Origin of the sequence: Paenibacillus sp. FSL H7-689 (assembly GCF_000517905.1) — a bacterium.
GTDB lineage: Bacteria > Bacillota > Bacilli > Paenibacillales > Paenibacillaceae > Paenibacillus > Paenibacillus amylolyticus.
In genome coordinates, this window is record NZ_ASPU01000015.1 from 1 (window position 1) to 57,671 (window position 57,671).

Sequence of the window (57,671 nt, forward strand, 5' to 3'; positions counted from 1 at the left end):
CGTCAGCAGCTTGGGCGCCAGCTGCGCTGCCGTAGGCGCTGCTGGCGCTGCCTGGCCTGCTGCGGACGGCGCCCCCGCAGCAACAGGCGTTTCAGCGCGACCGTCAGTCCGACCGGCCGCGCCTGCTTCAGGCTGGCCTGCACTTGCACGGCCAGCCACAGATTCTGCTGCCGCCCCCGGTGTACCCGGGCGGCTCCCGACTTGGCCCGCGTCAGCCCCGCGCGGGCTCTCGCCAGGTATTCCGGTTCCAGACGGAATACCTGCACCCCCTTTGCCAGCCGTTTCAACGTTGCTAGCAACTGCCTTGGCCCCGGCTTCAGCATTCGCTGTGCCTCCGCCGGTCTGCACATTTCCTTTCACCGCAGTACCTGCATCCTCTGTCCCGCCATCCGTCATGGATTTAGATCCCGCCAAAGCTGCTTGTCCTTGTTGCGTTGACAAAGCAGGTGTTCCGGTTCCAGTCACCTGACGACCATTGCCTGACGCAGCCAATCCTTCTTCCATCTGTGCTTCATTCAGCACGACGGGTACACCAGCCACAACAGTTGGTTTCATCGCATCAGATTGTTCTCCAGGCAATAGCGGTTTACCTGTTGTTTGAGTCAGCATCGTTTCCAACTGATCAGCCAACCCGCTTAACAACTGGTGCAGAGGGGGACCAAACACCGTCTGGTGTAATCCTTTTACTGTTTCCGCCGTAACCGGAAGACCACGCTGAAAAGCAATTCCCGTCGCCTGCACCCATTCTTCCACAGGGACCTGTGCAGGTTTAGCTGTCATCATATTCTGGACCATAGCCACATTATCCTTCGTTAGTGGCAATCCGCTACGCTGCATGGCAAGTAACAGTTCCCGGTTCCCTTTTGTATCCGGCAGTCCTACATCCTTAAGCAGGTTGTTCAGCGAAGCTTGTGGCAACTCAGCAAGTGTACCCGTCATAGGTTTCATTACCGTTATGCCATTTTCACCTGGAGGCTGCACTTGAAGCAACGTGGTCTCACCCGGACGGAGTGGAGTCTCCAACTTGGCGCGCACTTGCACACCTTGAATCTGCAGAACTGCTTCTCCCCCATCATCGGATACACTAACGACGGAGCCACGAACCACCTGACCTTCCTTTAATTCAAGCGGTTTGGCATTGCCGGGCTTACTGTCTCCCATTAACCCCTTTATCATGGAACCGATATTCAAATCTCTCCCCCTCCTTTCTTCAAACCTGTGTTAAAACAAAGATTGCTGCTCTCCAAGCAGGTTGCCCAGAAAACTGCGCCGATGCATCGGGGTTGCCCCCAATGCCATAATCTGCTCCCGATGAACTTTTGTTGCATATCCTTTATGTATCGACAAACCATATTCCGGATATAACGTATCCCATTCTTCCTTACACAGCCGATCTCGCGTTACCTTGGCAATAATAGATGCCGCTGCGATCGATTGACTATTAGCATCACCTTTAATAATGGACAGTTGAGGTACATTCACATCCACCTTTTCGGCATCCACCAGCATATAATCAGGAGTTTCTCCCAATGCTTCAACCGCACGTTTCATCGCAAGTCTCGCAGCCTGTTTGATATTAAGCCGATCAATCGTCTCTGCATCCGCGTACCCGATACCTACCGCCAGCGCTTTTTCCATAATGACGTCATATAATGCATCACGTTTTTTCTCCGTTAATTTCTTGGAGTCATTCACACCTTCCAGGATGAGATCCTTCGGTAAAATAACCGCCGCTGCGACAACATCCCCAAACAAACAGCCCCGTCCTACCTCATCAATACCAGCAATACGTTCAAATCCACTGTCCCAATACTCCCGCTCATAGAGCAACAGATCTCGAGGTTCACTGACTTCTTTTTTCTTCTTTGGTCCAATCGGAGTATCCAGTAGATTCAACCCGATCTCTTCATTATTTTCAACCATAACGCTCATCTCCTCTACCCACGCTTTTTCAGCATACGTATCACTTATAACTTTTTATAATATAGACGTAAATCCTCTGTCTTTTGTTCTGTACAACCTGTCTCTATCAGTAAAACTTTTCCTTGAGATTTACAATATAAAGATAGTGATGTCTTCATTTATCGGTATTTGATGGTTTAAATTGAATATATCAGACCTCGTCTAATTTAAATTGCACCACCATTTATCATAGCACGATTTTGATGCACCTGATATATAGGTCAGCCAATTCCATAAAGCGTACTGTTCTTCAATCCTCTTCCATTTTATCGTTTTCGACGTATGTTCCAGCTCTACTTCCGCGTTTGTATACACAAAAAACGACCGCTCCCGGTAATCCGGTAACGGCCGCTTCTTTCGGCACTTGTATATATGAAATGAACAAATGAAGATAATGATCTTCATCGTGTAGAGTCCATTTTTTTTAATAGGGAGCTTCCATAGAGAAACGTCCCATTTTACCCGCTCGCAGTTCACGCAGAAATGCTCGTGATGCCTTTTCCAGATCAATGCGTCCACCGCTTACAATGCAACCACGTATACGGCCAACTTGTTCCATAATCGCAATAACACTGTCTGAATCATCTGCATCCTTGGAGAACTCCTGAAGTCCATATCTCTCTTCAAGGGCGTCCCAGTAATAACGCATCAGGTAACTGATTCCAAAAAAGGCGATATCCTCTGCATTCAAAATTTCCTCTTTGATCGCACCAGTTACGGCAAGACGATAACCTACATTTTGATCTTCGAACTTAGGCCAAAGAATACCTGGAGTATCCAATAACTCCATTTCTTTGCCTACCTTGATCCACTGTTGCCCCTTCGTCACACCAGGACGATCTCCTGTTAACGCAATACTCCGTCCAGCCAGTCGGTTAATCAGTGTTGATTTACCTACATTGGGAATCCCTACGATCAACCCGCGAACCGCACGAGGATTAATCCCTTTAGCAATTTGACGGTCAATTTTTTCTTTAAGAAGAAGCTTGGCCTGCACGGGAATATCTTTAACATTGGTTCCCGTCGAAGCATCTACAGGAAAAGCGGTAATTCCTTCTTTTTTGAAATATTCAATCCATTCTTGCGTCACTTTTGCATCTGCCAAATCCGATTTGTTCAACAAAATCATCCGGGGTTTATCCAGCAATATTTCGTCAATCATTGGATTACGGCTGGAGACAGGCAGACGGGCATCCAATAGTTCGATGACCACGTCGATGAGCTTTAACTTATCCTGAATCTGGCGTCTGGCTCGAGTCATATGACCTGGAAACCATTGTATCGTCAACTTGTCTTCACCTCATTATTTACTTCAATTTCAGTGGTTGATCCACTTAATCTCACCGATCGGCCAGAAAATCACATCTGCACGACCAATAATATCTTTTAACGAAACATAACCGATCATACGGCTGTCAGTACTATTTGGACGGTTATCTCCCATGACAAACACATGACCTGCCGGCACTTTGCCATCAGGGAACTGTTCATTCGGGAAATCCTTCACGTTATAGGTTCCACCATTTGCTTCAGCTGCATCAATGGCTCCTTGAATATACGTTTCATCAACCTTTTTACCGTTAACCATCACGGTATCGTCTTGAACCTCAACGGTATCACCTTCTACAGCAATAACACGTTTAATGAAATCTCGACCTTCGGATGGTACGTGGAAGACGATAACTTCACCGCGCTTCGGTTCTCTGATATCATATAAGATTTCGTTGACGATCACACGTTCACCCGTTTCAAAGTTCGGCTGCATGGACGGACCGTCCACAACAAACGGTTTGAAGAGCAACCACCGAATGAGAATGACGAGAACTAATGCGATAACAATGGCTTTAAGCCATTCAACAATTTCATTTTTGGCTTTTTTGGATCGACTATCTTTCTCTTCGGCAGGATTGCCCCGGTCATGTTGAACTTCTTGTTCCATTCAAGATCTTCCTCTCTTCACAGTACATGTTTATAGCAGTACACACATCCAGCATTCTGTATCGTTCCAATAACTCAATGGATGGATACAAAACATTCACATCAGTTATGTAATCTTACACCAAGCATTACAGTACATTTAATCCACAATTCAAATGCCTTCAAGAGGTTGTTCAAAAAGTCGGTACTGAAACCGGTCTTTTGAACACGCACTTCAATAACTGATTTTACAATCCTCCCGGACTATTCCCCGCATGTGTTGCCATACCATTTTACTCGGAAGTGTACCTCCGGTTCAACTTTTCCCGGACAAAAACGAAAAGGGCTTGTCTCCAAGCCCTTCCCGGTATCCGTTATATTAACGAATTTCTTTAATTCTCGCTGCTTTACCGCGTAGTTCACGAAGATAATAAAGCTTCGCACGACGAACTTTACCACGGCGAGCCACTTCGATTCTATCGATTTTAGGGGAATGAAGCGGGAAAGCTCTTTCCACACCTACACCGTAAGAAATTTTACGAACTGTAAAAGTCTCACTGATTCCACCACCACGGCGTTTAATCACAACACCTTCGAACAATTGGATACGCTCGCGAGTTCCCTCGATTACCTTAACGTGCACTTTCAAAGTGTCACCAGGACGAAAACTCGGAAGATCCTTGCGAAGTTGTTCTTGTGTAATCGCTTGAACGATATTCATCTATGACTCCCTCCTTCCATACAGGCGTTCATACTTCTTCCAGAGATCACCTTGTCTCCTTCATCATCCATAGAGGACCGCCGTATTCCACATAACAGACTTATTGTATCACGCAGCATATCAAAACACAAGAGAAATTAAACAAATGCCTATTGTTCAATCTGCCACTCTGAAACTCATCCATCACATGTTAACTTCATTCTAAAATACATTCTCCCGTATGGAAAGTGAATCAACGCTCTCATCTGCAAGTCAACCTGATACAGGAAAAAATACTGTAACTTCCAGTGTAGTAATATCGTCTATGATATAACTTATTGACCACTTTAAAAGGAGAATCCCAAGACTTATGAAATATTGGAAAAGATCACACTTGCCCTACTCGCCATGCTCACATGCTCCATTACACTATATTCATATGCCGTAACTCACCCAACGAATGCACTGTCACACAAAGCCTGCACATCCTGGGACATAGTCAAACGCAAAGCATTCGAGCTGTCACACACTGACTTCTCTAACCAATCTGTGCTGATGTATCATTACATAGAGCCCAAACTGAATAATCACGAGACAGATAATAAATCCATCATTAATCTGGAGGATTTTGAGCAAAATATGAAATACCTGCATGATGAAGGCTACCGCACGATTACATTGAATCAGCTTGAACAATATGTTAGCGGGAAGATTTCCCTGCCACAGAAGTCCATTGTAATTACCTTTGATGACGGATACCAGAACAATTATACTTTAGCTTACCCTGTGCTTCAGAAATATAATTTTCATGCCTCGCTGTTTGTCATAGGCAGTAAAATTCAAGATCAACCTTCGGAATTTGAGCCCGCCATTAACAGTTTCATCTCCAAACCAGAGATGCAGGCAGCAACTGACGTATTTGAATTCAATAGCCATACCTATAACCTGCATCACAAGGGATTTATGCGCTGTGGTAACAGTGTTCCTGTCGGTCTGGACACCAGTCTTCTGGATGATGATATCCAGCATATGAAGCAAACCGGAATAGACACACCTTATTTGGCCTATCCTTTTGGTTATACCAGCACACAGATGATCTACAAGTTACAGCAACATGGATATCGCATGGCTTTTACCGTAAAGTCTGGATTTGTGCATCCAGGAGATCATCCCATGAAGCTGCCTCGCTTGACGGTCACGACAGGTACTGATTTGGCGACCTTGCTTCAACCCGAATCCAGTCCGCAGAACGAACCATTTGCATCGGAGAATGACCAGTAAAACCTAGATTTTAACTTCACCGCCCGGATACAGAGTCGAGTTATACAGCCTTTTAAGCTGTGGCTTGGCTCTTTTTGCATCGGTAAGTGATAATGTCATCGGAGAGCTGGAATAAATCACTGCTTCCTCTGCGTCATAGATGATGATCTGTTCTTTCCCCGTCTGAACCAGGTCTGCATGTACCGCATATCCCTCTTTCGGGAATTCAGTAACCGTTTTCATATCTCCATCTACCAAAGAAGGCAACACATCTCCACCTCTACGATACGCCAAAATATAATCGAGTCCACCTTCATCCCAGTTACATACAGGCTCTATAATGGTTAACCAGCCAGGAGTCGTGCGGTTTTCTTTCCATATTTCTTGCCCTGCGCTATCCAGCATGAACATTCCATCCTTACCATTCTCATCCCCACGGACAATCCGGTCCAGACCTGCAATCTGTAAACCTATCATTCCAGTACAAAAATGGCCTAATGCAATATGCTGTGATTCAATCGAATCTTCATAACGCCACTTCTCATTACCATAGCGGTCCATCATGACCGTAACATTGCCACCGATAACAATCTCGACTTCCCCATCACCATCAACGTCGCTAAACCATATACAGTCAGCATGATCATCGAGATTATGACAAGACCATAACAACGTCCCATCATGATCCAGCATGTCATATCCGGCCATCACTTCATCTTTCCCATCTCCATCGATGTCATATACCCATGGAAAATGTCCCGGATTCCCTTCATGCTTCCATAACAAATTAAAATCATGGTCGAGTGCCCATAACGTCTTATAGCGGTCTTTCAGTATAATGTCCATTTTCTGCTGGTTACCCGTCAGGTTGGTGAGAATAATGCAGTCATGTGCTTCATCACCTGGCAGATCACGTGTTTCTTTAATCTCTCCGGTCCGGCCATCCAACACCAGAAATTGTTTGTCCATGACACACAATACTTCATTATTTCCATCTCCATCCCAATCTGCTACCTGAGCGGGATAGTCTGAACCCGGACCCCCTGCATCGGGATCAGCAGTTCCGACCTGCCATAGTAATGTTCCTTCCAGATCAAATGCAGTCAAACAACATACCTGATGCGGGACGTACCGATCGTCTATACCCCCATCTGCCTGTACCAGCAACATTTCAAGTCTGCTATCCCCGTTTAGATCTCCCAAAAGCATTTTGCAGCGTTCTCCGGCTTGGCTAATATTTAGTCTGGCGATTTCATAAGGCTGAATGCTCATCATCTTCCTCCTCAGCTTATCGTTGTTATTCAAATCCAGCTGAGTTCACCATAAAGAAAACCCCTGTTTTTTACAACCCTATTATGTGGTCATGCAAAAATGTTCAAAGCTGCAAAAAAGTGCCTACGTAATTAAACGATTTAAACGAATGATTTTAAGCCCACTCTAAAAACTCAAGACGATTGCCAAAAGGATCATTTATATAGAAACGTCTTACACCTTCATCTGCCCTTGCTTCGTCATCGACAATATGAATTTGGTTATGAATGAGATGATCACGCAACTGATCCAAATGTTGTACATGAAAAGCCGGATGAGCTTTTGTGGCGGGAATAAAATCTTTTTGTACGCCAATATGCACTTGGTGTCTACCACACTCGAACCATACACCACCCCGTTTTCTCAGAATTTCAGGTTTGGGAATCTCCGTCCAGCCCAGTACTTTATGGAAAAAATGACGTGCCTCCGCTTCACAAGATTCAGGTGCTGCGAGCTGAATATGATCAAGACCAATAATATTGTAAGTCATTCATACACCGCCTTTGGTTTCATTTAGTGAAACTGAGTTTTAAAATATACCTCCATTTTATAGAATAACCCATTTAATATCCAGCTTTCTTTACAAAACACATAAGAAAAGCCAACCTTTGGTATCAAGGTTGGCTTTTTCAAACTCTATAAAAAGATATATTTACGTGTTTATACGATACTTGTACTTACTCTGTGTTATGTTTACGGTTTGAGCGTATCTTTTTCAACCAAATACGTTCTTTATCCGTCAAATCAGCCGTTTCCAACATCTCCGGTCTGCGCTCCAGCGTACGAAGCAACGACTGTTCTCTACGCCATGCCTCAATGTTCAGATGATGTCCCGACAACAGCATATCCGGTACTTTCATGCCCCTAAACTCGGGTGGACGTGTGTAGTGTGGATATTCGAGGAGTCCAGTACTGAATGAATCCGTCACAGCACTTGTCTCATTGCCAAGCACACCGGGAATAAGACGTACGATGCTGTCGATCGCAACCATAGCAGGCAATTCCCCACCAGTGAGCACGTAATCACCAATGGATAGTTCATCCGTCACGAGAAATTCGCGAATTCGCTCATCGTAACCTTCATAATGTCCACATATAAAAATCAGATGATCTTCCTGTACAAGTTCTTCTGCTTTTTTCTGTGTAAACGTCTCACCTTGCGGACACATTAAAATGATACGTGGAGCTTTCATGGTTGCCGCGGCTTCTCCGCGTTGCTCCAGTACATCTTCAACAGCAGCAAAGATCGGATCTGGTTTTAGCACCATGCCTCCACCCCCACCGTAAGGAGCATCATCGACCGTATTATGTTTATTTGTGGCATAATTACGGAAGTTGGTTGCACCGAGGGACACCAGCCCCTTCGTTTGGGCTTTACCCAGAATGCTTGCTCCGAATACGCCATCAAACATCTCCGGGAATAGTGTTAATACATCCACTTTCATGTTACAGCAGCCCTTCCATCAGGTGAATCTTCACTTGCTGCTGTTCGATGTCCACATCAAGTACTACATCATCAATAACGGGAATCAGCACTTCTTTACCTGCTGGCGTTTTGACAACCCATACATCATTGGCACCCGGAGTCAAAATTTCAGAGATAGTTCCAAGCGTTTCACCCTCTTCGGTGATAACCGAACACCCAACGATTTGATGGAAGTAGTATTCACCTTCCTCCAGCTCAGCGAGGTTCTCTTTTAACACTTTGGCCATACCGCCTTTAAACTTCTCTACTTCATTAATATTGCCATACTCTTTCAGACGAAGAATATACATATTTTTATGCAAACGTGCAGATTCCACGTTAACCATGACTGGATGATTATCTGGTGTAAAGAAAAACAACTCTGCATTTTTCGCGAAACGCACTTCCGGGAAATCGGTTATAGGCATGATTCTCACCTCACCGCGAATTCCATGCGTATTAACGATTTTACCTACATTCATAAACTCTGCCATACGTTCCTCCTACGAAATTAAATCAAACTAAACAGCTACTTCGACTCTCGTACGGTCGTTCCGGCGACGGTTCGTTCTTTCGATCGCTGTTACCCCCTCATTTTTCGAACTTACTTTAAAAGGTGAAAATGAGGTGATAAAGGCGAACGCTGACGCTTCTCCAGAATCGATCCCGTCCCCTGCACTGCTCCGAAGTCACTCATACCCAAAATATTTTAATTCAATATCTAATTCAACATATTAAGTTCAGCATGCACGAAAAGGGGCTAGGACATGCATCCTAACCCCCTTTCGTATATCTTTAAGATATGATATCAACGGTAACCCGTTTATCCATCTTAACTGCTGCTGATGTGACGACCGTACGAAGTGATTTCGCGATTCGTCCTTGTTTACCAATTACCTTCCCGACATCGTCAGGATGAACAGTTAACTCATAAACGACAAGCCGGTCTTTCTCAACCGTCCGAACCGTCACATCTTCCGGATGATCGACTAAAGCCTTAGCAATTATGCTTACTAATTCTTCCATAGATGACCCTCCGAATCAGCACTTTATTTAGATAATTTAGACTCGTGGAACTTCTTCATCACGCCCGCTTTGCTAAGCAAGTTGCGGACAGTGTCAGATGCTTGTGCACCGTTTTGAAGCCATGCCAATGCTTTATCTTCATCGATCTTAACAACAGCCGGTTGTTCAACCGGGTTGTAGTAACCGATCTCCTCGATAAAACGACCGTCACGTGGGGAACGGGAATCCGATACCACTACGCGGTAGAAAGGAGCTTTGTGAGCACCCATACGTTTCAGACGAATACGAACTGCCATTTGAAAATTCACCTCCTTCAATGAAATCTGTATATGATCCAGCTTCGCTTAAATCAACGGAAAGGAAACTTCATTCCTTTACCCATACCTTTAAGCTGCTTCATCGCTTTATTTTTACCGCCGCCTTTAGGTCCCATCATATCCGAGAACTGTTTCATCATGCGGCGCATCTCATCAAATTGCTTGATCAGACGATTTACTTCAGCCAGAGATGTTCCGCTTCCGGTAGCAATACGCTTCCGGCGGCTATGGTTGATCATGTCCGGGTTACGTTTCTCTTCGGTCGTCATTGAGTAAACGATCGCTTCGATCCGGCCCATCTGTTTATCATCAACCTTCAGATCCTTGGCTTGTTTCATCTTGCCCATGCCGGGGATCATATCCATGATCTGATCGATTGGTCCCAGCTTTTTCACTTGATCCATCTGCTCCAGGAAATCTTCAAACGTGAATTCTGCATTACGCATCTTCCGTTCCATTTCCTTGGCTTTATCGGTATCAATGTTTAATTGTGCTTTCTCAATCAGAGATAACATATCACCCATACCGAGGATCCGTGAAGCCATACGTTCCGGGTGGAACGGCTCCAAAGCGTCAAGTTTCTCTCCAAGGGAAGCAAACTTGATTGGACAACCCGTAACTGCTTTGACGGAAAGCGCAGCACCACCACGAGTATCTCCATCCAGCTTTGTCAGGACAACCCCGGTCAGATTAAGCTGCTGGTTAAAGTGTTCTGCTACGTTAACCGCATCCTGACCTGTCATGCTGTCTACGACAAGCAGTACTTCATCCGGATTCACTACGCTGTGAATCTGGCGAAGTTCTTCCATCAGTTCTTCATCAACATGCAGACGTCCAGCTGTATCGATAATAACATAGTCATTACCGTTATCCTTCGCATGTTGAAGACCTTGACGTGCGATCTCAACAGGGCTTGTCTGATCTCCCAGTGTGAATACCGGCGCTTTGATCTGCTCGCCAAGTACTTGCAACTGTTTGATCGCTGCGGGACGATAAATATCTCCTGCAACAAGCAATGGTCTGCTGTTTTGCTTTTGCAGCATTTTAGCCAGTTTACCCGATGTGGTTGTTTTACCAGCACCCTGCAAACCAACCATCATCAGCACCGTAGGCGGTTTGTTCGCTTTAGCCAGTTTCGCTTGGCTTCCACCCATCAAATCCGTTAGTTCCTTGTTAACGATGTCGATGATGACCATTCCTGGCGTGAAGCTCTCCATCACTTCTTTGCCAACAGCCTTCTCTTTCACCTTGGCGATGAATTCCTTGACCACTTTGAAGTTTACATCCGCTTCGAGCAATGCCAGACGTACCTCGCGCATAGCCTCGGCTACATCTTCATCAGACACCTTGCCTTTGCCGCGCAGCTTGCTGAACACATTCTGTAATCGGGTCGTTAATCCTTCAAATGCCATGATCCCACCTCCTTAAGCTTTAATACTGTTTGCAAGACCGATACGTTCCGCTCAGCCAATATTTCATTCACTAAGCTGAGCAACGATATCGTGTATTTGTTTGTTGTTATCAATGGAGACGCCTGCGCGTTCCAATGCATTTTGCAAATCTTCAAGATTGCGATTACGCCGTTCATGCTTTTCCAGCAAGCCCAGCTTGCTTTCGTAATTTTCCAGCACTTGTTCGGCACGCTTGATATGCTCGTATACCGCCTGGCGGCTGATCTCAAACTCGGCTGCAATTTCACCAAGTGAGAAATCGTCATGAAAGTAATACTTTAGAAAAGTCTGCTGTTTCTCGGTAAGTAACAATTCATAAAAAGCAAACAGCAAGTTAATCCGGTTTGTCTTCTCAAGCCGATTTTCTTGACTCACATCGGGGCACTCCCTTCGTCAAGGAAAAACACTTTACACTCTTGCAACGTTCCTAATAATACCTAAAACAAATCAGGTTGTCAAGCAAAAATACTTGTCACAATAAAAACAGCTCTGATGATACGTTATTTCGATGTTTAACGGGTGGTTTATGCCCTTCTTCACTACAAGCAAATTCTATCTGTGTCCCTGCGACCCACCTCTATGTAGAAGAAAAAACGAATGCGTCTCAGTCCGTGGAGATGCATCCGTCTATGGTGTTCTAACGAAGTGGTGTCAGGTACAGCAGTACCATAAAGAAATGAAGAATACTGCCTGCTAACACAAAGAGATGCCAAATCGCATGGTGGTACGGAAATCCACGCCATACATAAAAGAGCGTACCAAGTGTATACATCAGGCCTCCAGCAACCAGCAACACAATGCCGCCTGTAGGAATGGCCGCCATAAGAGGTTGCCAGGCAATAACGATCAGCCAGCCCATCGCAATATAGAAAATCGTGGACATGAATAGAAACTTTTTCGTAAAAAATGCCTTAAAGATCACGCCGAATAATGCGATACCCCAGATTATGCCAAACAGGGTCCATCCAAGTGTACCGCGAACAGCAATAAACAAAAGCGGAGTGTACGATCCCGCAATAAATAAATAAATGGAAGAATGGTCGAAAATCTCAAATAAATCTTTCACTTTTCCATCTTTCCATGCATGCACGAGTGTAGAACTTGTATAGAGCAACAGCATGGTGATTCCGTAGATCGTGAAACTGACCACATGCCAAGCCGTGCCTTTCATACTTGAAAATACAATCAATATCACCAGTGCAGCTACACTGAGTGCAGCGCCGATTCCATGTGTCACCGCATTGGCGACTTCTTCACGGCGAGAATAGGTATACGTATTGGCCATTTTCAACCGTCCTTTCTAACCCTTTAACATTGCCTGCTTTATTCCTCCATTATACACGTATTGCCAGTGACATTACACGTGACACTTATCACGTATATCACTGGCAATACGGTTAACATTATTAATTCATTCTATTATTAATGATTCTAGGAATTAGCTTCCTCTTCTTCAGCACTTTCCGCTGGCTGTTCTTGGATCAATCCGGCGAACAAGGCATGCACAAATTGCTCCGAATCAAACGGCTGCAGATCATCAATTTTCTCACCCAGTCCTACGAGCTTCACAGGCAAGTCCAGCTCCTGACGGATCGCAACAACGATCCCCCCTTTGGCTGTTCCATCCAGTTTCGTCAGTACGAGGCCAGTTACACCGCTTTTCTCACCGAAAAGTTTAGCCTGGTTTAAAGCATTTTGACCTGTTGTTGCATCCAGTACCATCAGTACTTCATGCGGAGCATCCGGAATTTCACGCTGAATAACACGATAGATCTTGTTAAGCTCGTCCATCAGGTTAGATTTGTTTTGCAGACGACCTGCTGTATCACAGAGCAGAACATCCGCACCCCGTTGTTTCGCTGCTTGTACCGCATCATACATAACCGCTGCTGGATCAGAACCAGATTGCTGTTTGATCACATCGACACCGGCACGTTGCCCCCATACTTCCAGCTGTTCAATGGCTCCGGCACGGAACGTATCTCCAGCTGCCATGATGACTTTTTTACCTTGTTGTTTAAATCGATGTGCCAGCTTGCCAATCGTTGTTGTTTTACCAACACCGTTAACACCAACAAACAAAATGACGGTAATGCCATCCGGGTTCATTTTCAATTCGTTATTCTGTTCACCGCGAAGAAGACCCGTCAGTTTCTCGGACAATACAGGCTGCAGCTCAGCCGCATCCTCAATTTTGCGTTTTTTCACCTCAACGCGCAGGTCTTCGATCAGATTCATGACTGTATTCACACCAACGTCTGCTCCGATCAAAATCTCTTCCAGTTCTTCATAGAACTCTTCATCGATTTTTTTGCGACGGATTACGAGATCCGACACTTTTTCCACTAACCCTTTACGTGTCTTTTCCAATCCATCCTTAAACTGTTTGGTGACCGACTCCGTTTTGCTTGCAATGCTGTCTCTAAGCTTTTTAAAAAAACTCATAAAGCCCCTCCATCGTGTACATAATCTAAGCGGTTTTGCAAAAATGCTCAATCTGAATGATTTTCAATGATTACAATGAGTTCGTTTGTCTCGCAGGTTTGGATCAGATCAGGCAATTACTGCTTCCTCATCTTCCAGTTTAACCGAAACGAGCTTGGATACACCGCCCTCTTCCATTGTAACACCGTACAGCACATCTGCCTCTTCCATCGTACCTTTACGATGGGTAACAACGATAAACTGTGTCTGTTCGGAGAATTCACGCAAGTACTGGGCAAAACGTACCACGTTAGCTTCGTCCAGCGCTGCCTCAACTTCATCCAGCACGCAGAATGGTACCGGTTTGACATGCAGAATAGCAAATAATAAAGCCATCGCCGTCAAAGCCCGTTCCCCACCGGATAACAGTTGCAGGTTTTGCAGTTTCTTGCCTGGTGGCTGAGCCACGATATCTATTCCCGTTTCAAGCAAGCGCTCCGGGTCCATCAGAACAAGGTCAGCACGTCCCCCGCCAAACAGCTTGCTAAACACGGTACCGAACTCACGGCGGATGGCATCAAACGTAATCTTGAATCGCTTCGCCATCTCGTCTTCCATTTCCCGAATAACCTGATACAACGTTGTTTTAGCTTCCACCAGGTCATTCTTCTGTTCACTCAGGAACTCGTATCGCTCATTGACTCGCTGGAACTCCTCAATCGCTCCCAGGTTCACATCACCCAGGGCGGATATACTGCGCTTCAGCTTCTGTACCTCTGCCTGTGTATGCTCCACGTCTTCCGGTACAGGATAACGCTCTTTGGCCAGTTCATAGCCCAGTTCGTATTCATCCGTCAGCTTTCGCAGTATATTTTCCAGCTCAACATCCAACCGGTTCACGGAAATTTCCGTCTGTCGCATCTGTTCTTCCACAGCTTTTAACTGCGTGCGCTGTTCCTTCGTTTCGCTCTCGGCAAGCTCAAGCTTTTTCGACAACTCACTTCGGGCAGCACGTTTGAAGTCCAGATCCTGAGAAGCTTCCGCTTTTTTCAGCTTATACTGGTTCAGATCTTCAATCTGTTTAACACTCTCGGTCTGTGTTTTCTTGAGATCTGCTTCCATCGAAGCCAGCAACGTGCGATTCTGACGAAGATCTTTCACCAGCGACTCTACTTCCCGCTCCAGACGTCGCAATTGTTCTCCATTGGAGAATCGCTCCTGATCAAGCTTGCCTTCACGCACTTTCAATTCGGTGAGTTGGCTCTGCAATTCTTCCTTCGCAGATTCATTGGCTTTCCGAGCAAACTCGGCTGCATGAATGGCACGATGAGTCGCTTTTTCTTCCTCTTCAAGCTGCTCCAGCTTCTTCACAGCGACGATCCGAGCCGTATCCAGCTCTTTGATCTCTTCGGTAAAGCCACTCTTCTCCTGCCCGGCAACGGCAACCTGTTCAAGCACATGGCGAAGCTCATGCTCTACCTGTTTCATTTCCATCGAAGCCTGCTGTTCTGCATTTCGGGTATCATCACCGGACTGACGAAGTTCATCCAGTTTGTCCTGACACTGTTCCAGTTGAACTTTTACATCATCCACACTGCGATGCAGTTTCACGATTTGATTTTCCGTATCCAAAATATCCTGGTCGAGCTGGTCCAGCTGCCGTTTCCGGCTGAGCAGACTCACATTTTTCTTGTGCTGGCTACCACCTGTCATGGAACCACCCGCATTGACCACGTCACCTTCAAGCGTCACAACCCGGAAACGATACTGACAGCGAGCCGCAATTTTATTGGCGACCTCCAACGTTTCGGCAATAATAACATTACCGAGCAAGCTGCCAATGATTGAAGCATATTTGGATTCGAATTGTACAAGATCAGCACCGATCCCCACAAAACCCTCCATACCTTCAATCATAGAACGTTCAGCCGCTCCAATGGCACGAGGACGAATGACATCCAGAGGCAGGAACGTTGCACGCCCCAACTGGCGTTGCTTCAGAAAAGCAATTGCCTGTCTGGAAACTGATTCATTTTCCATGACCACATGCTGCAAGGATGCTCCCATTGCTGTTTCTACCGCAAGTTCGATCTTCTCGGGAACTTTTACGAGTTCAGCCACAGCTCCATGAACACCGCTCAGCGTACCTTTACGTGAAGCCTTGAGAACCTCCTTGACACCCAGCATGAATCCGTCAAAATCATCCTGCATCTCTTTCATCGTATCGCGGCGGGAAACTTGAGCTTCACGCTTCTGTTCCCATTTACGGACCGTACCCCGACTTTCTTCGAGCAGCTTCTGCAGCGACTGAAGTCGTTCACTTTCCGTAATGTAACCACCACGTAGATCGCTGATTTCTTTGCCCAAGCGAACAACTTTTTTCTCAATGTCCGTTTTGCGACTCTCCAGTGTCTCTTTCTGCTCTTCCCATTTGCCTGATTCTTCAGCCGCGCGATTCATTCTGCGCTCCAGCGTTTCTTTCTGCTGATCCACATAACGAATTTCATTGCGTGTCTGAGCCATCTGATTCATCAGTTCCAGCAAATTGCCTTTGAGGCTTTCCTCTTGCTGCTGACTAATGCCACCTGTGACACCGATGAGTTTGGCTTCTTCCTGAGACAGCTGATTTCTCACATCATTCAGTTCATGCTCAAGCTTGCCAAACTTCTCACGCAGTGCAAGCAGCTCGGTTTCCCGTTCGCGATGTCTCTCTTCACTGGCGGCAAGCGTTACTTTGAGCTGTTCCTGATTTGTTTGCAGATGGTGCGAGCGCTCCTTGAGCAATTCTCCAAGTCCTTCACTTTTCTCTGTCGCTTCACTGAATTGCAATAAAGCGGCTTGCAGTTGCTCTGTCTCTGTTTCCAGGATACGCAGCGCATTCCGATCATTTTCCAGCTTGGCATCATGCGTAGAGACAATCGCCGCCAGTCCAACCTCTTCCTGTTTTAGCGATTGCAGGCGCTCATTTGCCTTACTCCAGGACGCATGAATCTGTTCGATCTGGTACACATACATGGAAATTTCCTGCGATTTGAGCTGAGAACGAAGTTCCTTATAGTGGATCGCTTTCTCCGATTGTTCCTTTAGCGGGCCAATCTGATCTTCCAGTTCAGTCACCAGATCATGAATACGCAGCAAATTTTGCTCTGTCTCATCCAGTTTGCGCGTCGCATCCCGCTTGCGGGATTTATATTTAACGATACCTGAAGCTTCTTCAAAGATACCTCTGCGATCCTCTGAACGGGTACTCAGAATCTCTTCGATTCGCCCCTGTCCAATAATCGAGTAGGCCTCCTTACCGATGCCGGTATCCATAAACAACTCCGTGATATCCTTCAAACGACAAGATTGTTTGTTAATAAAATATTCACTATCTCCGCTACGATGTACACGACGAGTCACCGTCACCTCACCAAAATCCAATGCAAGTGCGTGATCCTCGTTATCAAGTGTAAGCGACACCTCACCGAAATTAACGGCTTTCCGTGCGTCACTACCTGCAAAGATGATATCTTCCATTTTGCCACCACGCAGCGACTTAGCACTTTGTTCCCCCAGAACCCAGCGAATTCCGTCCGATATATTACTCTTTCCACTTCCGTTCGGACCTACAACAGCCGTAATGCCACGAACGAACTCCATCTCCGTTTTGTCGGCGAATGACTTGAATCCACCCAATTCAATCCGTTTTAAAAACATAGGGTTTCTCGTCACCTCCTCTTGCAAATTTCAAGTATTGCATTCCAGCGCCTAAATAAATTGAACCAAAATAAAGTTCACTTATTTAGTTAACGATCAGGAACCTTCTCCTGAACCTCTTTACAAAAAAAAGAGCAAAAAGCAGTCCGGCCGATTACTTCCGCCGGGGCGGACCCGCGGGCTGCTCTTTGCTCTTCGTTTGTCTATGCGCTATCGGTTAAGCTCCGGCTTCCGGAAGCTTCAGTCGATCAAGTGCTGCAGATGCAGCCTGTTGTTCCGCTTCCTTTTTGGAACGTCCTGTACCTCTGCCAAGCCTTTCTTGACCCATATGGACCTCCGAGACAAACTCACGTTCATGGGCAGGTCCCCGTTCCTCAACGATACGGTATTCCAAAGCTCCCATATTGTGATGCTGAGTAAGTTCCTGCAGTTCCGTTTTGTAATCACTCATTTGCAGCTTGCTGCCCAATACGATTAATGGGAAGACATGCTGATCAAGAAATGTCCGAACAGGCGCAAGCCCCTGATCCAGATACAATGCACCAATGAAAGATTCAAACACATCCGCCAGCAGAGCCGGCCGTGTCCGTCCTCCAGTTAGTTCCTCACCTTTACCAAGAAGTACATACTGCCCAAAACCCAACACTTCAGCAAATTTGACGAGGGAAGGCTCACAGACAATGGATGCCCGCAGCTTAGTTAATTCACCTTCCGGACGGTTAGGATACAAATGATACAAGTACTCCGATACAGTCAGTTCCAGCACGGCATCGCCCAGAAACTCCAGACGCTCGTTGTCCTGATGCTGACTGAAGCGGTGTTCGTTTACATAAGAAGCATGGGTAAACGCTTGTTTTAAAAGCTGCCTGTTGTCAAATTTGATTTGAAGTTTATGTTGTAACTGCTTCAGATCTTCACTCAAACGAACTAGCCCCTTATGCTTCAAATTTTTTGAGAATAATGGTGGCATTGTGACCGCCGAATCCAAATGAATTGGACATGGCAATATTAACTTTGGTTTGACGTGGAACATTTGGTACATAATCCAGATCACATTCCGGGTCCTGATTTTCCAGGTTAATCGTTGGAGCCAGTGTCTGATGTGTCAGTGACAATCCGCAGATAACCGCCTCTACACCACCAGCAGCGCCAAGCATGTGGCCCGTCATGGATTTAGTGGAACTCACGGCGAGCTTGTACGCATGATCACCAAACGCCTTTTTGATCGCAAGCGTTTCGGATCTGTCGCCTACAGGCGTCGAAGTTCCGTGTGCATTAATGTAGTCCACTTCTTCAGGCTCAATGCCCGCATTACGAAGTGCCATCTTCATGCAACGTGCTGCTCCGTCCGGATCTGGTTCTGTCATGTGATGTGCATCGCCTGTCAGACCGTAACCGATCACTTCACCATAAATGCGTGCACCACGTTTTTGAGCATGCTCCAGGGATTCCAGAATCATAACACCAGCGCCTTCGCCCATAACAAAACCATCACGTTCTGTATCAAAAGGACGGCTTGACTTCGCAGGATCATCATTACGTGTAGACATTGCGCGCATCGCACAGAACCCTGCAAGACCCGTTGGTCTGATTGTTGCTTCCGCACCACCACAGATCATGGCATCTGCATCACCATTGGCAATCAGCTTGAAGGAATCTCCGATGGAGTGTGTACCTGTTGCACAAGCGGTAACAACGTTAATGTTAGGACCTTTGGCACCAAGGGAAATAGACATTTGGCCTGAAGCCATGTTGGAGATCATCATGGGAATAAAGAATGGGCTTACCCGTTTTGGACCTTTTTGCAATAATGCATTATGTTGGTCCTCCCACGTACCCAATCCACCAATACCTGATCCGATGGATACACCGAAACGCTCTGCATCAATATTCTCGTTAATTTTCAGACCACTGTCTTCAACGGCTTTGAAGCCGGCTGCCACAGCGAACTGTACAAAACGGTCCATTTTGCGAGCATCCTTGCGATCCATATATTCTTCCGGGTTGAAATCCTTGATTTCGGCTGCAATCTGTGTCGTGTATTCACTAACATCAAACGCCTCAATCTGAGAAATTCCGGACTTTCCTGCCATTAAACTGCCCCAGAACGTTTCCAAATCTTTTCCGAGCGATGTCATTACGCCCATTCCGGTAATTACTACTCTTTGTTTCAAACCGAGTCACCTCTATATCGACTGCATTACGCAAGTATTTTGTGGGAATATCCGCAAACAGACATCTACTCAACAAAGATAGGCCTGTTTGAGTAGAGCTGCTTGCGGAATGAGAAAAACCAATGAATGATGAGAAGTCCCGCCTGTTCGAAAACATGTGCGGGACTAAAAATGACTTTAGGTATGAGATTGTATGTAGTTTACAACTTCACCTACGGTCGTGATTTTTTCTGCATCTTCATCAGAGATTTCCAAATCAAATTCATCTTCCAATTCCATGACCAATTCCACTACATCCAAAGAATCAGCACCCAAATCTTCTTTGAAAGATGCTTCAAGTGTAACTTCAGCTTCGTCTGCGCCCAAGCGGTCGACGACGATGCGTTTTACACGCTCCAATACATCGGACATCCGGTTCACCTCCTTCTTTGGTATTATACGAGAATCGCAGGCAAAATGCCATAGAAGACATATGCGGCTCCCGGCCGGGGAACCCGGCCTTTTTCCGGCATTTCGGATCGTCCAGCGCCTGTTCCCCGACTATTGTTCAAGTCCGGGAAGAATTACATGTACATGCCACCATCGACATGCAGCGTCTGCCCTGTCATATAAGATGAAGCCTGTGAAGCCAAGAACGTGACTACACCCGCGATTTCATCCGGCTGACCCAAACGGGACAACGGAATACCACTTAGCATACCGTCCACCAGCTCCTGGGACAACTCTTTTGTCATATCTGTCTCAATGAAACCTGGTGCAACACAGTTAACTGTGATTCCACGAGAAGCCAGTTCACGAGCAGATGCCTTTGTCAGGCCAATGACTCCTGCCTTGGCAGCAACATAGTTCGCTTGTCCAGCATTACCGAGCACACCTACAACCGAGGAGATATTGATAATTCTTCCCGACCGTTGTTTCATCATTGGACGTGTAACCGCCTTAAGGCAGTTAAACACACCTTTGAGATTGGTTTCAATAACCTGATCGAATTCTTCCTCTTTCATACGCATGATCAGATTATCACGGGTAATTCCAGCATTGTTCACCAGAATATCAACGTTGCCCCATGCTTCGAGTGTAGCTTTGACCATTTGTTCAGCTTCATCCATCAGGCCAACATTGGCTTGAAGTGTAATCGCCTTGACTCCTTTGGCACGAATCGCTTCCGCTACTTCCTCAGCTGCCGCTTGGCTACCCGCATAATTCACGGCTACGTTCGCTCCAGCTTCTGCAAGTGCCAGTGCAATACTGCGCCCAATGCCCCGGGATGCCCCGGTAACGAGTGCATTTTTACCTTCTAATGGTTTAGACATAATCATTCCTCCTTTCCCCAAATCTATATCAGTTCAACCAAAGAATGTTTACACTTGCCACTCCGATGACAGAATAAACTTCCGATCGCTGTTATCCCCAGATTTTTTTGATTCCCTTTTATAAAGGGAAAATCCGGTGATAAAGGCGAACGCTCCGCTTCTTCAGTTTTTTTCTGTCCTCTCCGTTCTCGTGTAAAAAGTTTAGTTTAACTCATATAATTCCTTCTAATTCACTTGCCGTTGCTTCGAGCGTTTCAAGACTGTTCACATTGTACAGTTTTACGGTTTTATCTGTTTTTTTAATCAAACCAGTCAATACACTGCCAGATCCAATCTCGATGAACGTATCCACACCTTGCTCAATAAGCCATGTCACACTGTCTTCCCATAATACAGGAGAATAGACCTGAGCTGTCAACAAATCCTGAACCTGTCCATCCTCTGCAGGTCTTGCAGTCACATTAGCGACTACAGGGACCGATGCCGGTGAGAACGTAACGGTTTTCAGTTTCTCTGCCAGCTTCTCAGCCGCACCCTTCATCAATGAAGAGTGGAACGGACCGCTTACTTCCAATGCAATGGCGCGTTTACCGCCTGCTTCTTTCACTCGTTCCGCAACAGCAGCTACGCCTTCCTTCACACCAGAAATGACGATTTGTCCCGGACAATTAATGTTGGCAAGTTCAACCGCATGACCACTTTCAGATACGTCACGGCAAAGCACCCCCAGCGCTTCCCGATCCGCACCCAACACAGCAGCCATCGCTCCTTGTCCACCCGGTACTGCCTGTTCCATATACTGACCACGTGCCCGCACAGTGCTCACTGCGTCAGCAAACGAAAGAACGCCCGCTGCCACCAGTGCACTATATTCTCCCAGACTGTGTCCAGCCGTATAGTCAGGCTGAATTCCTTTTTCTTTGAAAGCTTCTAGCAAGGCAATACTTGCTGTCAACAGAGCCGGTTGTGTATTTGATGTCTGTTTCAACTCGGTCTCCGGTCCTTCAAATACAAGGTTGCTCAGCGAGAAACCCAATGTTTCATCTGCTGTGCGAAAAATTTCGGTTGCCGCAGGCACGGACTCATACGCGTCCTTGGCCATGCCTACAGCCTGTGATCCCTGTCCGGGAAATACAAATGCTATTTTACCCATCTCATTCATCTCCCAGATGTCTATTTTACCAAACGAGTACCGATGCACCCCATGTCAAACCGCCACCGAATCCAACCATAAGAACGGTATCTCCGGCTTTCATGCGACCTTCCTCTGCTGCTTCTACCAGAGCCAGCGGGATGGAAGCAGCAGATGTGTTTGCATACTTATCCACGTTAACTACAACCTTTTCTTCAGGAAGTTCAAGTCGTTGCATCGCAGATTGGATAATCCGAATATTCGCTTGGTGAGGAACAAACAGATCCACATCCGTACGCTCCATACCAGCCTTGCGTAATACCTCAATGGTAGCCGTCCCCATGACACGTACCGCAAACTTAAACACTTCACGACCGTTCATGTTGATGTAATGTTTTTTATTTTCAACGGTCTCTGCAGTAGCAGGCAGACGGGAACCGCCGCCTTCCATCTGAAGAAGACTACCGCCAGCACCTTCGGCACCGAGATCGAACGCTTTGAATCCGCGACCTTCCGGAACTTCACCAACGACTACCGCCCCTGCTCCATCACCAAAGAGGACACAAGTGTTACGGTCTGTATAATCCGTAATACGAGACAAGCAGTCCGCACCAATTACAAGTGCATTGTTGTACATACCGCTTTGGATGAAGCTCGTAGCACTAGCCAAACCGTATACAAATCCGGAACAAGCAGCCGACAGATCAAATGCCGCGGCACCTTTTGCACCCAATTTGTCCTGCAAGATGCAGGCTGTCGATGGGAACGAAGAATCCGGTGTAATGGTTGCAACAATGATCAGATCAAGATCACTGCCTGTCATCCCTGCAGATTCAAGGGCTTTAATCGCCGCTTCGTATGCCAGATCAGAAGTTGCCTGATCGGGTGCAGCGATGTGACGCTCTTTGATTCCTGTACGACTGACGATCCACTCGTCATTGGTATCGACCATTTTCTCCAGATCGCTATTTGTCAAAATTTTCTCAGGCACATATTTCCCTGTACCAATAATCCCTACTGGGCGCAAATTATTCATATCGTCACTCACTTCCCGCTAATTTCCTTAGATATGCTCTCTACCAGCTGATTCTGCACTGCAATCCGAGCTTGGCGCACAGCATTTTTGATGGCATTGCCATCAGCAGATCCATGACTTTTCACAACTAGTCTGCTCAAACCGAGGAGTGGCGCTCCGCCATGCTCCGTATAATCCAGCTTTCGTTTCAACCCACGCAGCTCAGGCATTAGTACAGCTGCAGCCAGTTTACTTTTGAGAGAAGATGAAAATTGTTCCTTAAGCAAGGCGAAAATGGCACCTGCTGTGCCTTCCAGCGACTTCAGCAGGATATTCCCTGCAAAACCGTCACATACAAGCACATCACAAGCACCAGTCAGCACATCACGTGCCTCAACATTACCGACAAAACGAATTGGGAGTTGTTCCAGTAAAGGGTATGCATGTTTGGTTAACTCATTTCCCTTGCCTGGCTCTGTTCCTACATTGAGCAAGCCCACTCGTGGGGACTCAATGCCCTGTACTTTTTGCCGATACAAACTGCCCATCAGACCATATTGTGCAAGGTGCTCCGGTTTGGCATCCATATTCGCTCCTAGATCCAGCGCAAGTACACCTACATCATCAATCGTTGGAATCATAGGCGCAAGCGCCGGACGTTCAATGCCTTCCATGCGACCTACAACAAGCAAACCCGCTGTCATGAGCGCTCCAGTATTGCCCGCCGAGATCATCGCGTCCGCTTCGCCCTCTTTCAGCATGCGGCCTGCCACCACCATGGAGGCATCCTTTTTGCGACGCACTGCTTTGACGGGTTCATCATCCGAACCAATAACTTCGGAAGCATGCCGGACCGTAAGGTTGGCAGGTCTAACACCTGACTGACTCAAAAGAGGTTCCAGCTTGGCTTCATCGCCGATCAGGACGATCTGTGTATCCGCCCATTCCGTGGCTGCGGCAATCGCACCTTCTACCGTTGATGCAGGTGCATTGTCGCCTCCCATGGCATCAATGACGATTTTCATTCCAAATGACCTCCTTCTCCGCTGTCTTCTCCACCTGAATGGTAGATTACAAAGTTGCCTTGAAACACCATTTCTTCACCTACATAAGTGAATACTTCCACTTTGGCTTTGCCCTTTTGACCCGGGATCGATCTCACATAAGCCTTTGCAATACATTTCTCTCCCAAATGAACCGAACGGACAAAGCGAATGTCTGCTGATGCAGTCAACGCGATCTCGTCATTAATAATCGCTACAGCCAAGGAGTTGGCCTGTGCAAAGACATAGTGTCCACGTGCAATCCCTGTTCTGGAAAACACGTGTTCTTCCTTAATCTCAAACAGGGAAATCCCGCTCTTATCCAGTTGCAGATCCACAATATCACCGATAATTTCATGCAAGGGCAACGAGCGTACCTGATCATACGAGAGCTCTGCCATCAGTTTCATCCGCTCCCGAAGTTCGGGTATTCCAAGTTCCAGCCTGTCAAGACGAATCGTCTGAATACTCACCTTCAATTGGCGTGTAAGTTCCTGATCCGTCACAAACGGGTTCTCTTCTATCATTCTGGTTAACTGCTGTTGCCTCTGTCTCTTCGGTACACGTTCGATGCCTGACACCCCCCGCTGTATCGTTTACGGAACCGTCCCGTCCGGCCAGTTCAACCATTCTTTCGTGTTGCTTCTATAGTTGCATCCCTGGTCACCAGGGTCGTTCTCAAACGGATTATGGTTCATCTATATGTAACGTCAAATCTTAGAACCTGGTACTAAACTATAGTATATCTCATCCCGTGTCAAAAAGAAAGACTGGCCTAACAAAAACAATTCACCCTTCTGGTGCAAGGATTTCATGCTTGTTAGCTCACTCTACCTACACTCTCTAATCCAAAAAAAGTAGCACCTCATCGAAATGAAGTGCTACTTAATGTCCAACTATTATTGAGAGATGATCTCTCTTGCTTTGTACGTTCCGCACACTTTGCACACGTGGTGACTAAGTTTAAGTTCGCCACATTGTTCACATTTCACCATGCCCGGTACAGCCAATTTAAAGTGAGTGCGACGTTTGTCGCGACGCGTCTTGGACGTTCTCCGTTGAGGTACTGCCATTATTCCCACCTCCTTATCAAAATCAACCTTTGCAGGTAGTCTTAAAATGTTCGATTTTCAATCATGCTCATTTAAAAAAATCCTTGAGCCCTGCAAGCCGCGGATCAATAACCTCGTTATCACAACCGCAGTCACCTTCGTTCAGCTCATGGCCACACTTGGGGCATAACCCTTTGCATGTATCGCTACATAGCGGTATAAACGGAAGATCCAGCAGAAAAGCTTCCTCGGCATAACCCTTCAGATCAACGCTATCTCCATCCACATAGAGCGTATCATCGTCTTCGTGTAATCCCTCTGGCTGTTTTCCCTGCTTGAATTGCTCATGAAAATCAATATGAAAATGTTCATTGATCGGCTTAAGACAACGGGAGCACAACATGTCCACTCCTACAGTCAGCTTGCCATGAACATCCACAACGTCACCTTCTCTGAATTCTGCAGATAAGTCCGCAGTCAGCGGGGTAACGGCTGTGATATCTTGTCGGTTAGAAACCAGTTCCTTGATCTCCCACTGTTCGTTAAACTTCAGGGGACCATCACTGGTAGCCACTTTGCGAAATGGCATTAACATTTCCATCACTCCAAACGAAACCAATTTCATAATTCGTATCAAACGTATCACGACAGTTATACAGGTCAAGCCTGCTTTTGTAAAGCAATAAATCCTGACTGTATGTATTCTGACGAATCTTCGTTAAAAGTATTATGAAATTGACTTAACAAACAAAAATCATTATACCGATTTTTCAAGACGTTTGTCAACACTTTTAACTTTACACCCTATTTTAAAACCAATGGCCCAGAACCGTTTACTCCATCTGGTCTATTATAGACTCACTTTAAGATAAACTACAAGTCGTCATTTTAATTGTAGTTCCTTGCAAATAGCGGTCACATTTCGTTAACGTTTGGTGTGATCTATGTCACACAGACCCGCTTGCTCCCTATCTATACTTGCTATAAACCGAAGCATGATCAGCTCCATGACCGATTTATTATCCAACTATTTCATATTATATCGGGAGGGAAAATGTATGTTAAGCGAGCACACCATTAGAGTCATTAAATCTACAGTACCTGTACTTGAAGTCCACGGCGAAGCGATCACACGCCATTTCTATGAAACGATGTTCACAGCTCATCCGGAACTACTGAATATTTTCAATCACGCAAATCAGAAACAGGGACGACAGCAAGCCGCCCTCGCCAATATGGTATACACCGCTGCCCTGCATATCGATAATCTGTCCTCCATCCTGCCTGCCGTCCGGCAAGTTGCACATAAACATCGCAGCCTGGGTATCGTTCCCGAGCAATATGTGATTGTTGGCACCTATCTGCTTCAAGCCATCAAAGATGTACTTGGAGACGCGGCAACGGATGAAATTATCACGGCGTGGGGCGAAGCCTATAATGTCATTGCAGACGCCTTTATCGGGATTGAACAGGATATGTATACGGAAGCGGAAAACCAAACGGGTGGCTGGGAAGGGTTCCGTACCTTCAAGGTTGCCAAGAAAGTGCAGGAAAGTGAAATCATCACGTCCTTTTACCTCGTTCCAGACGATGGCCAGCCCATTGCTAGTTATGAACCGGGACAATACATCAGTATCAAAATCAAACCAGAGGCACAGTCATTTACCCAGATTCGTCAGTATAGCCTTTCAGATACCCCGGGTAAACCCCACTATCGCATTTCCGTTAAGCGTGAGCGAGGTGTATTAGAGCGTCCTGACGGAGTTATCTCTACGTATCTCCACGATCACATTAAAGAAGGCAGTCTGGTGGAACTATCCGCTCCTGCTGGCGACTTCACGCTGAATGCAGACGATAAACGACCTGTTGTTCTCCTGAGTGGTGGTGTCGGTCTAACGCCCATGATCAGTATGTTAAATACGCTGGTTAACTTGAATGAAAATCGCATCATTACATTTTTGCATGCAAGTCCCAATGGTCAATCGCACGCGTTCCGTGATCATGTGAACAGTCTGGCCAAACGTAATCAGGGCGTTAAAGCTTATTATTGTTATACTCAACCTGAGGATGCTGATCGTGAAAATGAGTATTTTCATAAGGAAGGTTATATAGATGCGATCTGGCTTCGTCAAGTGATCGATGAACTGGATTCCACGTATTATCTGTGTGGACCGGTTTCGTTCATGCGGGCAGTGTATACGGAACTTCAGGCGCTTGGTGTTGCCGCGGACAACATTCATTATGAATTTTTTGGGCCAAAAGCAAGTCTATCTCCCGCGCCGGAAAGTGTCTAAAGCGTGCTGATTTATTAAGTTGAAGAAGCCGTTCTCCGATTATCGAAAATCTGTAATATACAATAGATTTGCAGGCACAGTCTGACATCTGCTGATGTTGGATTTGTGCCTTTTTCTTGTCTGAATTGGTGCATGATTTGATCTAATACATGACATCCCCTATGATGGAATGGATGTTATACATACTCGGTTATCCAATCGAAAGGAGTACGTCTAATCATGAAAGCCGTAGGCGTTATTGTTGAATATAACCCCTTGCACAATGGGCATGTCTATCATTTGCAGGAAGCTCGGCGGCTAAGCGGAGCAGACGCCGTTGTCGCAGTTATGAGCGGCCCTTTTCTCCAGCGTGGCGAACCCGCCATCGTGGGTAAAAGGGCACGCACCGAGATGGCGCTGCACGCAGGCGCGGATCTCGTGCTTGAACTGCCGGTTGTGTACGCGGTCCAACCGGCCGAGTGGTTTGCCTTCGGTGCGGTCTCGCTGCTGCACCGCACCGGCATTGTGGACTCGCTCTGCTTTGGCAGCGAGTCCGGCGACCTGGACAGCCTGCAGCGCATTGCGCGCGTGCTGGCTGTGGAGCCCGCAGGGATGCGCGAGGACATCGCGCGCCGCCTGCGGGAAGGCGCCAGCTACCCCGCCGCGTACGCAGGCGCGGCGGCAGCGCTGGCGCCCGGCGGCGTCGATGCTCACGACGCCGCTGCACTGCTGGAGCAGCCCAACAATTCGCTTGGGCTGCACTACCTGATCGCGCTGCAACGACTTGGCAGCGCGATCCAGCCCTTTACGGCGGCGCGTACCGGTGCCGCGTATCATGAGGCGACGCCCGGGCCGGGGGCGATCGCCAGTGCAACAGCCGTCCGCCGCCTTCTGATGGCGGACGGACCTGACGCCGCCGCGCCATACGTGCCGGCGGCAACCCTTGCCATTCTGCATCGCGAATGGCAGGAAGGGCGCGCTCCCATACACTGGGAGCGCTTTGCACAGCCGCTGTTGCACCTCGCGGCCACCCGACGTGCCTCCGAGCTGGAACGCATCGCCGAAGTCACGGAAGGCCTGGAACACCGGCTGAGCCGTGCACTCGCTCAGCTCCCGGAGCCTTCAGTCGAAGCACTCCTGAATGCAATGAAGACCAAACGATACACACGCACCAAACTCCAGCGTATGCTCGCCCACTTGCTCCTGAATCACACCAAAGCCGAGTGTTCACCAGAGCAATTGGCTGCCGGACCCGGATATCTCCGAGTCCTCGGATTTAATACTCAAGGGCAGAGCCTGCTTAAACAAATGAAGAAGACTGCGTCGCTTCCTGTTGTGCTGAAACCGTCGACGTTCACACACAATCAACTTGAACTGGATATACAAGCTCAGGTTGCGTATGGGCTCGCTTGCGAGCATAAGGACACACGCAAGATGTTCAGTGACTACTATGAGTCGCCTGTGAGACTGTAATCCGCTTTTGACCATAAGGCTTCATCTCCTAAGAAGCTCTTTGTTCCATCATTAAACAAATCATTGATATCCACTATTCGTTAATCAAATATACAATTAAAAATCCCCTTGCTGCGCGCCGCTCAGGCACCTCGCAACAAGGGGATTTCCTTATTCACTTCTCTTATTCTCTTAATTCTTGTTCTCTTATAACTTTTGGGTATCTCTACCCCTTTAGGTCTAGTGAGTCTGTTGATCTTCTCAAATCTCTTGGTCACGTTTCATTCCACTGTAATCAATTATTCGGATTTCATCCGTTCTTTATCCATCCGGTTCAACTCAAATCGATCTCTTCCCGCCCGATTATAACCTATGATTTCACGGACAAGGTTTTCAAATAAGCCAGCGCATCATCCACCGTGCTCACAGGCACAAGTTTCATTTTGGTGCCGATCTGTTCAGCCTTGGCTGCTGCTTCCTTATAGTTATCTTTAGGTACAAAGAAGATCTCCGCTTCTTTTCGATCAGCGGCTACAATCTTGTGCACTACACCACCAATGGCACCCACCACACCCTCCTTGGTAATGGTACCTGTACCCGCAATTCGATGCCCCTTGGTCAGATCTCCAGGTGTTAACTGGTTATAGATCTCCAACGTAAACATCAAGCCGGCAGACGGACCACCAACCTGAGTATCTGTAAAGGATATCTGTTTGTTTGGATCTTCAGCTTTCACCTTCTGAACCGCACCAATCATAACGCCGAGTCCCGGGCGGGTTTCACCTGTTTTATTGTCTTTTACCTGAATCAGTTTCACGTCCCGGCTAATGGTTTCTCCACCACGTTCCAGTTGCATTTCAACCGTATCTCCGACCTTTTTATCTTTTAACTGGGCAGAAAGCACCGTATTATCCGGCGTAGCTGTTCCGTTCACTCCCAGAATGATATCTCCCGGAGCAATATCTCCTTCCGGTTTTGGATCTTCGGACAGTCCAAATACAAAGATGTGTTCAGGTACAATAGAGTAAGTCACACCAGCCTGCTCATATGCAGCCTCCATTGCGGAGGATTGTGAGTCACTCATGAACCACACCTGTTCGGCAGAGTATTCCGCTTCGCTTTTGCCGCGCAGTCGGTCTTCCTTTTTATCCACTTGAGCATTTTTATTGAACAGAGAGGTTCCTAGCAAAAACACATTGGCATATGTTGCCGACACGGTCGTCATCATGAACACACCGCGTTCTTCCTGGTCTCCACCCTTAACGGTTACCATTGGTTTTACTTCATCTGCACTGCCAGGCATATATATGATATACGGCGTTGGCATGTACACGGCAACATAAACGACCAGAGCCACCACGATCACAAAGATCGAAGCTCTGAATCCGCCAGATTTCCGAATCCGATTCATCGCATGAGCCTCCGTTCTTTGTATCTCTATATAAGCTGAACTCTACACTAATCAGCGATCGTAATTCCATCTTGTTTAATCATTTTTTTCAAGTCTAACACTCTGGTCCTTGTGCATACAATGGTACAGGCCGGATAGGCCGCTGTATACAATAGCCTGTCCGGTCAAGGCCGAACCGCCCTTCGGGCGTCATTCGGCCGTCCATAACGATTCAGATGCCAAATAGGCGTTATCTGATATGAGGTGAAACGATGACATTACAGAGCGAGGTTAGAGATTCTGGCCCGTTACGAACGATAATTCTAAGTACCGGCGCTTTAATGTTGGTCATTGCGGTAGTTGCTTCCCCCAAAGAAGCGTTTGACGCCTCTATTCAAGGTCTGGATATATGGTGGAAAATCATCTTCCCTGCCATGCTCCCGTTCCTCATGTTATCCCAAATGCTCACTGCGTTTGGCTTCACCCACGCGATCGGCGCCTTGCTTGGACCGTTAATGCAACGCTGGTTCAGACTCCCAGGCAACGCAGGTCTGGCAATTGCCGTTGGCATGTGCGGCGGATTCCCCGCAGGAGCAGATGCGGTATCCCGTTTATTTCAGGATAGACAAATTACCGCCAAGCAGGCGGTTGTCCTTGCGGCGGCATCTCATTTTGCCAATCCAATGATGATCATTTTGGTCGTTGGTGCTGCTTTTCTCCACCAGCCAGCGGCCGGATATTTTCTACTCGTGGTCCACTGGATCAGCGGCTGGATTGCTGCCATTCTTGCCACACGTCTCCTGCCAGCACCGGGTAACCAGAAAGACAGGGTTGGCTCGACAGCCGTGCAAGCAGATAAGAACTCTCTTGATTTTCAGCCTGCAAGTCCTGCAAGTTCCACAAGTCGCTCATCTGCCCCCCACCACGCTACGAACAAACGACGCAGTATATGGTCTGATATGATGATTGCAGCGAGGGAAGCACATCGTCGTGATGGAAGAGGATTTGGCAAACTGTTAGGTGACACCGTATCCCAAGCTGTACAGACCTTAATGATGACTGGGGGGTACATGATCGGTTTTGCCGTATTTATCCGGCTGGTCTCCCTTTATCTGACTCCCGGGTCCTCTGCTGCGCTGTGGCCAGCCTTCTTCGAGCTTCACCTAGGCACCTATCATTTGAGCCAGACTTCATTAACACCCATGCTGCTCATGTCTCTACTTGCAGCCGTTCTGGGATGGGGTGGTTTATGCTCCCATCTGCAAGTCTCTGCTGTCTTGAAAACAACTGGTCCGGGCAGCAAATCGATGTTGTACTTTGCTGGAGTTCGTCTGACTCATGGATTAATCGCCTTTTTCATCAGTCTGTTCCTATGGATGCCGTTCAGCCGTTATAGCACAGAAGTCTCGACCACATTACAGACGAATGCAAAGCAAGACCTCTCAACACCATTTGGTTGGCTACTCATACATAGTCCAGGTAACACATACACGATCAACACCATTTGGAGCGTCTTCCCCGCTGCATGCATGGGACTTGCGTTACTTCTTGCAGTCATGGTTAGTCTATCAGGTCTTACCTTCTGGTTTAACCGCCGGTTTTCTCGCTGATTTTCTGACGGAGCGCAGCTTCCACTTCAGGTGAGACAAGATCTGTAACATCTCCATGATAATGAGCGATTTCTTTGACGATGCTGGAACTTAAATAGGAATACTTCGGATTTGTCATCATAAATATGGTTTCCGCATCCGGGTTCAACTTGCTATTGGTCGACGCCAATTGCAACTCGTATTCAAAATCAGTTACCGAGCGTATACCACGAACGATGACCTGAGCTTCCTTTTGCCGGACGTAATTGGCTGTCAGATCGCGGAAACTATCCACCTCCACATTGGGTAGATGGCGGGTTACTTCCGTAATCAATTCCTTGCGTTCCTCCACCGTAAACAGCGGATTTTTGCTCATATTGTTCAACACAGCCACAATGACGCGATCAAATTGCTTCGACGCTCTGGCGATAATATCCAGATGCCCCATCGTTACGGGATCAAAACTTCCAGGATATACGGCAATTCGTTCCTGTCGGTGTATCATTTCAGTCATGAGGAGCCTCCTCTTCCGGTGTAATGGATTCTCCATCTTCAACTGCTTCTGGCGCATAATAATAGATGGATACTGCCGTCTCCCCATACAAAGCCTTGCGCGTTTGTTCAAACGGGCCGAATTGCTCAGGGTAATCATGTTTGGATTCATATTCAAGCACGATGGTTGCTTCGGGTTCCAAAAGTTCCAGTTCGTGCATGGTCAGCATTAACTCGTGCCCGTTCTTCATGCGATATGGCGGGTCGAGAAACACCAGATCAAACGTTGTGCCTCGCTTGGCGAGTGCCTTCAATGCTCGACCTGCATCATTACGATATACAGCCGCCTGGTCTTCCAGCTTGGTCGCCTTCAGATTCATGCGGATGACTTCAATACTTTTTGATTCCAAATCAACAAAAACAGCCTTGTCCATGCCGCGGCTCAGCGCCTCAATACCGAGACCTCCACTGCCTGCAAACAGATCCAATGCTGTGCCGCCCTCAAAATAAGGACCAACCATGCTAAATAACGCTTCCTTCACCTTGTCGGTGGTTGGCCGCGTACCCGTGCCAGGAACAGCCTTCAGCGGCCTGCCTTTTGCACTCCCAGATACCACTCTCACTTGACGAGTCACCTTTTCTCTATGTAAGTTTATTGATACGACTATCGTACCACACTCGGGTTCAGTTTGAAAAATGTGCAGTCTTCATTTCCCTTGGAAAATTGTTGACGAATTGTTGACGCATATGTATAAAAAGGAAACAATCGGGCGATTCTATAATTATCGACATCACAAGTGTCGTAGACAACCGCGGAGAAGACTTACGTTTCCCCATAAGCTCTTCGTCCGGTTTCTCCTCTCCCATGAAAAAGAAGCTCTCGAAAGAGGGCTTCTTTTTGTTGTTTATGTTTTAATTTATTTTGCTAGTTATATTTTTCTTCAAATTCACTTATTTCTGCTTCTTCTTCAGTCTGCAACCATCCGATCTCCCTCAGCCACATGGCCATATCTGCAATAAACTCATTCACTTTTAAATGTTCAATCTTGTATTTCTGGATCTTTTCACTTAAAAAAGCATAAAACTCATGGCTTAAGACATACCGTTGTTTGCTTTTGCTTAATGTCTTATAACGATCCTCGCTGACCACCAGATCAAAATAGATGACATTCTCCTTCTTCACATGTCTGACCGTCGACTTCCTCTCATATTCTTCAGGAAGACACCTGAAAACAAAGAAGAGTTCAATATCAACTATTTTATATTTGCTTTCTGCTTGATCAAAAACAGACTGCAACTCATCCGAAAGATTGGCAACTTGCGTTAAACCTGAAGTATCCGTTGATTTTCCGAAGATCATTATTGAAATCCTCCCGTTCATTTTCACCATTCATAATCATACAACTAGAAAAGGTTGACTAGTGATGTAATCTCCGTCAACCTTTCCTATGTTCATCCTTCTTGTGCCTTACCCCAACGTAGCAAGACCTTACGAGTTCAGCTCTCGATGTTTTCGATTAGACCTTCGCAAATTGATCAATGGAATGATAAGTAAAACAACCGGCAAGAGAAGATTTATCGAACCCGTCTTAATCATCATGAAGGTAATAAACAACACGGCGAGCCAAGTCATAATCTCCGTCATTTCATATTTGGTTAACGTCAGCTTGAATGCTTTTTTCGAAATGAAACGAATCAAGAAATAAGCGATCAAGCTATAGAACAGGATCATTCCCAAGATAGCAACTAGGATTATGAGGTACATATCCACCATAAAAATCTCACCCGACCCTTATATCATTTCCTTAATTTTGCTTACTTCTCTTCAACAACAATCGTTGCATTATAGATCACAACACGTTTCCCATTGAGATCAAATAATACTTTATTGCCGTATTCCGTATCTTCCACGTCAATCTTGCCATCATAGGTCTGAATCAATTCACCATTATTGCTGTACACTTTAACAACCCTCTCCAGGCCACCAGAGTTATTGGACCTCATTGTTTTGAGTGCACGTTCACCTGAAGCGGTATTGAAATACCATATGAAACATCCAACTATGATGCCCAAGAAGACCAACACCGTCACCCATATACCTGTCTTTGCTTTTTTACTCATCTTGAACCCCCCTCTTATGTTTCCTGTCTCGTACATTACGAGGTTGGAGAGAGAACGGTTTCATACCAAGCCTCCCAAGCTGTTCGTTGACATAACAAAACAGAGGCCTCCGATAGCGAAGACCTCTGTTCTTTATAGAATACATTCTTTATTCTGTATGATCCTGTTACTTACAGTGCACGAATGACAAATTCAAATGTCAGTTCGCCGTCCGAAGGGATCAGGTATTCCGGATGAACTGGAGCACCCCAGCTATCATCACCACCAACACCCATTTGTTTACCCGCTACAGTCACGACCGTATAGTGTACAGGAGGCAATTCGTACGCATGTTGTGCATTCTCCAGCTCAAATGCCGTATATGGTGAAACATTCAGCTCAACCGGAGTTCCGGATGCTTCAATTTTGAAGCCACGTCCCGCGTTGTCTGTCAATTTGGCCCAACGTACGCCCGTACGGTTGCCTGATTCCTGTGGTACCAGATATGGAGCCATAGTATCAGCTACCTTGCTGCCATGGATACCCAGACGTGCGCCAAATGCGCGGTCTGCATAATTTTCTTCGGGTCCCATCGCAAGCCATTCCACGTTTTCGAAGTCAGGTGATGTTCTGAAGGACAATGCATGAATTGGCAAGTTTGGCAATCCAGATGTACCTTTGTACGCATTATGCACACGTACACTTCCATCTGCATGAACGGTATATACCACTTTAACTTGTACATCATCCGAAATGTTGAGCTTGTACGTGAACTCGATCCGGTATTGATCCGGTTTCTGTTCCGCTTTCCACTCTACAGAACGTGGCATCAGGCTCGCTGCATACCAGGCACCCAGTTCAAAGCCCATCGCCATACCTTTGTCATTATCCGTCATTGCACGCCAGAAGAGCGGTGCAGGTGGTACAGCAATCGTCTCACGACCGGACAATTTCAGGGAAACCAGTGTCCCAAACTGTTTGGAGAACAGCGCATGTGTCTTGCCAGCACGAACACCGATGTTAACATCACCTTCGATAACTTGTACATCACTTACAAGATTCAAGTCGACTTCAACTGCATCATTTACCTGATCCTGTGTGAAAATGAACTGTCCAAATGCTACTTCCTCGCCTTTGTCAGCCCATAGTGTAGCTTCTTTTAACACAAATGCAGTGTTCACAGCGTACTCGCCGCCCGCCAGAGCTTCTGCACCCAGCGGAAGTTTCACTATCGTCTCGCTTTGTGCATCCACGTTCACTTCCAATGTTCCACGCAGCACTTCATGTCCCTCGCGCTCCAGGCTGTATACCAGTTCCAGCGCAGATGTATCTGCGAACAGATTACCGTTCACAATTTTAACACCTTCACGATCCGGGAACAGCTTGATGTTCTGGTAAAGGAATTTAACCTCCTGCATTTTCGCAGTTACTTTACGGTCAGCATGGACGATACCGTTGCCACAGAACGAATAGTCTGATGGACGATCACCAAAATCTCCGCCATAAGCGAGGAATTCTTTGCCGTAACGATCTTTTTTATAAATGGATTGGTCGATGTAATCCCAGATGAATCCACCTTGATACATCGGATATTTGTCTTCCAACTCTGTATATTTGTGCATACCGCCAATAGAGTTACCCATGGCATGCATGTACTCACAGCTGATATAAGGTTTCGTCGGGTTTGCATTCAGGAATTCCTCAATGTCTGCCGGTTTGGCATACATGCGAGTCTCCATATCACTTGTTTCATCGAAACGGCGATCATGGAATACACCTTCGTAATGTACCAGACGTGTTGGATCAGCTGATTTGAAGTATTGGGATACTTTGTAGATGACTTCACCACCGTGTGATTCATTACCACAAGACCAGATCAGAATGGACGGATGGTTTTTGTCACGCTCCACCATGGATACAGCGCGGTCCATAACGATATCATGCCATTCCGGTTTGTCACCTGGAATAACCCATGAAGGCTCAACAGCACCAAGTTTCTGCCAAGATCCGTGTGTCTCCAGGTTCATCTCATCAATAACATACAATCCATATTCATCACACAGCTCATACCACAGACTTTGGTTTGGATAGTGTGACGTACGTACAGCATTCATATTATTCTGTTTGATGGTACGAACATCCCACAGCATGTCTTCCTTCGTAACTGCACGTCCACGACGCGGGTTGAACTCATGACGATTCACACCTTTGAATACGATACGTTTACCGTTGATGTGCATCACTTTATCAATCATTTCAAATGTACGGAAACCAACGGCTTGAGGAACAACCTCAACAAGTGTACCCGCAGCATCATATACACGAATATAAAGGCGGTACAAGTATGGAATCTCTGCGCTCCACAGATTTACTGTACCGATATCTTCACGAAGACTTACTTGTCCATCGTTAACCTTGGATTCAAACGTCTTAACGGTATTGCCTTCACGATCACGAAGTTCAGCCTCTACTCGCGCTCCAGCAACCGCTTTTCCTTCCAGTTTCAAATCTAGTTGCAACGTACCGTTGGTATAGGACTTGTCCAGATCTGTGCGAACATGAACATCACGTACGTGTGCAGCAGGGACCGTATACAGATACACATCTCTGAAAATGCCGGAGAAACGCCAGAAATCCTGGTCTTCCAGCCAGCTGCCTGTGCTGCGTTGATACACCTCAACCGCGAGTTTGTTCTCTCCATCCTGAAGGAATGGCGTCAGGTCAAAATCAGATGGCGTGAAGCTGTCCTCCCCGTATCCTACGAATTGTCCATTAAGCCATACATAGAATGCAGACTCTACACCTTGGAAAGAAATATATACCGGATTCGACTCCCAACCTGTCGGCAGGTGGAATGTGCGAATGTAACTTCCAACTGGATTTTTATCCTTTGGTAATGCCGGCGGACGAATTTCGTTCAGGCCATCCCAAGGATATTGTGTATTTACATATTGAATCTGTCCGTATCCTTGTAGTTGGATATGCCCCGGAACTTCAATATCATCCCAGCCTTCACTGGAAAAATCGGATGTATAGAAAAACTCAGAACGGCTGTCCGGACGAATTGCATAGTTGAATTTCCACGTACCATTCAGATCATAACGCATGGACATCGCGCCTGAACTTACAGCCTCGTCCATTGTTTGGTAGTAACGGTGATCGGAATAGGCATGAAGACGGTTTACCTCAAATACACTTACGTCCCCCAACCAGTTAATATCTGCCTTTGTTGCTTTCATCGGCTCTCTCTCCCTTTAAAACGTTATAGTTTGACTTATTCAAGGTTTACGCTGGATTTCCTTTTGCTTTACATAAACAAAAAAGACAGAGGTACGCCATAACAGCGCCCTCTCTTCTTTCCTGCATCCGTCATTTGCACGGATTATGCTGTTTTCATTACTTCACGGAACCTACCATACCTGCAACAAAATGTTTCTGCATGATGAAGAAAACGATTGCTGTAGGCAGTGTTGCAATCACGATTGCTGTCATGATTACTCCGTAATCCGGAGAATAACCAGCACCCAGATTTGAGATCAACAGTGGAATCGTTTGTTGGTCAGGTGTTTGCAATACAATGAGTGGCCACAGATAGTTGTTCCAGCTACTCATGAATGTAATGATTGCTGCCGCTGCATATGTTGTTTTCATGGTTGGCATATAGATCTTCAAGAAGATGCCGAGTTCACTCAAACCATCAATACGTCCAGCTTCCAGCAAGTCTTTCGGGAACATTTTGGTGTTCTGACGGAAGAAAAAGATCAGGAACGCTGTTGCGATGGTTGGCAAGATCACTGCTGCCATCGTGTTAATACCGATAACCGGTGCAACTCCAGAGATTGTTGCGAACATACGATACAGTGGTACCATGATCGCTGCAAACGGGATCATCATCGATAACAACAGGATATTAAACACAATGTCACGAGACTTCGTGCGATATACCTCGAAACCATAACCTGCCATGGAACCAATAAACAGTGCCAAGAGAGTGGAGACTACAGAGATAATCGCCGAGTTTCCGAGAGCCTGTACCAGATTTGTCGAATCAATCAGTTTGTTGAAGTTATCAATGAAAGCTGAACCCGGCAGCAGTCTACCCTTGGTGACATCGACTGATGCATTTGTTGAACTGACCAGCATCCAGAAGAAAGGGAAAATGGATACAAAGGCGACGATGGATAGGAACACATACGTGAAAATCCGTTTTGCTTTAGCTTTAGCCATTTTTATTATCACCTGCCACTTTAAACTGGATGATGGACAATACAATAATCAAGATTACGATGGAATACGACACTGTTGCTGCATAACCGAAGTCCGGTGAATATTTGAACGAAAGGTTGTAGATGTATTGTGAAATCGACATGGTCGCATTACCTGGACCACCTTTGGTAATATTCATGATCTCATCGAAGATTTGCAATGTACCAATCGTTGATGTGATGGACGTGAAAAGGATAATCGGTTTAAGCAAAGGTACAGTGATTTTGAAGAATTGTGTAAAAGCATTCGCTCCGTCAATTCTTGCAGCTTCATAGATCGATTGATCGATGTTTTGCAGGGATGACAGATAGAAAATCATGTTATATCCGGTCCAACGCCAAGTAACGGCGATTATGATCGTAATTTTAGCCCAGAACGGGTCTGTGATCCATTGAATTGGATCGCCGATAATGTGCAAGCCCATCAGGAATTGATTCACCATTCCATCTGGTGCGAACAGATATTTGAATACAACAGAGTACGCTACCAATGAAGTTACACAAGGCAAGAAAATCGCTGTACGGAAGAAGCTCCGGAAACGTAGTGTGCTGTCATTCAGCAATACGGAAATAAACAAACCAAGGATAATCATTACAGGCACTTGAATAATCAAGTAGATAAATGTATTCGATAATGCTGTACGGAACGTTGTATCAACTAACAATCTTTTGTAGTTAGAAAGGCCCGAAAATTCAAGATTGGCTCCTACACCAGACTTGAACGATAAGAGCAGCGCTTGAATCATCGGGTAGAAGTAAAATGCAACAATCCCGACAACAGCCAGCAAAACAAAAGCCCATCCAGTCAAATTATTTTTCTTTTGGAGACTGTCTCCTGTATTCATGGCTTTCACAGTATGGCTCCTCTCTCTCCATGGAACATGGGTAGAACCCACGGAGCCTCTCGCCATATCCGGTTCGACTTGCGCCGGACGTGGGAGACGGCTCCGATGTTTCCTAGGGTTCTATAAGTTACCTTGGGTATCTTAGTTTAATTGTGCTTCAGCTTGTTTTTGTGCATCAGCCAGAACGTCATCGATTGATTTACCGTTCAGGAATGCTTGCATTTCTACTACCAGAATATCTTCAATGGCATATGTGTTGATACCATAGTTTACGCTTGGAATTTCTTTCGTCCAATTTGCAAAGTCTGTGAAGATTTTTTGTCCGCCGAAGTACTCGTCTGCTTTGGCATACGCATCACCATCAACTGCTGGTTTGTACGTACCAATTGCGCCGATGTTGTTCAACAGATCTTGATACAATTGTTTGTCAGAACCAAATGTTTTTGCTACAAAATCAGCTGCTTGATCTGCACCAGGAACGTTGTTCATAACATACCAAGAGCTACCACCCAAGTTGGATGCGTGAACAGAGTTTGATTGGCCAGCCATTTTCGGTATTGGAGCTACAGCCCATTTACCGGATTGGGAAGCTTCTTGACGTACAGATGGTGAGAACCAGTTACCTGTAGGAATTGTTGCTACGCTACCGTTATTGGCATTGGCAACGAATTGACTCCAGTCAGAGTGCAATTTAACAATGTTGGCATCCATCATCGCTTTGTATGTGATGAAAGCTTCTTTCAGTGCAGCGTTATTAGCAATGTCAGGTGTTTTACCATCTTCTGCGGAATACCATTTACCTGCAGTTTGGATCATCATACGAATCAAACCAAGGTCATTCGGGTCAAGAGAAAGAAGCTCTTTACCTGTTTTAGCTTTTACGTCTTTACCAATTTGGATGTAGTCATCCCAAGTGATGTCTTGCAGGTCAGCTGATTTGTAGCCAGCTTGCTCCAGCAGATCTGTTCTGTAGTACAAACCAGCAACACCGGAGTCAAATGGTACTCCGTATTGTTTGCCATCAAACGCTGTTGGTCCGAGTTTGTAATCTGCAAAATCGGAAGCCGTGATACTGGAAGACAGATCTTTGAACGCATCAGGATATGCATTCAGGAAGCTTTGTGAACGATAATCTTCAATCAGAACTACGTTTGGAAGACCACTGGCAGTTCCGGAGTTAAGACCTGTGTTCAGTTTCTGAATGATATCAGCTTGAGCGTATTCAATGATGTTGATTTTCACATCAGGATTTGCTTTTTGATATGCTTCTTTTGCTGTTTCCATTGCAGCTACGTTAAAAGCTTTGTCCCAAGCCCAGACCGTAATTTCGTTTGTTTTTTCGTCACCACCACTAGCGGATTTACCTCCGCCACCGGATGAACATGCGGACAACAGCAGTACTGTAACGAGCATCAATACCCACATTTTTTTCAAAACATTCAACTCCCCTTCGACCTCTTTGTGTGTAATTTGTTTGCGTTTTCTGAAAGCGGTTGCTTTCGATGTATTCATCTTATCATTCCCATATCTTCATTCGTTAGTAATAATTTTGTACGGATTTGTCATCTTATTGCCACAATGAAAACCTTTACAGAAACCGTTTGCATTAAATTTGGTTTTTTGTAATTTCTTTTGATTTTGTAATTTCTTGATCTTGAAATAGTACAAAAATGATTTCAGCCGCTTTACCTCTGACACGTGAAAATCCCCCGACTCTGTAGAAAACAGAAGCGAGGGATCTCGATTTTAAGTGTATCCAATGGAATCGGGTTTCGATTCAACTCGTGATTAAAGGTAGTGTAACGGTGACTCTCGTTCCTTCCCCAACCGTACTCATAATGGTGACACCATAAGGTGAACCATATAATAACTCAATACGGTCATGTACATTGCGAATACCGATACCGCTGAATAGTTGACGATTGTTCTTTGGATTGGGCAACGTTTCTCCCATGACAAGCCCTTCAATTCCATCCCCATTGTCCATAATCTCACAGATGAGTGATTCTCCCGCTCTGGAAACCATGACATGAATCGTACCCGTTTCTTTCTTGATGAATCCATGGAAAAATGCATTCTCGATAAACGGCTGGATCACCAGTTTGGGTACATGATAGTGTGTACAATCCGGAGCCACGTAGAAAGCTGCTTTAATCCGGCCACCATATCTGACGTGATTAATGAAGACATAATTTTTCAAATTCTCGACTTCTTGTTCCACGGTAACCGTCTGACTCACATCACTGATCGTATTTTGCAACAATCCAATTAATGCATTAATCGTCTCCGCTGCCCTGTCTTTGTTGCCTTGTTGCACCAGAACTTTGACAGATGCAAGTGTATTGTACAAGAAGTGAGGATTAATCTGACTCTGTAATGCCGCAAGCTCTGCGTTACGTTGTTCATGCTGTGTCTGTACTAACTGATCCACATAATCATGCAGTTCATCAAGCATGTAATTGTAAGCATGACCCAGCTGCCTGCTCTCGTAGCTTCCGCTCACCGGAATATAGTTGTCCAGATCACTTTTTGTAATGTTGGACATCTGCTTCACAAGTCTGCGCAGTGACTTGGTAATCTGGCTGGTGATGAGAAACACAAGGATGAGTGCCCCCACAACGATAGCTGCACAGATCAGGGCAACCGTCTTCATGTCGATAAGTTGACCCATCGCCAGATCCTTATCCACGACATTGACAATATAAAACCGATAGAACGGTAAATACTCGGATAACACAACGCTATCCTGATCCATCACACGAGCATTAATACTTCTCGGAGAGTTGTTGTTCATATCCCGGGCATACGATAGCAAATCCAGCTGAGTTGTTCCGATCCAGTCTTCACGATTCGATGATACAATCTCACCTTTTTCATTCATAATGACCACATCATTGCCACGACTTGTAAAGCTGCTGTAAAATTGCCGGAATATGTCTTCTCTCATCGTGACATAAAGCGTACCGTATATCCGGCTGCGTGTTCGGTCCGTCAACGCTTTCGTCGCAGAGATCATCTGCTGACTCCCAAGCGTTGCCTCGTTTTGGTAAACATCAAAGATAAGACGACTCGGCGTCTCAGCGGCTTCCATCGTAATTGGCTCCTGCTTCAATTCATCCACGGACAACTCAAGGTGAGCACGATTCGTGGAATAGCTCCGTCCATTAATCCCGATAATTGTTATCCCGACTTCGTAGGATTCTGTGATGGATTGAATTCGATCCATCGTTTCCCTCATATTATAGAAGGATTTGGCCATCGTGAGGGAATCGGCATCGCCTTCTGACAGGAATCCTCGGATCGATCCACTCTGCGTCACATTATTCGATACGGCAGCAATGGCCTCATTAAAGGATTCAAAATTTGTTTTGATCTGATTAAGCACCTTGGAGTTTGTGATACTGAACGTCTCAGTAAACAGATTGGTTGACATGTGAATGGTCGTCCATAAGATGAGTACAGAAACGAGGACAATACTGACCACCATAACCAGAAACAACTTAGGAAACAATCCGAGACGAGATAATTGGTTCATCCATTTCTTCATAATCTTATCCTTCTGACTTTATGCCCAGAATTTGCGCCGGTATCGGCTTGGTGATAATCCGGTGAATTTTTTGAACACTTTGCAAAAGTAACTATGATCGGAATAACCTACCATACTGCTAATCTCAGAGATCGTTACATCATCGGATCGGAGCAGTTCCTCGGCTTTTTCAATCCGAATTTTATTTAAGTATTCATTAAATCCTTCTTTTTTGTGAGATGAGAAATAACTGGATAAATACGATGGATTAAAATGAAAGTGCTTTGCTACTTCAGCAAGCCCGAGCGGCTGATCAAAGTGCTCATGCATGTAATCCAGCAGCATCTTCATGTTGGGATCACTTCGTTTTCCACCCGCACCAACGGTGCACTCCTGAACTTCCGTCATGAATTGGTCAAGCACAGTCATGACTTCGTCCAGACTCGAAGCCCCGTCCACATTTTTAAAATACGTATATTTGCTCTCTTCCAGCCCGGCAGACTGAACATCCATATCCGCGAGGGTAATGGTCACGTTAAAGATCAAGTTACCGAGAAATGATTTGATCTCAAACACATCGGCAATATAATCCCGTCCAAGTGTTCTTGCATGATCCTGTAAATACTCCCTTGCCGCTTCGACCCGGTTACGCTTCACATGCTGCAAAAACATATTCACATTAAACTGGTAACCTGCGGGATGCATTGGAGGCAGTTCACCATACACCAGGATTGATCGACCCTTATAATAGAAGCGATATTCAATCAGCTTAATCAGGCGTTCCCGGTAAACAACACCCATCTGTTCAAATGAAGTAAAGCTTTCACTAAGCACCCAACCAGGACTGTCTTCTCCTGCTGCATTTTCACTGGCCAACTGTCTGATCCGTTCAAGCATCCATTGATCTCTCGCAGGATCGACATTAAGAAGCATCACAGGTAATGTACCCTCTGCGGGAACCATTGCACATTCTACTTCAGGCAGATCACTGCGGAGCTTGGATTCAATCTGTTCCTGATCCATCTTCAGTGGATTCCCTCCAGCACCCACCGGTTTATACACCAGCAAGCGAAAGGATTCATACGGAAAGGTATCTCGAATCATCGGCATTTCGCTATCTTCATCCAGTGTAAATCCGGACAGCATCTTCTCCATCAGTTGCCCAAGCCTCCAGCCATCGTGCGAAGGTTCGAACTGTAGCTCGGGAATTTTACCCGCCGTGCGTTGAAGGACTTGCAATAATTCATTTGTATCCAGCTTGGGTTTCAGTATATAATCGGCTGCCCCGTGCTGAAGCGTTGAACGTACATACTCGAATTCACTGAAGCTGCTAAGTACAATAACTTCAATCTGCGGATTACTGGCTTTTAGTGTACGGACAAACGTTTCGCCATCCATGACAGGCATGACAATGTCGGTAATCACAATATCCGGTTTTAACAGGTTGACCTGCTGTAATCCTTCTTCACCGTTGGAAGCTTCACCCACAATGATAAATCCTTCCGCTTCCCAGTTCATATGGTGCTTTATGCCCTGTCTTACCAGAAACTCATCGTCAACAATCAGCACCTTGCACAACCGGTTCATGATCGCGACCCCCTTGTCTAATCTTTCCTCTATATCTGTACAGGCTATACCAACTATTATATATCGGTTATAAACACTTTCCAGTGTTAGCGGTTACATTAATTCTAAATTAATTGTACATCTTTTTATATCCTAAAACGATCCTTTAAGCAATGGTAACTATCTATAGTTTACACTATATTTCGACAAAATAAGAAGCCCCGACTCGCCATTTGATCATCTGGCGAATCAGGACCCCTATTTCAATCCTTTATTTCGTTAAATCACTCACTTATGGTTCAATCCCCCATTGGAGACTTCCCGCGATATAACCAGTGACTTTGGACCAGTCCGTATAGGAAGTCTGACTACCTGCAAAAGAATAATCATCCGTTTGCGTATAGTTGGTCCAATTGTTCTTGGAGATGCGCGTATGGATTTCCGTACTTTGTCCTGCATTCAGAGTTCCAGCAGAAGCTGTGAATCCAATCTCAAGCACGTGGTCAGCACCTGTTCGAACTGGATTGAGTGCACTGAACGTGCCTGTTACATTCGCACTGCCAGCAGTCGCCCAGTCAGCGAAGAAGTTCTGAGGCTGTTCGCCGTTTATTGTGTAATAATATCTGATTTTCACATCAGACAGATTCAAGGCTGTAGTACCTGTGTTTGTCAGTTTGAATTTGGGACTAATCGAGCTGCCCGTCGCTGAAGTGTTGCTGTTAAACATCTCAATGCGTATGGTTCCAGCAGGTGCAGCTGTCGTGTCTTTAATGAGCAGATTCAAGGTCGCAGGAGCACCTGCGCTGAATTGAAAGGTTAGCGTCGCTGCGCCATTGGGAAGTGAAGCCAAGTAGTTTTTACTTAATACGACCTCATTGCCTGTCAACGTGTAATCTGTACCTGAAACCAGCGTTGCATTCCCATTGCGAATGGATGCAAGTGTATTGCCGTTAAGTGTTAACGTGACTGGAATATTAATCTGATTGCCTGCTTTGCGATCAAATTCGGCTGTAACCGGTGTAATCGCAGAGTTGGTCACTGGAGTACCCCCGCCGTCTCCTCCGCCATTGTTACCTCCAACACGGTCAGCATACAAAATTCCGCGGCCATTTGTTCCGAGATATACTCTTCCATACAAACGCGGATCACCCGTAATTGTGGTTACACGAGCATACTGATGTTGATCATCATTGATACGAACCCAATTGGCACCACCGTCATCGGAGCGGAAGAATCCACGTGTTCCATCGATCTGTGCAACCGTGTATAACGCAACAACGCTCTGCCCAGGGGCCGCTTTACCAAATCCGATACTGTCTGCTTCCTCTACATTGGCAAGCTTCGTGAATGTCGCGCCTGAATCCGTGGAATGCCATAATCCGTAAGGACCTTCTTCCTCACTACCACCTGCAAACCAGAGTTCACCTTCAACACCTGGAACGGCATCCAGATCGGCATTTCCTTCCATCGGAAGTCCGGTCGCAGATGTTGCCGTGAAAGTAGCACCACCATTCACACTCACATAGATTTTACCCGCTGCAAATCCATAAAATTTGTTTGGATTGACACGATCCGAAATCACTTTTGCCTGTGCAGGTATGCCCGTACTTGCCGTCCATGAATTGCCGCCAGTCGAATAATGTACGCCTTTATCTGATGTGCTCCATACGAGTCGGTTACCATTCGCAGAGATGGCTACGGTCCCCCCTCCGGTTGTGCCGGCAGGTTCTGCATTAGCCTTATACCACGTAGTACCTCCGTCACTGGACAAACCCATGGATTTTGCATTTGGATCAGCAGCATAATCTGCTTTACCTACGCGAACCATCGTATTTGGACTTAACTCTGCAAAATCCAGACTTTCTGTGGAAGGATAGTTCGGGCTCGTAAATATGGTAGCTGGAGCCTGGTCCAGATTGTTATGACGGAATCCGGAGACATCTCCCAATCCGCTTATCAAATGTGCACCACTTGGCGGGCTGACCAGATCCAGTACGGCAATCTCCTCAACCCCCTTCGCCATCACTGAAATATTGATTTTTTCATCATCATCCCAGTCTGTCAGATTCTTCGTTCCATAGATCGTAGCACCTGTTCCATACATCATGCGATCCGAATCAAACGGATCAATCTCCAGATCACCGATCATCCAGCCCAGTTTTGGGGTTGTTTCGGGTGGGGCAGGATTGGTGCCAAATGTGAGCCATGGCGCTGCCGAAATATCCTGTGTATAACGTAACTTCCGGTTCGGATATCCTTCAAATTCCCATATGCGTGTCCATGTCGCTCCGCCATCTGTACTCCGGAACAAGGTGGCATCCGGCCACCAGGAATTTAATGTCGCAACCATCAATGTACCGGGATTCTGTGCATCAACAGCCAATCCGCCATATCCAAAATAATTATCCGTGCTACTGCTTGGAACAGGGCTGATGTTGGTCCAGACACCTGTAGACGTATTCAGTTTCCACACGTCACCTTTTGCCCCATCATAGGGTCCAACACCATCGCTGTACGTAATATAGAGGCTTCCGTCTGAATCAAACACACCATGATGCGGGATATAACCTGTAGGTTGACCAGCAACAGCTGACCAGGTCAGGCCGCCATTTGTGCTGCGATATACGCTTTGATCTTTATCCGCAACACCCACATAGATTGTCTGGGTTGCTTGCCCTGCCGAACCTGTTGTTTTGTCAAATGTAATCCATGCCAGACCTACGATGTCACTGGTATATTCATTCGAAGGATCTTGCACATAATTTCCCGGATTCGGGAAGCTTGTGACTTCGTTCCAAGTCACACCGTAATCGGTACTTTTCCATAACCCATGACCACTTCGTGCACCGAAATACAGAATACTGTTATCATTTGGGTCCACGGTCAGGCGTTCTCCCATTGAACGTCCCGGCATGTTGCCGCCCACTTTGAACGGAAGTGTTGTGGTTTGCCATGTATCTCCCCGGTCCGTAGAGCGCAAGATGGAGCCATTATTTTGGTCCCACGAATTCGTATACGTCCCAACTGCCATATACACCCGATCGGGATCAACCGGGTCCGTAGCCAGTGCGTCCACACCATTCTTGTTCCAGTCATCCCAGCCGACAAAATCCGTTAAGGGTATCCACCTCTCGTCAGCCGCATTCCAGCGATAGGCCCCCCCGATATCTGTACGGGCATAGATCAGATCCTTTTCCGACTCGTTGAAAATAATGCCCGGTACAAACCCGCCTCCTGCACCCGTCACCACATTTTTCCACTCATAGGCTTCACTTGGTGCCGCCGCTGTTGTTCCAGCAAGTCCTCCCAGCGAGGCGGTTACTACAGCAACCGTCAGGCTCATCATTCGCAATTTCCCCATAAACGTTCTCATATTAACTTATCCTCCTCTTCTACTTCGTTACTGCATTTCGGTCTATCCCCGCTGTCTCATCGTGCTGATGATGGCGTGCCAGACGAATCAATGCATCCCTTGATACAAGAAGCCTCACCCCCTTCCAGTCATATTGTTAAGCGCTTACATAATTGTTCTTGATTCGCGGTTATCTGGATAATACTTTCAATAAATAACATTCGCTGGCAATCTCCAAACCCCTCTGTCGAAATTCCGATTTTTGTAAAATATTTTCAGTGTTTAAACAGGTTTATACAACAAAAAAAGATGCTGTTAGAACAGCACCTTTCGACATTTTATATAAGAGTAAAAAAAATGGAATCGTTTCTTTCCTGGCAAACCAGGCAGAGGTTCACTAAGGTTCACTACATAATTGGCACCTGTTTATTGCTGGCTACCATAAGCGTGAGTCTCCTGCCCTTTAACGCCCGGTCTGATGACAAAAAGTGAGCCCGCATCCGGTGTCTCTTTCAAACGTTCTTCCTTAATCCCTATACGTGCTGTTGTAATGTATAACTCTTCGAGATCCGGTCCACCAAAACAGCAGGATGTTACCTGATCTGCCGGCACCTCGATCTGTTGCAACAATTCTGATGTATGCGGGTTCCAACGAGTGACTCTTCCTCCGCCCCAGTGCGCAACCCACAGCATGCCCTCACCATCAACCGTCATCCCATCCGGAAAACCGAATTCCTCCGGTATGTGAATGATACTTGTCCGATTTTGTATCGTACCTGCCGTCAGATCAAAATCAAACCGGTCAATAGAACGTGTCGGGGTATCAATGTAATACATGGTCTGCCGATCCGGACTCCAGCCCAGACCGTTGGATGTAGACACACCTTGTACCATTGTGCGAACGGGTTGCCCTTGCTCCAAACAATACAATGATCCGGCTTTGCTCTCATTATTCATGCTCATCGTGCCTGCCCAGAAGCGACCCTTCGCATCACATTTTCCATCATTAAAACGATTGGTATCCTTATCTTGTTCAGGGTCTTCAATAGCCTGCAGCTCACCCGTAAGCAAGTGATACGTATGGAATCCACTGCGTAAAGCAACCACAACTTCGTCACCACGATAGGGAACAACAGCCCCGACATGTTCACCGACATCATAAGCCTGATCCTGCCCTGTAGCTGGATCATACACATGCACCTTGAAGCTTTCAATATCTACCCACAACAATCGATTGTTCTCCGCATCCCAGCTTGGACCTTCCCCCAGTAATGCCGGGGTTTGTACTGCTACAGTTACGTCGCTCATGCCATCACGTCCTTATTCAGATTTGACGCCGCCTGACCATTCGAATCCGATGGCATCCAAGAATGCTTTGGACAGTACCATATGGCCCGTTGCATCCGGATGTACCCGGTCATAAGTCAGCACAGACGTATAGAAATGATCCCAAAATGGAGCAAATGCAGCCTGTGTATCCACATACACTGCATCATACTCACTGGCTACCCTGCGTACCGCTTCTCCGTAGATATCCATCGTTGCCCGCATCGGGTCTTCCGGGTTGGCCTCAAGATAATAAGGCGTCATTAGCACCAGACCTTTCAGGTTGGGACGAACTGAAGCCACCAGTTCACGCAATGTGGATTCGTATTCTTCAAGAAACACATGTGAGTCTGTTGACAATGGGTTGTCGAACTGACGCCATACATCATTAATGCCGATCATGATCGTCAGCCAGTCCGGTTTAAGGTCAAGCACATCACGATCCCAGCGCTGTTTCAGATCACGAATCGTATTTCCACCATTACCCACATTCTGGACACGCAACATCAATTCCGGATAGATGGACCGCAAGAGGGCATAGACTTGCGCTACGTAACCATGGCCCAGACCTGAACTGCCTTCGCCTACAGGATGTTCCCGACCACAATCTGTAATCGAATCCCCGATAAACAGAAGCTTGTCATTTTTTTGAAATTTCATCGTCATTTTCTCCTTCGCTCCATGGCGCTAATATACGGATTACTCGATTGGTTAGGACCGTTCACTTGCTATCAGCCAAAAAAATTACCAGCCTTGATTCTTGAGCCATGTGAGACACAGATCTGACCATACCCGAACCGCGTGGTTGTCCTCAGCCAATCCAAGTCCATGTGAGCCTTTCTCAAAAACGTGCAAGTCATAGGGGATGCCATGTGCACCCAATGCAAGTGCGTAACGCAAGCTATTCTCTACAGGCACTGCCTGGTCATCGCTGGTGTGCCAGATGAACGCTTCAGGAGCATCCGCTCTTACCTGCTGCTCCGCACTGAAAGCCTTGATCTGCTCGGCAGAGGCGTCCGACCCAAGCAAATTCTCACGGGAACCGGCATGTCCATAGGACTCCATCGTAATGACCGGATAACAGAGAATAACTCGGTCCGGGCGTGAACTCTGGCGTTCGATGAGGTCCTCATGATCCGGTTGTCCCTCGTCATACAGCGTTCCCAGTGTTGCTGTGAGATGTCCGCCTGCGGAGAAACCAAGTACTGCAATCTTAGCAGGGTTGATGCCATACTGCTCAGCATGAGCACGAACATAACGTATGGCACGCTGACCATCTGTTATCGGTGCAGGATGCTGGTGAGGCGCCACCCGATAATTCAGGACAAATGCACTTATACCTGCACGGTTCAACAATTCCGCTATTGGAGCACCTTCATGATCAGCCAAAAATCCATAGCCGCCCCCTGGACACACAATGACAGCGCTCTCGGAACCGGGCTGAATAAATGGAATCAAATGTGGCATCTCGTCTTCATGACCCTGGGCTGCATAAGGTGCAGCATGATCCCATAAGGGTATAGTTGTTGTCATCTTCAATCATCCTCTCCAAGTAGAACGGATACATGGGTCCGTTTAAACGTTTTCGAATCTCAGGAATCGATACCATCATAACGGCAATGACCCTAACGCATCAATACCTTCCTGGCATCACTTTTTGATCATTTGGGTACATGTTAGTACAAATTACGGAACTGTTCAGGAGTCACCCCCTCAATCCTGCGAAAAGTTGCTACAAAATGGCTTGCATCTCGAAACCCTACCCTAACTGCAGTTTCCCTAATCGTGGGTCTATGGTCTGCGGTCATGATTTCCTTGGCTTTGCGAATGCGCAGCAAAATGAAATAACTATAGGCTGTCATGCCAAAGGACTGCTTGAACAAGGTGTTCAGATGTCTGGATGAGATCCCCGTGACGTCAGCCATATGTTCGAGACCAATCTCGGGATTCGCATAATGCTGTTCCATGAATGCAATGAGCGGAGCGAGTCTCTCCACGGCATGAGAGATCGAAGAGCGATTGCCGGTCATGCCATGTTTTTTGAGCAAAATCAGAAATCGATATATATCCGCTGACGCCTCGAGTCCCGACAAATCCTGATCACTTCTGATTGAATCCAGCACTTCCTGGCCGTAATCATTGAACGGACTGCTCTGTTCCCACTGATGCAACGCTGCTTCACCCAGACTAAGTGACTCCAAGATTGCCGGACACTGGGAACCGCCAAATGTAATATAGAATGTCTCCCACTCTCCTTGGGCGCGCACATATTCATGCGGTTCATTTGGCGGCAGCAAAATACCTGATGCTTCCCCCAGTACGACCGTGGACCCGGCAAACTTGAATTCTCCGGCTCCCTTTACTGTCTGAAGCCAATGGTAACAGGGATACCCCACAGGTCTGGACACCTTCTCCTGATTGCCGTTATAACCCAGGCTCTCAATATAAAGGGGCAACGGCTGATCACGTGATGTCATGAAATATCGTTGATGTCGGGGGGAGATAAACATGGGATGCCTCCTTGGGTATAAGCTGAAATAAACTTCCGTATTCTTATATGAGTCATTACTTTTATTATATTTTAAAAGTCATATGTATCATATAGTATAGGATTATTCTTATACAAGAGGTGAACACATTGATTAGTAACAAACTGCCCAAAATGTTCTACGGGGGCGATTACAACCCGGAACAGTGGGATCACGAAACCCACCTTGAAGACCTGCGCATGTTCCAATTGGCAGGCATTGATATTGCCACAATCAACGTATTTTCATGGGCACTGATTCAGCCTGATGAAGTTACATACCGTTTTGAAGAACTCGACCAACTGATTAATCGCTTACATGAAAACGGTGTCTATATATGCCTTGCAACAAGCACTGCTGCCCATCCGGCCTGGATGGCAAAGAAATATCCAGACGTGCTTCGTGTAGATGCCGATGGACGCAAACGCAAATTCGGTGGGCGCCATAATTCCTGTCCCAACAGCCCGACCTATCGCAAATACGCTGAGAAGATTGCGGATAAACTGGCCGAACGATACAAGGATCACCCCGCGGTTCTCGTATGGCACATCTCCAACGAATATGGCGGTGAGTGCTACTGTGACAACTGTGAAAAAGCGTTCCGCGTGTATCTGAAAGAACGCTATCAGACTCTGGAACAGGTCAACAAAGCATGGAATACGAATTTCTGGGGGCATACCTTCTACGATTGGGACGAGATTGTATTACCGAGTAACCTGAGCGAACATTGGGGTAACAACAATTCAACGTTCCAGGGAATCTCGCTGGACTACTCTCGCTTCAACTCCGACAGCATGCTGGATTGTTATCTGTTGGAATACGATGCAATCAAAAAACATATTCCGGACTCCGTCGTTACTACCAATCTGATGGGATTCTTCAAGCAATTGGACTATTTCAAATGGGCAAAATATTTGGATATCGTCTCCTGGGACAGTTATCCTGGTCTCGCCACTCCTGTCAGCTTCACGGCAATGGCTCATGACCTTATGCGCGGACTGAAAGATGGTCAACCGTTCATGCTGATGGAGCAAACACCAAGTCAGCAGAACTGGCAGCCATATAACTCACTGAAACGTCCAGGTGTCATGCGTCTGTGGAGTTATCAATCTGTTGCGCACGGAGCCGATACCATCATGTTCTTCCAGCTTCGTCGCTCCATCGGTGCCTGTGAGAAGTATCATGGTGCAGTTATTGAGCATGCTGGGCATGAGAATACACGTGTATTCCGCGAAGTCGCTGAGCTGGGCAAGGAATTGCAGATGCTTGGAGATACCACGCTGGATGCATCTGTTGAATCCAAAGTAGCGATTGTGTTCGACTGGGATAACTGGTGGGCCATCGAAAAATCAAGCGGACCTACGGTTGCCCTGAATTATGTGGATCAGATCCATAAATACTACGCAGCCTTCTTCCGCCGCAACATACAAGTAGATATCATCAGTGTGGATACGGATATGAGCAAATACGACATTGTCCTTGCCCCTGTTCTTTACATGGTTAAACCAGGGTTTGCCGCCAAACTGGAGAAGTATGTTGAAGCAGGTGGAACATTCCTGACGACCTTCTTCAGCGGCATTGTCAACGAGAACGATCTCGTGACCACAGGTGGATATCCGGGAGAACTTCGTAAACTGCTCGGAATCTGGGTGGAAGAGATTGATGCCCTGCTACCTGAGCAAAAGAACCGCATTGTCCTCAAAGAAACCTACGGTGATCTTCAAGGAGAGTATGGCTGCGGCATGCTGTGTGACCTGCTGCACAGTGAAGGAGCCGAAGTCATCGCGGAGTATGGAGACGACTTTTATAAAGGCATGCCTGTTGTGACACGTAATACCTTTGGTCAAGGTGAAGCCTGGTACGTTGCATCCGACCCGGATGAGCGCTTCCTGGATGGTTTGCTGGGACAGCTTGCAGCAGCCAAGAACGTAGAATCCTTACTTGAGACACCAGAAGGTGTTGAAGTAAGCGCACGAACCAAAGACGGCAGACCCTACCTGTTTGTCATGAACCATAACGCAACCACACAATCCTATGATCTGGGAACAGCTAAGGCACATGATCTGCTCACCAATCGTGAGCTTTCGGGAAGTGTTGAGATTGAAGCCCGTGGAGTGCAATTGCTCGAAATGAAATAAGCGATTTCGCTTAATTGAAATCATTCGGAATAATATAATGTGATAGAAATACCCGTGATACAAAGTGTCACATATTCATTCCTTTTATACTTGTTATTGTCTTCAGCGAGGATATTGGTATAGATTTCAGACCTTTATCGTCTTCTGTAAGCCAAAAGCTGCTACTTCCCGTATCCGTCTACACCGGATACGGGTTTTTGGCATGATCTGTGGTCTTTTTGATAGAAGGAAATATCAGTATGCAAAGCGAATTGGACGAGAAACACATTTTAACAAAGCCTGCCGGAACATGCTTGTGAATCCTGATGCTGATCCATTATAAAATAATGAACAGTTGAAAAATTGGTGACACTCATGATGTCACTTATTCGTTGTTACAATAGAAATATAACTACGACATCACTTTCCGGCGGCGCAGATCGAAACGGAGTGGCTGACATGAACAGAACAAATCGGCTTGCTGCCATTGTAATGGCATTACAGCATGGTCACGAAACGGCACACTCATTAGGTGAGAAATTTGAGGTTTCCCGTCGCACGATTCTTCGGGATATTCAATCCCTCTCCGAGATGAATGTGCCCATTATTGCCATTTCCGGTCCGGGAGGCGGTTTCAGTCTTATGGAGGGTTACGTATTACCCCCATTACAGCTGGACCCGGTAGAAGCAGCGACGCTCTTATTCGCTCTTGAAGGTCTAAGTCGCTACGCCGACACACCCTTTCATGAGAAACGCTGGACCCTGATGAACAAAGTTAAGGCTATCATTCCGGATGATATTATGTCGCGAATTGATCCCATGCTCAAACAACTGCATCATCATATTCCAGACCGCAATTACATTCTTCCTCATCTGGACGCACTGCTGGCATGTATACCCGAACACGGGTGGCTTAGTGTGCTGTATCGCTCCGCATCACGTCAGCGTTGGTTGCATATCTGTCCCACACGGGTATATGCTTCCTCTGGCTTCTGGTACTGTGAAGCATATTCCCTCGAACATGTTGAACAACGTCTGTTCCGGGTTGACCGAATTATCGAAGTCAAAGCGATCGAACCACAGGATGCACAGATGCTTAATGAACAGGCAGAGCAACAGCAGAGTATGCCGATCCCTCCAGAACAGCCGCCAATCCTGGTTAAGGTACAACTGAGTTATCGGGGAATGATTGAAGCTGAACAGGACGAGCATATTGGTGAAAAAATGATTGAAATTGCCCCCGATATCTGGGAATTGTCATTCTTTTGTCCACCAGGGGAATGGGACTGGGCCGTACGATTCTTTTACCGATTAGGACGTGAAGCCGAAGTGATTGAACCTCTCCAACTTCGCAGTGAGATTCGTCAGCATGCCGAGGAAGTGAGCCGGAGATACCTTGCTTCAACCAAGTCGTAGCTTGACTACACACAAAAAGGAGCCTACTGATATCATGACATATGAAGCCGTTATAACGTACGAAGAAGCAGTACAGCGTATCCAGTCTATAGGGCTGCTGCCTCTGGCACCACTATTTGCCGATTATCCTTCTCTGTCATCGCTAACCCCCAAAGAACATTGGCACAAGGATGATGAATTCGATCCTTGGTTATGGCGTTCACGCCTGGCTGAAGAGGGCATTGCTGCATATGGAAAATTTATCAAAAAGAAAGCGCTTCTTGTCTCATCTGAATACTTCCCTTGGGTACACCGACTGCTTGCCGACTCCAGAACCATCAAGGAACAGTATGAAGCGGGTCTACTCTCCCGTGAAGCGTTCAAACTTCATGCGTTAGTTGCAGAACAAGAAGGCATCGATGGACGTGCCTTGCGATCACAAGCCGGTTTCGGGGCAAAAGAGGACAAAAAAACATTTGACCGTGGACTTCTGGACCTTCAGGGCTGTGCAGCCATTGTGATCAGTGGCACCAAAGAAAAAGAAGGGCTCGCAGAAGGCAAAGTCGCCTGGAACAGCTCCGCATACGAGACTGCTGGTCACTGGATGGAACGTCACGGCATTAAGCCGTTTGAAGGTAGCGTTGCAGAGGCGCGTGAACTGCTGGTTACTCAACTGCAACAACATGCTTCACCAGCCGCATTATCAAGCATCGCCAAAGCGCTTGGCATCCGTGGAATCTAAATAAAGCCAATCCCGGTTGTAGTGAAAATTTCAACCGGAATTGGCTGTGGTTCACCATATAATGTAACCCAGACGATCAACAGCCCCCATCGACAATGGATTTAGAGAATTACGCCATCCTTGAATATGGCAATCTCCCGGAATCCATGCTGCTCACTGAGTGTGTGTGACCGTCCTGAAGCAATGTCAATCAGCTGGCTGAACAGCTGCACTTTCACCTCATCCATCGTCTGCCCCTCCAACAGCTGGCCTGCGTTGAAGTCAATCCAGTGTTTTTTGCGATTCGCCAGATCGGATTGGGTCGCAATCTTGACGGTAGGTACCGGACCTCCGAAGGGAGTCCCCCGCCCTGTTGTGAAGAGCACAATATGTGCACCCGCCGCAGACAGTGCCGTTACAGATACCAGGTCATTACCCGGTGCTTCTACAATGTTCAGACCGGTCTGAGTTACACGTTTGCCATAACGTAGAACGTCGACTACGGAAGAACGTCCTCCCTTTTGCGTACATCCAAGTGACTTTTCCTCTAGCGTTGTGATGCCACCAGCCTTATTCCCAGGTGAAGGATTCTCATAGATGTTCTGGCCATGGTTCACAAAATATTGCTTGAAGCCGTTCACGAGGTCCACCAAATCGTGAAACACCTGCTCATTGGCAGCCCGGTTCATTAAGATCGTCTCCGCACCAAACATCTCCGGAACTTCCGTCAGAATAGCCGTACCCCCGGCAGCAACCAGCATATCAGCAACTGCACCGACCAGTGGATTGGCTGTAATGCCGGATAAACCATCGGAACCGCCACACTTCAACCCAATTTTGAGTTTACTGAGCGGAAGCGGCTGCCGTTGTTCATGTTCAGCGATCTCCACAAGTTCTTCCATCAGCCGAAGCCCTTCCTCAAGCTCGTCATCCGTTTCCTGTGCTTTGAGAAACCGTACTTTGCCGCGGTATTCCGGAGTAATACACTCACGGAATTCATCGACCTGATTGTTCTCACAGCCCAGACCGATGACGAGCACGCCTCCTGCATTCGGATGCTCCACCAAGGAGGCCAGCAACTGTTGTGTATACTTCAGATCATCACCAAGCTGTGAACACCCGAATGGATGCGGAAAGTGAAATACACCATCTACCCGGCTTCCAAACTGGGACTGCCCCATACGTGCCAAAGCTTCACAAACTTTATTGATACATCCAACCGTATTCACAATCCAGATCTCATTACGAATACCTGCGTCACCATTGGGGCGCAAATATCCATCAAATGAGCGCAGATGTTCCGGAGGCATGTCCGTCTGAACCTGCGCGCCCGGCTGATACTCATATTCAAGCAATCCGTGCAGACCCGTCTTCAGGTTGTGACTATGAATCCAGCTTCCCTGCTCAATCTGCTCTTGGGCAATCCCGATGGAGAAACCATACTTCATCACATCATCACCCGGTGCCAGGGTA

The 57,671-nt window shown here is 46.6% G+C and carries 49 protein-coding genes and 1 pseudogene (1 of these 50 running past the window's edge); 7 read left to right on the forward strand and 43 right to left on the reverse strand.

What is annotated here, in order from left to right; all coding sequences use genetic code 11:
* The 5 genes and pseudogenes from C170_RS11010 to rplS form a co-directional block, all read right to left on the reverse strand.
* Positions 1–1,191, reverse strand: a pseudogene (locus C170_RS11010) (hypothetical protein); the annotation flags it as partial.
* A gap of 30 nt (positions 1,192–1,221) precedes the next feature.
* Positions 1,222–1,923: a ribonuclease HII gene (locus C170_RS11015; protein ID WP_081745912.1), complete on the reverse strand. Its 702-nt coding sequence runs from the start codon at positions 1,921–1,923 to the stop codon at positions 1,222–1,224.
* A gap of 463 nt (positions 1,924–2,386) precedes the next feature.
* Positions 2,387–3,250, reverse strand: coding sequence for a ribosome biogenesis GTPase YlqF (ylqF, locus tag C170_RS11020; protein ID WP_017689210.1), 864 nt, complete (start codon positions 3,248–3,250; stop codon positions 2,387–2,389).
* 30 nt (positions 3,251–3,280) lie between these two features.
* A complete protein-coding gene (gene lepB / locus C170_RS11025; RefSeq protein WP_036609449.1) occupies positions 3,281–3,901 on the reverse strand; it encodes a signal peptidase I in 621 nt (206 codons plus the stop codon).
* A 357-nt stretch (positions 3,902–4,258) separates the two neighbouring features.
* Positions 4,259–4,600, reverse strand: coding sequence for a 50S ribosomal protein L19 (gene rplS / locus C170_RS11030; protein ID WP_017689212.1), 342 nt, complete (start codon positions 4,598–4,600; stop codon positions 4,259–4,261).
* A 357-nt stretch (positions 4,601–4,957) separates the two neighbouring features.
* Between rplS and C170_RS11035 the strand changes: the two genes are divergently transcribed.
* On the forward strand, positions 4,958–5,860 hold the full coding sequence (locus C170_RS11035; protein ID WP_235200753.1) for a polysaccharide deacetylase family protein: 903 nt from the start codon (positions 4,958–4,960) through the stop codon (positions 5,858–5,860).
* A 3-nt stretch (positions 5,861–5,863) separates the two neighbouring features.
* Here the strand turns inward: C170_RS11035 and C170_RS11040 are convergent, their stop codons facing one another.
* The 21 genes from C170_RS11040 to C170_RS11140 all read right to left on the reverse strand — a co-directional run bounded on the left by C170_RS11040 (position 5,864) and on the right by C170_RS11140 (position 25,856).
* Complete coding sequence (locus tag C170_RS11040) at positions 5,864–7,111, reverse strand: hypothetical protein (protein WP_036609451.1); 1,248 nt, start codon at positions 7,109–7,111, stop codon at positions 5,864–5,866.
* A 154-nt stretch (positions 7,112–7,265) separates the two neighbouring features.
* Complete coding sequence (locus C170_RS11045) at positions 7,266–7,640, reverse strand: VOC family protein (protein ID WP_036609452.1); 375 nt, start codon at positions 7,638–7,640, stop codon at positions 7,266–7,268.
* Between the two features lie 187 nt (positions 7,641–7,827).
* Positions 7,828–8,595, reverse strand: a complete 768-nt coding sequence (trmD, locus tag C170_RS11050; protein ID WP_036609453.1) for a tRNA (guanosine(37)-N1)-methyltransferase TrmD — start codon at positions 8,593–8,595, stop codon at positions 7,828–7,830.
* A gap of 1 nt (position 8,596) precedes the next feature.
* Complete coding sequence (gene rimM / locus C170_RS11055) at positions 8,597–9,109, reverse strand: ribosome maturation factor RimM (protein ID WP_036609454.1); 513 nt, start codon at positions 9,107–9,109, stop codon at positions 8,597–8,599.
* Between the two features lie 301 nt (positions 9,110–9,410).
* Positions 9,411–9,641: a KH domain-containing protein gene (locus C170_RS11060; protein WP_017689218.1), complete on the reverse strand. Its 231-nt coding sequence runs from the start codon at positions 9,639–9,641 to the stop codon at positions 9,411–9,413.
* 23 nt (positions 9,642–9,664) lie between these two features.
* The gene (gene rpsP / locus C170_RS11065) at positions 9,665–9,937 is read right to left on the reverse strand and encodes a 30S ribosomal protein S16 (protein ID WP_017689219.1); all 273 of its coding nucleotides are present in this window, start codon (positions 9,935–9,937) and stop codon (positions 9,665–9,667) included.
* Between the two features lie 53 nt (positions 9,938–9,990).
* Positions 9,991–11,370, reverse strand: coding sequence for a signal recognition particle protein (ffh, locus tag C170_RS11070; protein ID WP_017689220.1), 1,380 nt, complete (start codon positions 11,368–11,370; stop codon positions 9,991–9,993).
* Between the two features lie 63 nt (positions 11,371–11,433).
* Positions 11,434–11,784, reverse strand: coding sequence for a YlxM family DNA-binding protein (gene ylxM, locus C170_RS11075; protein ID WP_017689221.1), 351 nt, complete (start codon positions 11,782–11,784; stop codon positions 11,434–11,436).
* Positions 11,785–12,046: 262 nt separating this feature from the next.
* Positions 12,047–12,694, reverse strand: a complete 648-nt coding sequence (trhA, locus tag C170_RS11080; protein WP_017689222.1) for a PAQR family membrane homeostasis protein TrhA — start codon at positions 12,692–12,694, stop codon at positions 12,047–12,049.
* A 146-nt stretch (positions 12,695–12,840) separates the two neighbouring features.
* Positions 12,841–13,854: a signal recognition particle-docking protein FtsY gene (gene ftsY, locus C170_RS11085; RefSeq protein WP_036609455.1), complete on the reverse strand. Its 1,014-nt coding sequence runs from the start codon at positions 13,852–13,854 to the stop codon at positions 12,841–12,843.
* Between the two features lie 108 nt (positions 13,855–13,962).
* Positions 13,963–17,532, reverse strand: a complete 3,570-nt coding sequence (gene smc, locus C170_RS11090) for a chromosome segregation protein SMC (protein ID WP_036609457.1) — start codon at positions 17,530–17,532, stop codon at positions 13,963–13,965.
* A gap of 217 nt (positions 17,533–17,749) precedes the next feature.
* Positions 17,750–18,454, reverse strand: a complete 705-nt coding sequence (rnc, locus tag C170_RS11095) for a ribonuclease III (RefSeq protein ID WP_036609458.1) — start codon at positions 18,452–18,454, stop codon at positions 17,750–17,752.
* A 13-nt stretch (positions 18,455–18,467) separates the two neighbouring features.
* On the reverse strand, positions 18,468–19,706 hold the full coding sequence (gene fabF, locus C170_RS11100) for a beta-ketoacyl-ACP synthase II (protein ID WP_036609459.1): 1,239 nt from the start codon (positions 19,704–19,706) through the stop codon (positions 18,468–18,470).
* A 177-nt stretch (positions 19,707–19,883) separates the two neighbouring features.
* Positions 19,884–20,117, reverse strand: coding sequence for an acyl carrier protein (gene acpP / locus C170_RS11105; protein ID WP_024630176.1), 234 nt, complete (start codon positions 20,115–20,117; stop codon positions 19,884–19,886).
* A gap of 152 nt (positions 20,118–20,269) precedes the next feature.
* A complete protein-coding gene (fabG, locus tag C170_RS11110) occupies positions 20,270–21,019 on the reverse strand; it encodes a 3-oxoacyl-[acyl-carrier-protein] reductase (RefSeq protein WP_017689228.1) in 750 nt (249 codons plus the stop codon).
* Between the two features lie 211 nt (positions 21,020–21,230).
* A complete protein-coding gene (fabD, locus tag C170_RS11115; RefSeq protein ID WP_036609461.1) occupies positions 21,231–22,172 on the reverse strand; it encodes an ACP S-malonyltransferase in 942 nt (313 codons plus the stop codon).
* A 25-nt stretch (positions 22,173–22,197) separates the two neighbouring features.
* A complete protein-coding gene (locus tag C170_RS11120; RefSeq protein WP_036610885.1) occupies positions 22,198–23,187 on the reverse strand; it encodes a beta-ketoacyl-ACP synthase III in 990 nt (329 codons plus the stop codon).
* Positions 23,188–23,195: 8 nt separating this feature from the next.
* The gene (gene plsX, locus C170_RS11125; RefSeq protein ID WP_017689231.1) at positions 23,196–24,191 is read right to left on the reverse strand and encodes a phosphate acyltransferase PlsX; all 996 of its coding nucleotides are present in this window, start codon (positions 24,189–24,191) and stop codon (positions 23,196–23,198) included.
* Entirely contained in the window at positions 24,188–24,736 is a 549-nt protein-coding gene (gene fapR, locus C170_RS11130) for a transcription factor FapR (protein ID WP_047842457.1), read from the reverse strand. The genes plsX and fapR overlap by 4 nt, the downstream gene beginning before the upstream one ends.
* A 372-nt stretch (positions 24,737–25,108) precedes the next feature.
* The gene (gene rpmF / locus C170_RS11135; protein ID WP_017689233.1) at positions 25,109–25,282 is read right to left on the reverse strand and encodes a 50S ribosomal protein L32; all 174 of its coding nucleotides are present in this window, start codon (positions 25,280–25,282) and stop codon (positions 25,109–25,111) included.
* A 67-nt stretch (positions 25,283–25,349) separates the two neighbouring features.
* Positions 25,350–25,856 carry a YceD family protein gene (locus tag C170_RS11140; protein ID WP_036609465.1) on the reverse strand — a complete coding sequence of 169 codons (507 nt, stop codon included), beginning with the start codon at positions 25,854–25,856 and terminating at the stop codon, positions 25,350–25,352.
* 463 nt (positions 25,857–26,319) lie between these two features.
* Here C170_RS11140 and hmpA point away from each other — a divergent pair, with 463 nt between their 5' ends.
* Together hmpA and C170_RS11150 are read left to right on the forward strand one after the other, a co-directional pair.
* Positions 26,320–27,555 (forward strand): NO-inducible flavohemoprotein, encoded by a 1,236-nt coding sequence (gene hmpA / locus C170_RS11145; protein ID WP_036609467.1) that lies wholly within the window; start codon positions 26,320–26,322, stop codon positions 27,553–27,555.
* 219 nt (positions 27,556–27,774) lie between these two features.
* Positions 27,775–29,007 (forward strand): nucleotidyltransferase, encoded by a 1,233-nt coding sequence (locus C170_RS11150; protein ID WP_036609468.1) that lies wholly within the window; start codon positions 27,775–27,777, stop codon positions 29,005–29,007.
* Between the two features lie 349 nt (positions 29,008–29,356).
* On the opposite strand, the gene C170_RS11155 is transcribed toward C170_RS11150, so the two are convergent.
* Positions 29,357–30,397 (reverse strand): SepM family pheromone-processing serine protease, encoded by a 1,041-nt coding sequence (locus C170_RS11155; RefSeq protein WP_036609470.1) that lies wholly within the window; start codon positions 30,395–30,397, stop codon positions 29,357–29,359.
* 251 nt (positions 30,398–30,648) lie between these two features.
* Here C170_RS11155 and C170_RS11160 point away from each other — a divergent pair, with 251 nt between their 5' ends.
* Positions 30,649–31,986, forward strand: a complete 1,338-nt coding sequence (locus tag C170_RS11160; protein WP_036609472.1) for a nucleoside recognition domain-containing protein — start codon at positions 30,649–30,651, stop codon at positions 31,984–31,986.
* Here C170_RS11160 and coaD read toward each other — a convergent pair.
* From coaD to C170_RS11240, 15 genes are all read right to left on the reverse strand, one after another.
* Positions 31,964–32,470 (reverse strand): pantetheine-phosphate adenylyltransferase, encoded by a 507-nt coding sequence (gene coaD, locus C170_RS11165; protein WP_085981453.1) that lies wholly within the window; start codon positions 32,468–32,470, stop codon positions 31,964–31,966. The genes C170_RS11160 and coaD overlap by 23 nt on opposite strands.
* 1 nt (position 32,471) lies before the next feature.
* The gene (rsmD, locus tag C170_RS11170) at positions 32,472–33,080 is read right to left on the reverse strand and encodes a 16S rRNA (guanine(966)-N(2))-methyltransferase RsmD (RefSeq protein WP_036609474.1); all 609 of its coding nucleotides are present in this window, start codon (positions 33,078–33,080) and stop codon (positions 32,472–32,474) included.
* Between the two features lie 302 nt (positions 33,081–33,382).
* The gene (locus tag C170_RS11175; RefSeq protein WP_036609477.1) at positions 33,383–33,817 is read right to left on the reverse strand and encodes a hypothetical protein; all 435 of its coding nucleotides are present in this window, start codon (positions 33,815–33,817) and stop codon (positions 33,383–33,385) included.
* Between the two features lie 455 nt (positions 33,818–34,272).
* Positions 34,273–34,578: a hypothetical protein gene (locus C170_RS11185; RefSeq protein ID WP_017689244.1), complete on the reverse strand. Its 306-nt coding sequence runs from the start codon at positions 34,576–34,578 to the stop codon at positions 34,273–34,275.
* A 170-nt stretch (positions 34,579–34,748) separates the two neighbouring features.
* Positions 34,749–37,796, reverse strand: coding sequence for a glycoside hydrolase family 2 TIM barrel-domain containing protein (locus C170_RS11190; RefSeq protein ID WP_036609481.1), 3,048 nt, complete (start codon positions 37,794–37,796; stop codon positions 34,749–34,751).
* Positions 37,797–37,953: 157 nt separating this feature from the next.
* Positions 37,954–38,784: a carbohydrate ABC transporter permease gene (locus tag C170_RS11195; RefSeq protein ID WP_036609483.1), complete on the reverse strand. Its 831-nt coding sequence runs from the start codon at positions 38,782–38,784 to the stop codon at positions 37,954–37,956.
* The gene (locus tag C170_RS11200) at positions 38,777–39,667 is read right to left on the reverse strand and encodes a carbohydrate ABC transporter permease (protein ID WP_036610887.1); all 891 of its coding nucleotides are present in this window, start codon (positions 39,665–39,667) and stop codon (positions 38,777–38,779) included. Before C170_RS11200 ends, C170_RS11195 begins: the two co-directional genes overlap by 8 nt.
* 141 nt (positions 39,668–39,808) lie before the next feature.
* Positions 39,809–41,092, reverse strand: a complete 1,284-nt coding sequence (locus C170_RS11205; RefSeq protein WP_442789461.1) for an extracellular solute-binding protein — start codon at positions 41,090–41,092, stop codon at positions 39,809–39,811.
* A gap of 352 nt (positions 41,093–41,444) precedes the next feature.
* Positions 41,445–43,214: a cache domain-containing sensor histidine kinase gene (locus tag C170_RS11210; protein ID WP_036609485.1), complete on the reverse strand. Its 1,770-nt coding sequence runs from the start codon at positions 43,212–43,214 to the stop codon at positions 41,445–41,447.
* Positions 43,215–43,232: 18 nt separating this feature from the next.
* The gene (locus C170_RS11215) at positions 43,233–44,780 is read right to left on the reverse strand and encodes a response regulator transcription factor (protein WP_036609486.1); all 1,548 of its coding nucleotides are present in this window, start codon (positions 44,778–44,780) and stop codon (positions 43,233–43,235) included.
* Between the two features lie 271 nt (positions 44,781–45,051).
* The gene (locus C170_RS11220) at positions 45,052–48,132 is read right to left on the reverse strand and encodes a X2-like carbohydrate binding domain-containing protein (RefSeq protein ID WP_036609488.1); all 3,081 of its coding nucleotides are present in this window, start codon (positions 48,130–48,132) and stop codon (positions 45,052–45,054) included.
* Positions 48,133–48,537: 405 nt separating this feature from the next.
* Positions 48,538–49,419 carry an SMP-30/gluconolactonase/LRE family protein gene (locus tag C170_RS11225; protein ID WP_036609490.1) on the reverse strand — a complete coding sequence of 294 codons (882 nt, stop codon included), beginning with the start codon at positions 49,417–49,419 and terminating at the stop codon, positions 48,538–48,540.
* 12 nt (positions 49,420–49,431) lie between these two features.
* Positions 49,432–50,097: an SGNH/GDSL hydrolase family protein gene (locus tag C170_RS11230; protein WP_036609492.1), complete on the reverse strand. Its 666-nt coding sequence runs from the start codon at positions 50,095–50,097 to the stop codon at positions 49,432–49,434.
* Between the two features lie 84 nt (positions 50,098–50,181).
* Entirely contained in the window at positions 50,182–50,970 is a 789-nt protein-coding gene (locus tag C170_RS11235; RefSeq protein ID WP_036609494.1) for an alpha/beta hydrolase, read from the reverse strand.
* 143 nt (positions 50,971–51,113) lie between these two features.
* Positions 51,114–51,947 (reverse strand): AraC family transcriptional regulator, encoded by an 834-nt coding sequence (locus tag C170_RS11240; RefSeq protein ID WP_036609496.1) that lies wholly within the window; start codon positions 51,945–51,947, stop codon positions 51,114–51,116.
* Between the two features lie 128 nt (positions 51,948–52,075).
* Between C170_RS11240 and C170_RS11245 the strand changes: the two genes are divergently transcribed.
* From C170_RS11245 to C170_RS11255, 3 genes are all read left to right on the forward strand, one after another.
* Positions 52,076–54,103 carry a beta-galactosidase gene (locus tag C170_RS11245; RefSeq protein WP_036609498.1) on the forward strand — a complete coding sequence of 676 codons (2,028 nt, stop codon included), beginning with the start codon at positions 52,076–52,078 and terminating at the stop codon, positions 54,101–54,103.
* Positions 54,104–54,541: 438 nt separating this feature from the next.
* Positions 54,542–55,498 carry a helix-turn-helix transcriptional regulator gene (locus C170_RS11250; RefSeq protein WP_036609500.1) on the forward strand — a complete coding sequence of 319 codons (957 nt, stop codon included), beginning with the start codon at positions 54,542–54,544 and terminating at the stop codon, positions 55,496–55,498.
* Positions 55,499–55,532: 34 nt separating this feature from the next.
* Positions 55,533–56,219, forward strand: a complete 687-nt coding sequence (locus tag C170_RS11255) for an AlkZ-related protein (protein WP_036609502.1) — start codon at positions 55,533–55,535, stop codon at positions 56,217–56,219.
* A 101-nt stretch (positions 56,220–56,320) separates the two neighbouring features.
* Here C170_RS11255 and C170_RS11260 read toward each other — a convergent pair whose 3' ends face one another.
* Positions 56,321–57,671: the 3' portion of a UxaA family hydrolase gene (locus C170_RS11260; RefSeq protein ID WP_200868498.1), read on the reverse strand. It continues 164 nt past the right edge of the window; 1,351 of the gene's 1,515 nt are visible here — the last part of the coding sequence; its start codon lies beyond the right edge, outside the window; the stop codon is at positions 56,321–56,323.

Excerpts from the sequence above, each read along its gene's own strand:
- C170_RS11200 (WP_036610887.1), bottom strand. The coding sequence starts at position 39,667 with ATGAATACAGGAGACAGTCTCCAAAAGAAAAATAATTTGACTGGATGG.
- C170_RS11210 (WP_036609485.1), bottom strand. The coding sequence starts at position 43,214 with ATGAAGAAATGGATGAACCAATTATCTCGTCTCGGATTGTTTCCTAAG.
- C170_RS11255 (WP_036609502.1), top strand. The coding sequence starts at position 55,533 with ATGACATATGAAGCCGTTATAACGTACGAAGAAGCAGTACAGCGTATC.
- fapR (WP_047842457.1), bottom strand. The coding sequence starts at position 24,736 with ATGATAGAAGAGAACCCGTTTGTGACGGATCAGGAACTTACACGCCAA.
- C170_RS11195 (WP_036609483.1), bottom strand. The coding sequence starts at position 38,784 with ATGGCTAAAGCTAAAGCAAAACGGATTTTCACGTATGTGTTCCTATCC.
- C170_RS11190 (WP_036609481.1), bottom strand. The coding sequence starts at position 37,796 with ATGAAAGCAACAAAGGCAGATATTAACTGGTTGGGGGACGTAAGTGTA.
- trhA (WP_017689222.1), bottom strand. The coding sequence starts at position 12,694 with ATGGCCAATACGTATACCTATTCTCGCCGTGAAGAAGTCGCCAATGCG.
- trmD (WP_036609453.1), bottom strand. The coding sequence starts at position 8,595 with ATGAAAGTGGATGTATTAACACTATTCCCGGAGATGTTTGATGGCGTA.
- ffh (WP_017689220.1), bottom strand. The coding sequence starts at position 11,370 with ATGGCATTTGAAGGATTAACGACCCGATTACAGAATGTGTTCAGCAAG.
- C170_RS11215 (WP_036609486.1), bottom strand. The coding sequence starts at position 44,780 with ATGAACCGGTTGTGCAAGGTGCTGATTGTTGACGATGAGTTTCTGGTA.
- lepB (WP_036609449.1), bottom strand. The coding sequence starts at position 3,901 with ATGGAACAAGAAGTTCAACATGACCGGGGCAATCCTGCCGAAGAGAAA.
- C170_RS11250 (WP_036609500.1), top strand. The coding sequence starts at position 54,542 with ATGAACAGAACAAATCGGCTTGCTGCCATTGTAATGGCATTACAGCAT.
- C170_RS11140 (WP_036609465.1), bottom strand. The coding sequence starts at position 25,856 with ATGTTAATGCCATTTCGCAAAGTGGCTACCAGTGATGGTCCCCTGAAG.
- coaD (WP_085981453.1), bottom strand. The coding sequence starts at position 32,470 with ATGATACACCGACAGGAACGAATTGCCGTATATCCTGGAAGTTTTGAT.
- C170_RS11175 (WP_036609477.1), bottom strand. The coding sequence starts at position 33,817 with ATGATCTTCGGAAAATCAACGGATACTTCAGGTTTAACGCAAGTTGCC.
- C170_RS11060 (WP_017689218.1), bottom strand. The coding sequence starts at position 9,641 with ATGGAAGAATTAGTAAGCATAATTGCTAAGGCTTTAGTCGATCATCCG.
- fabG (WP_017689228.1), bottom strand. The coding sequence starts at position 21,019 with ATGTCTAAACCATTAGAAGGTAAAAATGCACTCGTTACCGGGGCATCC.
- hmpA (WP_036609467.1), top strand. The coding sequence starts at position 26,320 with ATGTTAAGCGAGCACACCATTAGAGTCATTAAATCTACAGTACCTGTA.
- C170_RS11235 (WP_036609494.1), bottom strand. The coding sequence starts at position 50,970 with ATGACAACAACTATACCCTTATGGGATCATGCTGCACCTTATGCAGCC.
- C170_RS11220 (WP_036609488.1), bottom strand. The coding sequence starts at position 48,132 with ATGAGAACGTTTATGGGGAAATTGCGAATGATGAGCCTGACGGTTGCT.
- C170_RS11150 (WP_036609468.1), top strand. The coding sequence starts at position 27,775 with ATGAAAGCCGTAGGCGTTATTGTTGAATATAACCCCTTGCACAATGGG.
- C170_RS11015 (WP_081745912.1), bottom strand. The coding sequence starts at position 1,923 with ATGGTTGAAAATAATGAAGAGATCGGGTTGAATCTACTGGATACTCCG.
- ftsY (WP_036609455.1), bottom strand. The coding sequence starts at position 13,854 with ATGAGTTTTTTTAAAAAGCTTAGAGACAGCATTGCAAGCAAAACGGAG.
- rplS (WP_017689212.1), bottom strand. The coding sequence starts at position 4,600 with ATGAATATCGTTCAAGCGATTACACAAGAACAACTTCGCAAGGATCTT.
- C170_RS11205 (WP_442789461.1), bottom strand. The coding sequence starts at position 41,092 with ATGTGGGTATTGATGCTCGTTACAGTACTGCTGTTGTCCGCATGTTCA.
- C170_RS11040 (WP_036609451.1), bottom strand. The coding sequence starts at position 7,111 with ATGAGCATTCAGCCTTATGAAATCGCCAGACTAAATATTAGCCAAGCC.
- C170_RS11120 (WP_036610885.1), bottom strand. The coding sequence starts at position 23,187 with ATGAATAATTTGCGCCCAGTAGGGATTATTGGTACAGGGAAATATGTG.
- C170_RS11225 (WP_036609490.1), bottom strand. The coding sequence starts at position 49,419 with ATGAGCGACGTAACTGTAGCAGTACAAACCCCGGCATTACTGGGGGAA.
- rpmF (WP_017689233.1), bottom strand. The coding sequence starts at position 25,282 with ATGGCAGTACCTCAACGGAGAACGTCCAAGACGCGTCGCGACAAACGT.
- rimM (WP_036609454.1), bottom strand. The coding sequence starts at position 9,109 with ATGGCAGAGTTTATGAATGTAGGTAAAATCGTTAATACGCATGGAATT.
- C170_RS11230 (WP_036609492.1), bottom strand. The coding sequence starts at position 50,097 with ATGAAATTTCAAAAAAATGACAAGCTTCTGTTTATCGGGGATTCGATT.
- smc (WP_036609457.1), bottom strand. The coding sequence starts at position 17,532 with ATGTTTTTAAAACGGATTGAATTGGGTGGATTCAAGTCATTCGCCGAC.
- plsX (WP_017689231.1), bottom strand. The coding sequence starts at position 24,191 with ATGAAAATCGTCATTGATGCCATGGGAGGCGACAATGCACCTGCATCA.
- rpsP (WP_017689219.1), bottom strand. The coding sequence starts at position 9,937 with ATGGCAGTTCGTATTCGTCTGAAACGTATGGGTGCTCACAAAGCTCCT.
- C170_RS11155 (WP_036609470.1), bottom strand. The coding sequence starts at position 30,397 with ATGAATCGGATTCGGAAATCTGGCGGATTCAGAGCTTCGATCTTTGTG.
- C170_RS11160 (WP_036609472.1), top strand. The coding sequence starts at position 30,649 with ATGACATTACAGAGCGAGGTTAGAGATTCTGGCCCGTTACGAACGATA.
- C170_RS11240 (WP_036609496.1), bottom strand. The coding sequence starts at position 51,947 with ATGTTTATCTCCCCCCGACATCAACGATATTTCATGACATCACGTGAT.
- acpP (WP_024630176.1), bottom strand. The coding sequence starts at position 20,117 with ATGTCCGATGTATTGGAGCGTGTAAAACGCATCGTCGTCGACCGCTTG.
- C170_RS11185 (WP_017689244.1), bottom strand. The coding sequence starts at position 34,578 with ATGAGTAAAAAAGCAAAGACAGGTATATGGGTGACGGTGTTGGTCTTC.
- C170_RS11045 (WP_036609452.1), bottom strand. The coding sequence starts at position 7,640 with ATGACTTACAATATTATTGGTCTTGATCATATTCAGCTCGCAGCACCT.
- fabD (WP_036609461.1), bottom strand. The coding sequence starts at position 22,172 with ATGGGTAAAATAGCATTTGTATTTCCCGGACAGGGATCACAGGCTGTA.